The following is a 56,002-nucleotide window of genomic DNA, read 5'->3' as shown; positions in this document are numbered from 1 at the left end:
AGCGCCGATTCCTCCACACCGATCAAACACCTCTATCTCGTCGATGGTTACGGGTATCTCTTCCGGGCTTTCTTCGCCATGCCCTCGATCACCCGCAAGGACGGTACGCCGACCGGGGCCGCCTATGGCTTCTGCAACATGCTGGTCAAGCTGCTCCGCGAGAGCGACGCCGATGCCATGCTGGTCACCTTCGACGCCTCGGGGCCGACTTTCCGCAACGAGATCTACCCGAAATACAAGGCCAACCGCGACGAGACGCCGGAAGACCTGATTCCGCAGTTTCCGATGGTGCGCGAGGCGGCGGCGGCTTTTGGCCTGCAAAGTCTGGAGCTGACGGGCTACGAGGCCGACGACATCATCGCCACCGTCGCCCGTCAGGCGGTCGAGCGGGGTATCCAGGTCACGGTCGTTTCCTCCGACAAGGATCTGATGCAGCTCGTCCGGCCCGGTGTCTCCATGCTCGATCCGATGAAGAACCGTCCGATCGGTCCCGACGAGGTTTTGGAGAAGTTCGGCGTCTCGCCGGACAAGGTGGTGGACGTGCAGTCCCTGGCCGGAGACTCCACCGACAACGTGCCGGGCGTGCCGGGCATCGGCATCAAGACCGCCGCACAGTTGATCGGCGAATACGGCTCGCTGGAGGCGTTGCTGGAGCGCGCCGCCGAGATCAAGCAACCCAAGCGCCGCGAGAACTTGATCGCCTTTGCCGAGCAGGCGCGCATCAGCCGCCGTCTGGTGGAGCTGACCGACGCCGCGCCGGTCGAAGTCGAATGGGGTCGCCTGGCCCTGCATGAACCGGACCCGGAAACCTTGCGGGCCTTCCTGGACAAGTACGAGTTCCGCAGTCTAAAGGCCCGGCTTGCCGAGCAGTTGGAGGCGGGTGATCTGGTGCCGGACGAACGCGAGCCTGCCAAGGTGGGCGCCGTCGAGGCGTCCCGTGAGGATGGCGCTGTACCGTCGCCTGAAAGCAGCGGGCCCAGTTACGAACTTGTTTGCGACCTGGAGAGCCTGGATCGCTGGGTTGCGGAGGCGCGGGAAGCTGGGTTGGTGGCGGTCGATACCGAGACGACTGGCCTTGATCCCATGCGCGACCTGATGGTCGGCATCAGTCTCGCGATTCGGCCGGGCCGGGCCTGCTACATCCCCTTGCGGCATGGGCTGCTGCAACATGAAAGCGACCAACTGCAATTGGGTGAGGAGACGCAGCAGGCTGCACCCAAGCAGATCGCGGTCGCCGATGCCATCGCACGGTTGAAACCCCTGCTGGAGGCGCCTTCGGTGCTGAAGGTCGGGCAGAACATCAAGTTCGACATGCTGGTTTTCGCCCGCGAGGGTGTCTGGCTGCATCCCATCGATGACACGATGCTGCTGTCCTACGTGCTGGAGGGCGGTGCCCATGGGCACGGGATGGACGAGTTGGCGAACCTGCACCTGGGCCATACCACGATCAAATTCGACGAGGTCACCAAGCAAGGCCGCCAACGGATTACCTTCGATCAGGTGCCGCTGGACAAGGCGCTGGACTATGCCGCCGAGGATGCGGAGGTCACGCTGCGCCTGCATCAGGCGCTCAAGCCGCGGCTGCGCGTCGAGCGTCTGGCGACGGTCTATGAAACCCTGGATCGCCCGCTGGTGCCGGTCCTGGCGGAGATGGAACGCTGCGGCATCAAGGTGGACCGCGATATTCTGCGGCGCTTCTCCAATGACTTTGCGCAGCGGATCGAAGCGCTCGAAGAGCAAATCTATATCCTGGCCGGAAAGCGCTTCACCATCGGCTCGCCCAAGCAGCTTGGGGAAATTCTGTTCGACGAGATGGGGTTGGAGACCGGACGCAAGACCAAGGGCGGCGCGCCGGGTACCGGGGCCGAGATTCTTCAGGGTCTGGCCAACCAGGGGCATGACCTTCCCGCCCGGGTGCTGGATTGGCGGCAGCTGTCGAAACTGAAATCCACCTACACGGACGCGCTGCAGAATCAGATTCACCCGGAAACCGGCCGCGTCCACACGACTTTCAGTCAGGCGGTGGCCTCGACCGGGCGGTTGTCGTCGAACGACCCCAATCTGCAGAACATCCCGATCCGCACCGAAGAGGGGCGCAAGATTCGCACCGCCTTCATCGCGGAGAAGGGTTGCAAGCTGCTGTCGGTCGACTACAGCCAGATCGAATTGCGCCTGACCGCCCATATTGCCGAGGTCGAGAGCCTGCGGCAGGCCTTCGCCGAAGGACAGGATATTCACGCCATCACCGCCAGCCAGGTCTTTGGCGTTCCCCTGGCGGAGATGACACCGGAGGTCCGCCGTCAGGCCAAGGCCATCAATTTCGGCATCATCTACGGCATCTCGCCCTTTGGGCTGGCGCAGAACCTCGGGATCGCGCAAGCCGATGCCAAGGCTTATATCGAGGCCTACTTCGAGCGCTACCCAGGCATTCGCGATTATATGGAGAGCACCAAGGCCCTGGCTCGCGAACAGGGTTATGTCACCACTCTTTTTGGGCGGCGCATCCATGTGCCGGGCATCAAGGACGGCAATCCGGCGCGCCGTAATTTTTCCGAACGGGCCGCCATCAACGCGCCGATCCAGGGAACCGCAGCAGACATCATCAAGCGCGCCATGATCCGCTTGCCTGACGCCTTGAAGGAGGCAGGGTTGGGCGCGCGCATGCTGCTGCAGGTGCATGACGAACTGTTGTTCGAAGTGGCCGAGGCGGAGATGGAAGAAACCGCAGCCCTGGTCAAACAGGTGATGGAACAGGCGCCCCAACCGGCGGTCACGCTCGACGTTCCTCTGGTAGCCGATGTAGGGATCGGCGACGACTGGGCCGCAGCGCACTGACAACAAGGAACAGCCATGACGGCAAAGACCATCGAATACTTCTATTCCGTGGCCTCGGGATACAGCTACCTGGGTGCGGGCCGGTTTTACGACCTTGCTGCGCGTTCGGGCAGACAGGTGATTCATCGCCCGGTTTATCTGCGTATCGTGTTGGAGCGGACAGGGGCGACCCAGTTCCAGGATCGCCATCCGGCACGCATCCGGCAGATGGTCGAAGACTTGGGGACGACCGGGGCCTACCACGGCATCCCCATCAATTCCGACCCCTCGCACCACTATGACAATATCGAGGTGGCGGCGGGCATGGCGGCAACCTTGATCCTGCAGGGCCGTGACCCGGCCATGCTGTCATTTTTGATGCAGCAAGCCCTGTGGCGCGACGACCGCAGTTTGGCCGATACGACCGTTCTGGACGACTTGGCGTCCCAAGCGGGGCTCGACGGTCCGGCGCTCAGGGCCGAGGCAAGGGGCGAGGCCGCGCAGGACCTCTTGCAGAAGAACTCCCTGGAGGCCGCCGAACGCGGCATCATCGGCGCGCCAACTTATATCGTCGAGGGCCGCGCCCTCTTCGGTCAGGACCGCTTGCATCATCTGGAAGCCATCCTGGCAGAGAGACTCTAAGATAGGCTTGCTCGGCTGCTTGATGACATGACGATTTGCGGAAAATCGACTGCCGAGGCCACAAGACTGTCATGGTAGCCGTGCTAAGCAACCGGGTGTCGCGGAGCGAGTGCCGCCATTGGGCGATTGTGAGGGCGTAGGGTGCATCTGATAGCTGGACAGTTGATTGCCTTGTGTGGTCACATCCAAAACGATCGTGACAGTATTGTTACGGCAAAAAGTCACCGCACCCGCAGCCGCCTCCCCTCGTCGGGATCCCCCGAGGCCCTCGCGGTATAGAGTGACGTATTGGGAAACGCCGAATAGAAGGAGGCAAAGGATGTCTTTCAAGAAACGACTGATGACGGGTGCGCTTGCAACCCTGATGTCGGCCGCCGGTCTGGCCGGGGCCGCGAATGCCGCAACGGAGATTCAGTGGTGGCATGCTTTTACGGGCCGTCTGGGTGATCTGCTGGCCAAGCAGGTTGAGGACTACAATGCCTCGCAGTCGGACTACGTGGTCGTCGCCACCAACAAGGGCAACTATTCGGAAACGCTAAACGCCGGCATAGCCGCGTTCCGCGCAGGCGAGCAGCCGCATATCCTGCAGGTGTTCGAAGTAGGAACGGCAACGATGATGTCCGCGAAGGGCGCCATCAAACCCGTTTACGAGGTGATGGCCGAATCCGGTCTGCCCTTCGATCCCAATGCCTATCTGGCTGCGGTCGCGGGTTACTATACCACTACCGACGGTCAGATGCTGTCGCTGCCGTACAACAGTTCAACGCCGGTCCTCTACATCAACAAGGACGCCTTGAAGACCGCAGGGTTGGACCCTGAAACCAAACCCAAGACCTGGGGCGAAGTCGAGACCGTCCTGACGGCCCTGAAGGCATCGGGCAGCGCTTGTCCCTTGACCACGGCTTGGCAGAGCTGGGTGCATCTGGAAAATCTCAGCGCCTATCACAACGTGCCGTTTGCGACAAAGGACAACGGCTTTGCCGGTGTTGACACGGAATTGGCCTTCAACAGTCCCGTGCAAGTCAAGCACATCGATACCTTGGGCCGCTGGGCCAAGGACGGACTGTTCATCTATAGCGGTCGCCGGAACGAGGGCGGCGCGCGCTTCCGTTCGGGCGAATGCGCGCTCTTCACCGAGTCTTCGGCGGGTTATGCCGGCGTGAAGGCCGAGGCGCAGTTCCCCTTTGCGGTCGTGAATCTGCCCTATTGGGATGATGTGGCGGGCGCACCGCAGAACACCATCATCGGCGGCGCGTCGCTTTGGGTAATGGCCGGACATGAGGGCGAGGAGTACAAGGGCGTTGCGGATTTCTTCAACTTCCTTTCCTCTGCGGAAGTTCAGGCGGATTGGCATCAGAATACAGGCTATCTGCCGATTACCACGGCGGCCTATGAGCTGACCAAATCGCAAGGCTTCTACGAGACCAGCCCCGGTACCGACATCGCCATCCTGCAGATGACCGGTAAGGCGCCGACCGGCAACTCGAAGGGCCTGCGTCTGGGCAGCTTCGACCAGATTCGCGGCATTATCGACGAGGAGCTGGAAGGTGTTTGGTCCGGCAGCAAGTCGGCCCAAGAAGCCCTCGATGCTGCCGTCGAGCGCGGCAACCAGCTTCTACGCCGCTTCGAGCAGGCCAACCGCTAACGGACAGGCGGGCATAACGGCGCGGGATAGCCACTCCGGTTCATCTCGCGCCGTCGCCCTTTCCTGTTCCACTGGTCACGGGCTGGGGACGCAAGAACCGTGCAAAAGCGAGTCATTTTTCAGAACAAGGGGCTGCCTTACCTGCTGCTCTTGCCCCAACTCGTCATAACGGCGCTGTTTTTTCTCTGGCCGGCCGGACAAGCGATTTACCAGTCAGCCTTCATCCCGGACCCCTTCGGCTTGAAATCCCAGTTTGTCGGTCTGGGGAACTTCGAGTTTCTGCTGGGCGACCGCTACTATCTGGAATCCTTTCGCACGACGGCGGTTTTCAGCCTGCTGGTCGCGGCCGTCTCCATGGGGTTGGCGCTGCTGATGGCCGTCCTGGCGGACCGTGTGATCAAAGCCGCCATGGTTTACCGCACCCTTTTGATTTGGCCTTACGCTGTGGCACCGGCGATCGCGGGCGTCCTCTGGCTTTTCCTCTTCAATCCCTCCATTGGACTAGTTGCCTACTATCTCAAGCAGATGGGGTACGACTGGAACCACGTGCTCAACGGCGACGAGGCCATGGCGCTGGTGGTGGTGGCCGCTTCCTGGAAGCAGATCAGCTATAACTTTCTATTCTTCCTGGCGGGCCTGCAGGCCATACCGCGCAGCCTGCTGGAAGCCGCCGCGATTGACGGCGCGGGTGCCTGGCGGCGCTTCTGGACCATCGTCTTTCCGCTGCTGTCGCCGACCACTTTCTTTCTGCTGGTGGTTAACTTGGTGTACGCCTTCTTCGACACTTTCGGCATCATCCATACGGTGACGGCAGGCGGGCCCGAGCGCAGCACGATGATCCTCGTTTACAAGGTTTTCGCGGACGGTTTCGTCGGCCAGGACCTGGGGTCGTCGGCGGCCCAGTCGGTCATCCTGCTGTTGGTCGTGGGCCTTCTCACCGTCGTGCAGTTCCGCTTCATCGAGCGGCGCGTCCATTATTGAGGAGCGCGAGAACATGAACGGTGCGGGCATGGTGGAAAAACGGGGATGGGGACTCTGGCTGACCCACGTCCTGCTTTTGCTTGGCGTTGCGCTGGTCTGCTTTCCGATCTACGTCACCCTGGTGGCCTCGACGGTCACGCAACAGGATATCGTTCAGCCGCCGCTGCCTCTGATCCCCGGCAGCCATGCCATAGAGAACTACTCCAAGGCCTTATGGTCCGGTGTGAACACGCCGGTCTGGCGCATGCTGATGAACTCGACCGTCATGGCGCTTGGCATAACCGTTGGCAAGATCATCATTTCGCTGCTGTCGGCCTATGCCATCGTCTATTTCCGCTTTCCGGGACGCAGCTTCTGTTTTTGGACGATTTTCCTGACGCTCATGCTGCCGGTCGAGGTACGCATCGTGCCGACTTATGAGGTGGTCGCAGGCTTTGGACTTCTGAACAGTTATGCGGGTCTGACTCTACCCCTCATTGCCTCAGCGACCGCGACCTTCCTGTTTCGCCAGTTCTTCATGACGGTACCCGATGAACTGGTCGAGGCCGCAAGGATCGACGGGGCAGGGCCCGTGCGTTTTTTCTTCGATGTGCTTCTGCCGCTTAGTCGTACAAACATTGCGGCCCTCTTCGTGATCCTCTTCATCTACGGCTGGAACCAATATCTCTGGCCGTTGCTCGTCACGACCGACCCGGCCATGAACACCATCGTCATGGGCATCAAGCAAATGATCTCCTCGGGCGATGACTGGACCGAATGGCCGGTCGTGATGGCAACTGCGATCCTTGCCATGCTGCCGCCGGTAGCCGTGGTGGTTTTCATGCAACGGCTCTTCGTCAAGGGCCTTGTCGAGACGGAGAAATAAGAGGCGCCCATGGCAGAAATCAGCCTGAGAAACGTCCGCAAGAGCTATGGCTCCACCGAAGTCATTCATGGCATCGATATGGAAATTGCCGATGGTGAGCTGATCGTCATCGTCGGGCCTTCAGGCTGCGGCAAGTCCACACTGCTGCGCATGGTTGCTGGTCTGGAGCAGATCACTGGCGGAGAGATCGCCATCGGCGGACGGGTCGTCAACGCCCTGGAGCCCAAGGACCGCGATATCGCCATGGTGTTCCAGAACTACGCGCTCTATCCACACATGACGGTCTTTGCCAACATGGCCTATGGCCTGAAGATCGCGGGTAAGTCCAAGGCCGATATCCAGGAGCGCGTCACCAAGGCGGCACGGCTGTTGAAGCTGGAGGAGTTGCTCGACCGCAAGCCGCGTCAATTATCCGGTGGTCAGCGCCAGCGCGTCGCCATGGGCCGCGCCATTGTGCGCGATCCGTCAGCTTTCCTTTTCGACGAGCCGCTTTCCAATCTGGACGCCAAGTTGCGGGTGCAGATGCGTCTGGAGATCAAGCAATTGCAGCGCCGTCTGGAAACCACGTCACTCTATGTGACCCACGATCAGGTGGAAGCCATGACGCTGGCTGACCGGCTGATCGTCATGAACGCCGGTATCGCCGAGCAGATTGGCCGTCCTCTGGATGTCTACGCGCGGCCCGAGAGCGTTTTTGTCGGCGGTTTCATCGGCTCGCCCGCCATGAATTTCCTGACCGCGCAGGTGACCGGCGACGGCCGTGGGTTGGCGTTAAGCGACGGGCCTCAACTGAACGTCCCTGAATTGGCCTTGGGCGATCACGCAGGACGTGCCGTTACCGTGGGGATCAGGCCGGAAGATCTAGAGCCTGTCGGGGCGGGCACGGACGGAGCGTTCTCACTCAAGGTTGCCTTGATAGAGGAATTGGGAGCGGACAGCCTTGTCCATGGACTGCTTTCCGGCGGCGGCCCGGAAGCAACCCTGACCGCCCGCTTGCCGGGTGGCCATGGATTGACCGAGGGAGACAGTCTGACGGTCGCGCCGCGCCCGCAGGCGCTGCACCTCTTCGACCATGACAGCGGGCGGCGTCTACCGAACCTCTAGCCTTTCCAGCAGCAACACTGTCGACCCGCTCTCCCTGCCCTGCTTTTGGGCAGGTGGTTGTTGATGTGACAAGTTAATACACTTTTCTTGTGGTTTTGTTGTCGTTGTTTCTTGTAGTTTGTCGGCCGTAATACCATGCGGGCTGCTGAGACTGCGGCCTTTCCCCGACAAGCGACAAGGATCGTATGACTATGAAAGAGTTTCTGGCCGCCTTCATGGCGGAGGAGGAGACGCGCCGGCAGCGGGCTGAGAAGACCCTGGGCCAGGCGCTGGCGCAGCCCAAGCGGGCGGATGGCACGCGGGGCCGCGCGCCCGAGGTCATGCAGGCGCTCGAGCGCGGCGACGCTCTGGGTGCGGAACAGGGTAGCCCTGCCGATCTGTCCCTCAAGATGAACCGCCAGTTGCTGGACAAGGCCCGCGCGCCCCAGGACCGCATCGGCGAAGAGCAGCGCCGGGCGCTGGCCCGTGACGGCTTTGCCTTTGGGCCCCGCGGGGCTTTGCTTTTCGATCCGGCCTCTCCTCAGGGTGAGGGTCAGGAGCGCTCCAGCAACCCGCTTAACCTGACGCCGGGCCGGGGCCTGCGGGAGGGCGGCGCGCAGCGGGGTATCCTCTCGGGCCTGGCCAAGGACGCCGGCGCGCGCTTTACCCCGAACAGCCGCGAACGCCTGGCCCGCAAGACCGCCTTCCGGCAAGGGCTGAGCCAGACCGACGAGGCGGAGTTCGCGGCCACCGGCAAGCTCCTGGACGAAGGCATGACGGCCTTGCGCAGCCGCAGGGCGGCCTCCAACGACGGACTGGAGCGCAAGGGTCTGGCCATCATGGAGGAAGACCTGGGCGAGATGGAAACCGACTTCGCCCGCGAGAAGCAAATCCGTGAAACCTCCGTGCCGTCGCGGTCATCGTCCCCTGACTTTGATGCCACACGCAACGAGGCACCAGCCCAGGCCGATGCGCAAGATCAGGAGAATAGGCGCAAGCCGGACCCGGAAACGGCGCTATCGACCCTGGAGGCCCTTGAGCAGGAGCGCCAGAAGGAATTGAACCGCATCCAATCTTCCGGTGCAGCCGATCCCAAGGCCTTTGGAGATGCGCGGCGACGCTTCGATGAGGCGCAGCAAGCTGTCGTAGACGATTTGGAGGAGCGCGGTCTGCGGTTGCCAGGCGATGATAACCTTCGCTCCAGCGACAAGGGACCAGACTATGCGGCGGCGGTTCTAGCGCCGCACCTGGAGCGGGCCAGCCAGAAGGAGGCAGAGGCGGCCCAGTTGGACAGCACCACGGCCTTTTTGAAGGAGGGTACCTCGGCCGACCCCAGCGCGCAGGACCGCGAGGCGCGGGGCACGCAACGCGCTGCGGCCGATGCAGCTTCGACAGCGGAAAGGATAACGAAGCTCAACGAAAATGCTCTTAAAGTCGCTGAAACTCATGAGGACCTTGGCAACTCTTCCACCGCGGCCCGCCGGGCGCGACAAAAGGCACGCGCGGTGCGCGCGGCGCTAGAGGCCGATGAGGCCAAGGGGGTTTCCGGTGATGCGTTGGAGCGTCATCGCGAAGCTTTGGGCCAGGCCGAGGCCGAGGTCAAGAGCCGTGAAGCGGCCGAAGCGGCGGCTAAGCGGCGGCATGAGGAGGCTTTGCGGCCCATCGAGAATCTGGAACTGGCGCAGAACCTGGGCGAACGCATCGAAAAGGAGGGCCTTGGCGCGGTGGTCAAGGTCTGGGAGCGGGCCGCTGAAGCAACTGTCGCCGGGGCCGCCACCAGTGCGGCCCTGGCTGCAGGCACGGGCACGGGCGTCGCGGGTGGCGCGGCGCTCGGCGGCGTGACAGCCGGTGGTGTCGAACTGATTACCGCGGCCGTGCAGCGGCATCGCTTGGCGGACCTGCCAAAGCTGTTAGAGGAGGATCCTCTGGAAGCCGCCGCCCGGATCGACGAGCTTCGCAATATCGGGCTGGGCGGGTCGCTGGCCGACATCGCCTTGGGCGGGGTCAAGTTCAAACGCAAACCCCAAGGCGGTTTCAAGATCGAAATCGACTCCGGCGGTATCGCTGAGGGCGCGGCGGGAGTCACCGCCGAGGCGGCGCTGGAGAAAAAGCAGGCCGATGATCTTCCCTGATGCGCTAACACGCTGGTGTTCCTCATCCTTCGAGACGCGCCGTTGGCGCTCCTCAGGATGAGGGCGAGCGGGAGAACTGCGACGGGTCGAAGACGCCAGCGCCAGGAGTCTTAACCTTGGCGGACGATCAGGGATCGATGAGGTCGTGATCCAGGAGGGTCTGGACGAAGCTTTCCTCGTCCATGCCCGCCTGGACGGCCGGGTGGTAGAGCAGTTTCAAGGCCGCCAGGGCGCGGGCCTGCTGCGCCGGGCTCAAGGGCGCGGCGGTCAGATAGAAATCCGGCGTCATATGCAGCCCCAAGCCGACCAGCAGCCCCCGAAAGAGACAGTGCTCCGTCCCCGGTTCGTTCCAGAAATGCTTGGTTCTGATCTCTGTTGATTTCAGGCGGTAATCCTGAGGCACCCGGTCATCAGGAGCCTTCCTGGACCCCTTCAAACGCACCAAACTAAAGCATCCTGTTTCAAGAACCGTACTGTATTGGGATCTCCTACTGTAGAATTCGATACCGGTAGTACTCTCCTTCCAGCCGACGTAGCTGTAGATATCGCTCTCGACCGTCTTGTCCTTGATGTCCTCCAGAAAGGTGATCTCCCGGAAGGGCGGCAGGTCGGGCACCGCCCGCCAGACCAGGGCGCGCAGCGGCGTCATGGAATCGATCCTTTGCGGGCGTACCTTGCCGAGAGCGGTAAAGACGATCTCGTCCTGCTCATAGCGTTGGATGCGGTCGCCGCCGGAGCGTTCGTCGACGATGCCGGTAAAGAAAAAGGACTTTAGGTCGGCCCGAGAGAGGCGCGGCAGGCGCTCCGGGGGGCGGATCGGCGGATAGTCCTCGGCCCGTCCCGGCGCCGGCTCGATCTCATCCTTTGGCCGCAGTCCCCAGGTCGGGCCAAAGGCCTCGTCGAGCGCCGCCAGACTGCGCGCCTCCTCGGCAGAGTGCCCCGCCGCCACATAGTCGGCGATGCGCGTGCGCAGGCGTCCCTCCAACCCGTAGGCTGTGGTCAGCCACAACATCAGCGGCGGAAAGCCAACCACGAAGAGTACGGCAAAGGTTCCGGCCCGGAATCCCGCCGCAAAGGGCCGGGTGAATGATAGGGAAAGCTCTCGCCCGTACCACCAGAGGTCAAAGACCATGTAGAGCAGCAACAGGCCATAGAGGACCGGCCACCAAGCCTGCAAAAAGGATATCACCGGTGCGATCATAAGGTGATTCTATTGCAACCTTATAGATCGCGCCAGACATAAGCGCACCGATTGCGCGTGCCGGGAGCATCGACGAATGGACCTTCGTCCAGACACTCCTCAATAACGACCTCATCGATCCTTGAAATGATACCTGTAGGGCTTCAAGCGGCGGCGTAGATTCCGGCGGCCTTCACATCCTCGTCCACGTGTGATTCGAACTGCTTGAAGTTCTCCTCGAAACGGCGCGACAGATCGCGGGCGCTCTGGTCGTAGGCGTCCTTGTTCGACCAGGTGGCGCGGGGGTCCAGCACCTCGGCCGGTACGTCCGGGCAGCTTGTCGGGACCTGCAGGCCGAACTGCGGGTGGATGGTGGTCGCCACATCGGCAAGCCGGCCGTCGAGTGCGGCCCGCACCATGGCGCGGGTGTAGCTTATCTTCATGCGCTCGCCAACACCGTAAGCGCCGCCGGTCCAACCGGTGTTGACCAGCCAGCATTTGGCGCCGGTCTTGGCCATCTTCTCGCCCAGCATCTTGGCATAAACGCTGGGGTGGCGCGGCATGAAGGGGGCACCGAAACAGGTGGAGAAGGTCGCCTGCGGCTCGTTGCCGAGGCCGCGCTCGGTTCCGGCCACGCGGGCCGTATAGCCCGATAGGAAGTGATACATGGCCTGTTCGGGCGTCAAACGGGAGATAGGCGGCAGCACGCCGAAGGCGTCGGCCGTCAGCATGATGATGTTGTCGGGTTGATTGCCCTGGCCCGAAAGCGTGACGTTGGGAATGAAGTCGATGGGATAGCTGGCCCGGGTGTTCTCGGTGTAGCGGTTGTCATCCAGATCGAGCTGTCCGGTCAGCGGGTCCATCACCACGTTTTCCAGGATGGTGCCGAAGCGGCTGGTGGTGGCGTGGATCTCCGGCTCGGCTTCCGCCGAAAGACGAATCACCTTGGCATAGCAGCCGCCTTCGAAATTGAAAACGCCGCGATCGGACCAACCGTGCTCATCATCGCCGATCAGGGTGCGATCCGGGTCCGCCGAAAGCGTCGTCTTGCCGGTCCCGGAAAGGCCGAAGAAGATCGCCGTGTCGCCGCCGCGCCCAATGTTAGCGGAGCAGTGCATGGGGAGAACATTCTTCTCGGGGAGCAGGAAGTTGAGGATCGAGAAGATGGATTTCTTGATCTCGCCCGCGTAGCGGGTGCCGCCGATCAGGATTACCCGGTCAGTGAAATTGACGACGATGAAGGTCGAGGACGTCGTGCCGTCCGTTTCCGGATCGGCTTGCAGGTGCGGAGCGTGCAGCACCGTGAAATCGGGCGTGAAGTCCTTGAGCTGATCGTGGCCTGGGCGAATGAACATGTTGCGGGCGAAAAGCGCGTGCCAGGCATTCTCCGACACCACGCGGACCTTCAGGCGATACTCCGGATCGGCTCCTGCAAAGAGGTCCTGGACGAAGAGATCGCGGGCTTGTAGGTAGGCGGCAACCTTGCCGTATAGACGACGATAGACGTTCTCGTCGGTTGCCACGTTTACCTTGCCCCACCAGATGGAACTGCGCGATTTGGCGTCCTCGACAATGAACTTGTCGTTGGGTGAGCGTCCGGTCTGATCGCCGGTCAAGGCGACGAAAGATCCGCCCTGAGCCAGATTGCCTTCGCCGCGACACAGCGCGTGTTGGACCAAGGCGGCGGCTGGAAGGTTCCAGTGCGCCGTCCGATAGTGGCCGATTCCATGAAGGTGCAGGCCATTCTGGCTGACGACGGGTCCGATATCCTTGCTGCTCACTGTCGTGGTCTCCTGAGTTACGCTTTGCCGGCTCGCGCCTATTCGCTACTGGTGCCTTTGCTCAACGGGCCAACCGGAGTTTGATCGGAGGGTGGCATCAAATTCACCCTTGGGGATTGATCCTTGGGTTATGCCCTCTGGAACTTTACCAGGCAACCATACTTATCGCTCACAGCCTCCGGTTTTCCGGAATTCTTGCCGAAAGAATACCCGCGCTTTCGAGTTCGTGCGCTCCCAACCAGTGGATACGGCCAAAGCCCGCTATCAGGTGGGCTTGTTCGATCGCCATGTTGTACAGGTGGAAATCCTTGAAATCCGCATAGGCGGCAGCGCCGCCATGACGCGCCAGGAAGACGTCGCGGGCGTCTTCCGCCAGCGCTTCGGGCACCGGCCAGAAACGGCCTAAAAGTGTTACCCGTGACGCTGAAAGCGGATCGCCCGTCGGATTGTTTTGTGTCACCAGCAGGGCGGCACGTTGGTCGGCCTGGAGATTCCTGGTGTGATCCGCAAGATCGGATAAAAGCAAAAGCGGTCCCAAGGCCTTGTGTGCCGCCAGCAATACCAGTGACGCATAGGGCCAACCGCTGCCGTCGCGGGCCAGGCCTGTCGCCAGGCTGGCGGTGCGGGCCTGCGCGAGCAGACGGGCTACTTCCTCTGCGGGACGAAACTTTGCCTTGCCTTTGTCCGTCGGGTTCATGATCTGTCGATCTCAACGCCGCGTTATGGTCGTGGGTGTGCCTAATTGGCGCCGTAATCCCATCACACTGTGGAGAATAGGAAAAGCGGGTTTATTTTTGTGGGTGAGATCATGACTATGGCGTTGGAAAGAACCAATCCCCATCTTTGGGGCAATCAAGGGGACATGACGCTCATGCAGGCAACCATCGCGCTGGTCGATGACGACCGCAACATACTGGCCTCCGTGTCCATCGCGCTGGAGGCGGAGGGCTACAAGGTCCGCACTTACAACGACGGTGCCGAGGCGCTGCGCGGAATCACCGCCAACCCGGTCGATCTGGCGATTTTGGATATCAAGATGCCTCGTATGGACGGTATGGAGCTTTTGGGCCGCTTGCGACAGGATTCCAGCCTGCCAGTCATCTTCCTGACCTCCAAGGACGAGGAGGTGGATGAGGTGTTGGGCCTGCGTATGGGGGCCGACGACTACATAAAGAAGCCCTTTTCCCAACGCTTGTTGATCGAGCGCATTCGCACCCTTCTGCGGCGCGAGAGAGCGCTGCGCGAAGGCGGGGAGGCCGTTACCGAAAAGCCGATCGCCAGGGGCGATCTGGTGCTTGATCCGAGCCGCCATCTTTGCACGTGGAAGGGCGAGGCGGTGAACCTTACCGTGACGGAATTCCTGATCCTGAAAGTGCTGGCACAGCGCCCGGGGCACGTGAAGAACCGCGATCAATTGATGGACGCGGCTTATGGAGAGTCCATCTATGTGGATGACCGCACGATCGACAGTCACATCAAACGCTTGCGAAAGAAGTTCAAGGCGGCTGATGACGATTTCTCGCAGATTGAAACCCTCTATGGGGTAGGCTACCGCTATAAGGACGCCTGATTCGCGGGAGGGGCGCGGCGCTGACCCTTTCGCTAACGGCACAGCAACAAAGACCGCGTGGTAGCGAAGGGGAAATGCTTTTAGGTCGCCATGAATTTTGTCCCGCCCGCACAGGATAAAGACCCGGTGGAGGCGTCGCGCGACGTGAAAGGCCGGCGACCCGGCAAGCGGCGCTTCAGGCCGCGCTGGCGCTCACCTCTGACGCGCCGGATTTTGGCGTTGAATTTGCTTGTGTTGGTCATCCCGGTGTTGGGATTGATGCACCTGGACGATTATCGCAAAGGTCTGATCGCGGCCGAACTTCAGGCACTGACGACGCAAGCCCGGGCCTACTCTTTTTCACTGGCAGGCGGCGCCGTCGTGGTGGCGGCCAACGGCGAACAGCGCCTCGTGGCTGAACAGGCAGCCCGGATCACCCGGCTATTGCTGGGCGATTCAACCATTCGCGCCCGCATCTTCCATCGTGAAGGCGAACTCATCGCCGATTCCTTCCGTATCGCCGGTCTGAGCAGCGGTATAGAGGTGACGGAGCTCCCGCCGCCGCGCCCGCGCAGTGGCGTCGCCGGATGGCTCAGCCGCCAGTTCGATCGCTTCATGGACCTGTTTGCCGGCCGGAGCGATCTGCCGCTGTACCGGGAGAACCGGCGCCAGACCGCCCAGGACTACGAAGAGATCGAGCGGGCCTTGCTGGGCGAGAGTACCGGTGTTGCCCGGCGCGACGGCAAGGGTGGCCTGGTTCTGTCGGTTGCCGTACCCCTGCAGCGTTACCGCCAGGTCCTGGCTGCCCTGATGCTGTCCAGCGACGGCGCCAGCATCGAGGCCGCGGTGCGCGACCGGCGAGCGGATATCCTCTGGGTCTTCGCCGTGGCAATGGCTGCAACCGTTCTGGTTTCCTTTTACCTGTCAGGCACGATCGCGCGGCCTATTCGCCAGCTGGTTGAAGCTGCGGACCAGGTGCGACGCTCCAAAAACCGGCGGGCTCAGATACCGGACTTTTCCAGACGCCGGGACGAGATCGGCGAGCTATCGGAAGCCCTGCGGGAGATGACCGAGGCGCTTTGGAACCGCATGGATGCGATCGAACGTTTCGCGGCGGACGTCTCGCACGAGATCAAGAACCCGCTGACGTCCGTGCGGAGTGCGGTGGAGACCGTTGCCCGAATCGACGATCCGACACAGCAGCGCAAGTTGATGGCGATCATCCTGGACGATGTCCAGCGCCTCGATCGGCTAATTAGCGATATTTCCGATGCTTCGCGGCTGGACGCGGAGCTAAGCCGTGCTCAGACCGAGGCTGTCGATTTGAAGCAACTCCTGAACGCGGTCTTTACCTCCTACTCTGAAACGCAAAAGGACGGGGGGCCGCGCTTCGAAATTGAGATTCAGGACGAAAAACGCGCGGGCGAGCTGACGGTTATCGGAATGGAAGGCCGACTTGGCCAGGTTTTTCGTAATCTTATGGCCAATGCCATTAGCTTCAGCCCTCCCGGCGGTCTTTTGAAAATTTCCTTACGTCGTGACGGCCAAGAAGCGGTTGTCACGGTAGAAGACGAGGGCGGCGGCATACCGGAAGGCAAGCTCGAAGCGATTTTCGACCGTTTTTACAGCGAGCGGCCAAAGGGCGAGAAGTTTGGAACACATTCCGGGCTGGGCCTTTCCATTTCCAAACAGATCGTGGAGGCGCACGGTGGGGTGATCCGGGCCAACAACCGCCTGGATTCCTCAGGGGAGGTCTGCGGAGCGTGCTTTGAGGTCCGCCTGCCTCTGGAGTAAGCTGGCCGCCGGATCATAATGGGAACGGCAGCCATGAAGGAAATCCGCTTGCATGCTACCTGTCTCGCTCTGGAGGGGCGAGGTGTGTTGCTGCGTGGTCCCTCCGGGTCTGGAAAGTCGGACTTGGCGCTTCGCTTGATCGAGCAAGGTGCTCGCTTGGTTGCCGACGATCAGACCATTCTCACCAGGGAGGCCGATGTTTTGATGGCCCGCGCACCGGATAATATCGCGGGACAGTTGGAAGTGCGCGGCATCGGCATACGCCCAGTGCCAAGCCTCTCTCGGACACCTGTAGACCTTATGGTGGATCTCGTCGGGCCGGGTGCCGTCGAGCGCTTGCCCGAACCCAGCAGCGAGACCGTCTTGGACTTGCCATTACCAAGATTGGCCCTGGATCCCTTCGCGGCTTCGGCGCCGGCAAAACTGCGGGTAGCGCTTCGCAGCTTGGGTCCGACGCAAACACCGGCGGATACCATGAAGCGGTCGGATGCTCAGGTTGTGGTTCTGGTCACGGGCCTTTCCGGGGCAGGCCGCAGCACGGCCTTGCATATTCTTGAGGACGCCGGCTTCGAGGCGATGGATAATTTGCCCACGCGGCTGTTGGAGCGCGCCATCCGCGGCAGCGACGGAATGCGCCCCTTGGCCATCGGCATGGATATGCGCACACGCGATTTCATGGCGCAGCGGTTCCTTGAGGCACTAGATCTGTTGATGCGCGATGCGGCAATCTCGCTGTCGCTGATTTTCCTGGAATGCGACGATGATGCGCTGATAAAGCGCTTTACCGAAACACGGCGGCGCCATCCCCTGGCCAAGGAGCGCCCGCTTGCAGACGGCATCGCCGCCGAGCGGCAGATGCTGGCGCCCTTGCGGGAGCGGGCAACCCACCATATCGATACGACCGGCCTGAAAACCGTGGATTTGGCAAGAATTCTGTCCGGTTTGCTTGGTTTGGAGAGTGGTGGGGGTCTCGTGCTCCACATCACCTCATTTTCATATAGGCAGGGCTTGCCACGCGAGGCGGATCTGGTATTCGACGTGCGGTTTTTACGCAACCCGCACTATGAAAACGGACTTCGCCATCTCAGCGGCCTGGAACCGGAAGTGGCGGCTTTTGTGGAGGGCGATCCGTCCTTCGGGGATTTCTTTGCGCGGTTGACGGACTTGATTGGCCCGCTGCTTCCACGCTACGAAGCCGAAGGCAAAAGCTATCTGACGATTGCGATTGGCTGCACAGGTGGGCAACATCGCTCAGTTGCGGTCGCGGAACGTTTGGCAGCATGGTTGTCGGTGCAAGGTCGCGCGGTATCCGTTGGGCACCGCGATTTGCCGGATGGCCGCGCCGGAATGCGGTCTGTTGAAGCCAAGGTCGGAAAGGCCTGATAGGAATTGATCCGCCGGGAAGCAAGGAAGAGAAAATAGATATGATAGGTATCGTTCTTGTCACCCATGGCCGGTTGGCCAAGGAGTTCATTTCTGCATTGGAACATGTGATCGGCAAGCAGGAGGGCGTGGCCGCGGTCTGTATCGGACCGGATGACGACATGGAGGAACGACGCGCCGAGATTCTGCAGCGCATCGCCGATGTCGATAAAGGAAAGGGGGTCGTTCTGCTGACGGATATGTTCGGCGGCACCCCGTCCAATCTTGCCATCTCGGTGATGCAAGTCGGCCAGATCGAGGTTGTTGCAGGCGTCAATCTGCCGCTTTTGATCAAGCTCGGCGAACTGCGAAAATCTAAACCACTGCAAGAGGCGGTTGCCGAAGCGCAGGAAGCAGGACGCAAGTATATTCACGTTGCTTCGCATCTGATGCCCGGCGCACAGCGTGCAAAGGCGTGATGATGCATGGCTGAGAAGTCCGAGATTTGTCAGCGTGTGACGATCTGCAACCAACGGGGATTGCATGCCCGGGCTGCGGCCAAGTTTGTCAAGCTTGCAGGCAGCTACGAGGCGGAGATCGTCGTTATTAAGGACGGCACCGAGGTGCCTGGTCGCTCCATCATGGGGCTCATGATGTTGGCGGCGGCGCCGGGGACCGAGATTGAACTGAGAGGCCGGGGTGGCGATGCCGAACAGGCGGTCGTGGCACTGACCCAACTGGTGCTTGATAGATTCAATGAGGAATAACAGAGGCGATAGACCGGAACGCGACGAGATTGTCTTCGAGGGTTTGGCCGCCTCCCCCGGAGTGGCGATCGGCTTGGCTCACTTGCGCGAAAGCCGGTCTCTGAAGGTTGTTGAGTATCTAATCGCCAAGCCGCAGGTCGCCGCCGAGATCAACCGGTTCCGTGGCGCGGTGGCAAAGGCGGGCCGACAGTTGATGAAGGTGCGCTCCAAAGCCAGCGATTTGCATGGCACTGCGGCAGAGGAACTCGGCTATCTGTTGGATGCACACCTGCAGATGCTCGATTCCTCGCGCCTGCTGAGTGGTGTGACGCAGCGTATAGAAAATGAGCGCCGCAATGCTGAATCGGCAGTTTGGGTCGAGATCGAGAGCCTCGCCACCCAGTTCGAAGCCATCGACGATGCCTATTTGAAGTCTCGTGCCGCCGAAGTGCGGGAGGTCGGGAACCGAATCATCCGCAATCTGGCCTCTAGCGATTTTGCGAGCTTCAGCGATCTGGAAGAAGGCAGCATTATCCTGGGTGAGGAAATCACTCCGGCCGATACCGCCCTGATGGACCCTAAACGCGTCGGCGGGTTTGCGACGCTGGTGGGTGGCACCGAAGGGCACACAGCGATCATGGCGCGTTCCCTCGGCTTGCCGGCGGTGCTTGGCTGCACCGGTTTGTTGCAGGAGGCCTGCCCGGGAGACCAGGTGATTGTCGACGGATCGCGCGGTCTCGTGATTCTCAATCCCTCGCAAGGTCGCCTGAAGGATTATCTGCGCCAGCGGGAAGCCTATCGGGCCGAAGCGGTGGCGTTGATGAAGCTGCGCCACCTGGCGGCGGAGACCACAGATGGTCTGCGGGTCGTATTGCAAGCAAACCTGGAGATGCCGCGCGATGCGGCGCAGGCAGTCATGGCCGGTGCCGAGGGCGTCGGCTTGCTGCGCACAGAGTTCCTGTTCATGAATCGCGACGACTTGCCGGATGAGGAAGAGCAATACGAAACGCTGCGCGAAATCATGGAGGGGATGGGTGGACGCCCGGTAACGGTGCGCACGTTGGATGTCGGCGGAGAAAAACTTGCGTCAGCTATAAGCCGTAGGCATGGGGAAAGCGCGAACCCGGCCTTGGGATTGCGCGCCGTTCGTTTGGGATTGCGCGAGCCCGAACTGATGGAAACGCAAATTGCCGCCATTCTGCGCGCCAGTGCCCATGGACCGTTGCGTATTCTGTTGCCGATGATCTCGGCACGTGAAGAGGTGGAAGCCGTTCGCATGGTGATCGGTCGTGTGGCTGATCGCCTGCGCGCGCAGGGCAGACAGCTACCCGATCGCTTGCCGCCTCTGGGTGTGATGATCGAGGTTCCCGGTGCGGCGCTGGCCGCAGACACCCTGGCCGATGTCAGCGACTTCTTTGCGTTGGGAACCAATGATCTGACCATGTACACGCTGGCCATAGACCGGGGCGATGAGCGGTTGGCGCACCTGTATAACCCACTGCACCCGGCTGTACTGCGACTTCTCCAGTTCACCATCGAGGCGGCGCGCAGGGCCTCCATTCCGCTTTCGGTTTGCGGCGAGATTGCCGGTGATCCGCGTTATGCGCCTTTGCTGCTGGGACTCGGTGTGCGCGAGTTATCGATGGCCTCGGCTGCTTTGCCCAGGGTCAAAGCCCGTATCCGCGAGCTTTGCCTGACGGAGGCCGTGGATTGTGCCGCTGCGGTCATGCGTCAGCATGATAGCGCGACCATTGCTACGCTTCTCGATGGATGCGGCGCAAATCAGACCGAGCCCCTGCTGTCCGGCAAGGCCAGCTGAGCAAAGCGATTGAGCAAGACCATTTGAGTAACGGCGGCGTTTAAACGCTTGCTTGCCCTCTTGCCCTGGGACTGCGTGGCTGCTATCTCCTCTGCCGCCGAACAAATTCTCTGTTGATTAAGTGGAAGACAAGCGCATGGCCGAGTTTGCAGACTATAAGGTCAAGGACATCTCGCTGGCCGATTGGGGCCGCAAGGAAATCGCAATCGCCGAGGTCGAAATGCCTGGCCTGATGGCCTTGCGTGAAGAATTCGGCGCCAAGAAGCCGCTCGCAGGCGCACGCATCGTCGGCTGCTTGCACATGACCATTCAAACAGCGGTTCTGATCGAGACACTGCGTGCCCTGGGCGCCGAAATCCGTTGGTCATCCTGCAACATCTTCTCGACCCAGGATCACGCTGCTGCAGCCATCGCCGCTTCCGGTGTCCCGGTCTTTGCCTGGAAGGGCGAGACCGAAGAGGAGTACTGGTGGTGCGTCGAGCAAACCATTACGGGTCCGAATGGCTGGAAGCCGAATCTGATCCTCGATGACGGCGGCGATCTGACCCAGTTGATGCACAGCAAGTACCCGGAGTTGCTGGAAGATGTCCGCGGTGTTTCGGAGGAGACCACGACCGGCGTACTGAGGCTCTACGACATGGCCAAGAAGGGCACGCTTAAGGTGCCGGCCATCAACGTCAACGATTCCGTTACGAAATCTAAGTTCGACAACGTTTACGGCTGTCGCGAGAGCCTTGTCGACGGCATTCGCCGCGGCACGGACGTGATGATGGCGGGCAAGGTTGCTGTGGTGAACGGCTACGGTGATGTGGGCAAGGGCTCCGCCCAATCGCTGCGCAATGCCGGTTGCCGGGTGATGGTTACCGAGGTCGACCCGATCTGCGCGTTGCAAGCGGCTATGGAAGGCTACGACGTGGTCACGATGGACGACGCCGCCGACCGCGCCGATATCTTCGTCAGCGCCACCGGCAATCGCGATATCATCACGATCGATCACATGCGCCGCATGAAGGATCGCGCAATCGTTTGCAATATCGGGCACTTCGACAACGAGATTCAGGTCGATGGCCTGAAAAACCTGAAGTGGCACAACGTCAAGCCGCAGGTCGACGAGATCGAGTTCCCGGATGGCAAGCGCATCATTCTGCTGTCCGAGGGCCGCTTGGTTAACCTGGGCAACGCCACAGGGCACCCCAGCTTCGTCATGAGCGCATCCTTTACCAATCAGGTGCTGGCGCAGATGGAACTCTGGAACAATTCCGGCTCCTATGAGAAGCAGGTCTATGTCTTGCCGCGTCACCTCGACGAAAAGGTTGCCGCCCTGCATCTGGCCAAGGTCGGCGCCAAGCTGACCAAACTGACCAAGGAGCAGGCCGATTACATCGGTGTGGCGACCGAAGGCCCCTTCAAGAGCGACGCTTACCGCTACTAAAGGCAGGCCTCAAGGCTTATAGAGTTCGGCGGGGCGGCGGCGAAGAGACGATCGTTGCCGCCTCAACCTTTCTCGAATGAGTGAATGCTGGGCACGTAGAGATATCCTGCCGGAGAAACAATGTAGGCCTCGTAAAGGCCGTGAGGTTTATGGGCAGCGCCCGCCAAAACATCGTGCCCGGCCTCGACTGCCCGTCGCTCAGCCGTATCCGGGTCCAAGTCATAAAGCCTTATCTCTATGCCCAAGCCGCGGGCGACGCCGTCGCTCAAGAATCCCAGCAGCGGGTGGCTGTGGTAGGTGTGATCGCCATGCAGCATCCAGTCCTGACCGGCATGAGTCATGACAGCGAAGTCCTTGTTAGCAAAGCGCGGTTTCAATGCAAATACAGTGGTCAGAAAATCCACCTCCCGGGCGACATCGGCGACCAGAAGATTGAGGCCAACGCCTTGTAGGGAGCGACCATATTCGGGCGCGGGTAAAAATTCATCTCGTCGGTTTGCCATTCGCTCGTTTCTCACTAAACTGGCGCAACGTTCTGGCGCGCTACGATCACCTGAAACTACTGTCCGGTGCCGGGGCTTTTCCGTAAAGCGCCAATTCTTCGCCTGTTTGAGGATCCATGTCTGACAGTCAATCGAAATCAGGAGGAAGATCGCAGGGAGCAACCCTGGCGATTGTGTTGACGGCGTTGGTGTCGGTGGGCCCGATCTCTACCGATCTCTATCTGCCGTCGCTGCCCAGCATGCGGTTTGATCTGGCGGCCAGCGAAGGCCAAGCACAGCTAACACTTTCAGCCTTCCTCGTGGGCTTTGCGCTGGCACAGCTTTTCCAAGGGCCGCTCTCGGACCGCTTCGGCCGTAAGCCTGTCATGCTGGGCGGCCTGTTGGTTTATGTCCTGGCCAGCATGGCTTGCGTCTTTGCGCCGACCATTGAACTTTTGATCATGGGGCGCGTGCTGCAGGCCTTGGGGGCCTGTGTAGGGCCGGTTGTCGGGCGCGCCATTGTAAGAGACGTCTATGGCCCCAACGACGCCGCACGGGTCCTTTCCTATATTGCTTCCGCCATGGCCCTAGCGCCGGCTGTGGGGCCATTGATCGGCGGCGCAGTGCAAGAGTTCTTGGGGTGGCGCGCTAATTTCTATGCCATGCTGATCTATGGCGTCATCGCGGTGGGATTGTTGCTGTGGCTGGTACCGGAGACCAATCGCTACAAGGATCCCGACGCGACCCGGCCGGGCGCCATACTGCGTAACTATCGGGCCTTGCTCCGTGAGCGGCGCTATCTCGGATATGTTTGGGTCACCGCCGCGGTGTTCGGCGGACTCTTCGCCTTCATATCCGGTAGCAGTTTCATCATTATCGAAACGCTGGGTTATTCGCCCTTTGCCTTTGGACTTTGCTTTCTCGTGTTTGTCACGGGATTCATGACCGGCAGTTTGCTGTCCGGTCGCTTCAGCCGCCGCTTCGGCGTCGATCGCTTGATCCTGATTGGAACGTCGCTCGGCCTGGCGGCAGGCACGGCGGGGGCGGTCTTTGCGCTTGCCGGAGTCTTGAACCTTTGGGTCATACTGGTGCCGATATTCCCCTTCATGGTCGGCTGCGGCATGGTTTTGCCCAACGCTTTTGCCGGTGCGATCGGGCCCTATCCGCGAATGGCCGGGGCTGCCTCTGCGTTGCTTGGGTTCTTGCAGATGGTGGTGGGAGCGGCTTCCGGCGTGGCGGTGGGGCAGTTGGCCGACGGTACGGCTCGACCCATGATGGTGATGATATTCCTGGGTGCGTTGTTGGGATTCTGGGCGCGCGTCGTTCTGTTGCGTGGGCCATCGGAGCCCAAGGATGTAACGTCGGGTTAAGGGCGACTACCGGGTGCCCGGATTATCGGGCGAATTGAGACTTGAACCGGCGCCATAGGCGGCCGTCGATGGCCGCCAGCCCCAGACAGATGAACCCCATCCCCAGCAAGTGCTGCGGCAACAGGGCTTCGGCAAGGAAGGCCACGCCCAGCAGGATAGCGCTCACCGGGATCAACAAAGTCACGAGTAAAAGATTGGTCGCTCCGGCGGTTGCCAGGATGCGAAAGTAAATCACATAGGCCAGCGCCGTGGAGAGCGAGGCGATACCGAGCAAAGCGCCGATGGTGGCCAGACTGGGAAACGGCAAACTCCAGGGTTGGTCGATCAACAGCATCACCGGTATCAGCAGAACGCTGGACGCGCAGAGTTGCCCGGTCGCGGTCGCCATGGGCGATACGCCAAGCGCCTTGAATCGGCGGCCATAGAGCCCTGCAAGAGCATAGGAAACAGCAGCCGCCAGGCAAGCCAACTGTGCCGTGACATCAAGCCCAAGGGAGCGCAGCGCATCGCCGCCGATCATCGCGGCGACACCGCCTAAGCCCAGGATTACGCCAAGCAAGCGGCCCGGTGTCATGCGCTCATCCTGGGTCAAAAACTGCGCCAGAAGGACAGTGAACAGCGGTGTCGTCGCGTTGATGATGGACGCAACGCCCGACGCTATATGCATCTGACCCCAAACAATGAGTGAAAAGGGCACGGCGTTGTTGAGGAACCCCATGCAAAGAAAAGCGCGCCACACGCGCCATTCCCGCGGAAGCGGTTGGGCGGCCACACGCATTGCCAGCAAAAGGATTACCGCCGCGAGGAACACGCGGCAAACGACGATCGTGAAGGTCGGAAGCTCCCTGACGGCGACTCCGGTAAAGAAGAACGAGCCGCCCCATAGGAGTGACAGGCCGATCAAAAGCGTCCACTCCAGGGCGCCCATGGTCCTGTTTATCGGTGAAATCGGAGATGCTGGTTTCAAATGCCGATGCCTTGGGTGCGAAAGCGCAACGAGGATACGCGGCATTCAACGTCGCACAGCCAAACTACCCGCACACTCCGATTCTTGTTTTTCCCCTCAGGCTGACGGGGCGAAACGCTCTTCCATCTCGCGACGGATTGATACGGCGTGATTCTCGCCGACCGCTTCCAAATCGGACCAACAAACGATTTCCCCGGCTTTGATATCGCGCTGCAGCGTGACGCCGTGAGCTAACCCGATGGGCAGGGCGCCGCACTTTATGCTTTCGCTGGCAGGCAGGAGCTTGCCCCATACGCAAAAACCGCCCTCGCCATCCAGCTTCTGCCCGGCCTTCAGATCGCTTTTCGCAACAGCGGCGACGTCGCCCGACCATTGACGCGTAGTCCCGGTTGGCTCGCCTCGAATCGCGACGCTGGCGACAGAGACGCCGAGTTCCAACCCTATCAGGTGATAGGGCCGATAAAGCGCGCCGTATCGCCCGCTGGGATCGGTAACGAGACCGTATTCGGAGAAACAACGCGCGGTGTAGTCGCTTGGCGCCTCGAAGACGACGTAAACACCCCAACGAAGATCGCCTATCACAGGATCGCCGTTGCGCTGGAGGCTCGAAATGACCTCGACCTGTCCTTTCTTTTCGAGGGTGCCGCCTTCACTTGCGGGGCGTAGCACAACGGGAAGCTCGTCGACACTGCAGGGCGGGAAGGCGAGGCCGTTGCTGGGAGTTGCCAAGCCAGTTGCGTTGGCGACCGCCGCCATCTCGATGGAGGACTTGGTGCCATCCAGGAAAGAATTGAACATTTGCGGGTTCATACCGCCTTGGGCTGCGCGCTCCGCAGTCAAACCATAATAAGGCCAAACGGTGTCGGGGGTGGAAGCGTGGTAGACGGGTAGGTACTTCGTTCCTTTGCCGGCGGCCACGACATTCAAACCGCAAGCGCGCGCCCAGTCGACCTGTTCGCAGATCAATGCCGGCTGGTCGCCATAGGCCATCGAGTAAACGACGCCCGCCTGCCGGCAGCGTTCCGCCAGCAAGGGGCCGGCCAGTACATCAGCCTCGACATTCACCATGACGATATGCTTGCCGTTTTCCGCAGCGCTCAAAGCATGCCGGATGCCGGCGGCGGGATTGCCGGTCGCATCGACAACAACCTCAACCGGTCCCCCGGTCAGCAGGTCATCGGAATCCTCGGTGATGAAGGTCGTACCGCTGGTTTCAGCTTCGGTAAGGCTGCGTGCGCCGTAGGCGGCGGGGTCCCATCCGGTCGACTCCAAAGCCTGCCTGGCGCGTGACGCATCCAGGTCGGCAAGGCCAATCAGATGCAGACCGGGAGTGATGCGAAGCTGGGCAAGAAACATGGAGCCGAACTTGCCGGCACCGATCATGGCGACACGTACCGGCCGACCTTCGCGTTGGCGTTCAAGAAGCAGGCTATGGAGATTCATGGGGTATCCTCGTCGGGTTCGGCGTTGAAATGACTGCGGCAGGTCGGCGCAGTATCCGGGTGCTTTGAACGCCAAGCTTGGCAATTCTCGTAAAAGGTCCTACCTCTTACACTCAAGTCAGTAAGATACTCAGGAGACCACGATGAACGAAGATATTTTCAACATGGAAGTTCGAAAATTCCTAAAGAAGGTGGGGGTGACCTCGCAGCGGGAAATAGAGCAGGCCGTGCGCGATGGCCTGGAAAACGGACGCATCACGAGTGCGGACAAAGTAAAGGTAAAGGCCGTTATCACTATTGAAGGCCTGAGCGACGGGCACGAAGTGACCGGTGAAATCTCCCTCAGCTAGTCAGGCTTTTCCGGCGTCCTGGTAGGCGGGAACTTTGGCGCCTACTGCGCACCGAAGACCGGGAGTCCATTAATCAGAACGGTTCCCTCCGGCGTCAGACGAATGGCAAAGGCCGTGGCTTCCGGCACCGTGGGGGTCGGCGTTTCCGGCCCTTGGGAGTAAATCATCATCATCCCCAGCGTGCCTAAAAGCGCTTGGCCGTTCTCTTGTTTCTGAGGGTCACCGCTCACCACCATCTCCTGCGCCAGGGCCTGGAGTTCGGATATGCCCAGAAGTTCGAACACGAACCCGCCTTCGATGAAATAGGCAGCTGCTTCCGAGAGCCGAAATTCGCCGGTTCCCGCCAGCGCCATGATCTGATTGGAGAAGGATAACTCGTTGAGGAGCAGACGTGTGCCGCTGGCGGCCATGAGCCCTGCCATCGCTTCGCCCTCGAAGCCCCCCGTACCGCTGTCGCCACCTTCGAGGCCCTGATAAGCGGCATCGATGAGCATGTTCCAAAGCGCGTCGTTCGGAATGTCCAGAATCCCCAGGGACAACGTGAAGCGGTCCGGGACCAGACGAGAATCAAGTCCCTCGAAGTCACCACTTGGCGACACCGCTTTTATACCGAGGAACGCCATATCGAATCCGGCGCTGCCCAAACCGCCGCTGCCCGGGCCTGCGTCATAGCGACCGCCCAACCGCATCTCGTCGAGAGAAAAACTATTGCCCTCCTTGTCGGCGATACTCAGTTTCTGAAGCTTCATTTCCATATCGCCGAGCCAGGGCAGCATCGCCCGAACATCATCACCCGTCATCTGTTTGAGTGCCGCTTTTCGGTCCTTGACGATGAGTCGCAAGTTATCCGCGGTGGCGGCGAGATTGACCTGCTTGGCGTTGCTGGCGGCGGCGATGCGGCCAATGGAGAAATCTCCCTGGTCGGGAGCCTTCAATGCAATGCCCAGAACCTCGAAGCTGGCCTTTTGATCAAATATCCCCTCGGAAAGCTCGACCGAATCCAGTATCACCGAGATGCGACCGGCCCCCATGGCGCCCGGTTCGTTCAGCGGCGCGAGGCCGGCGCTGGCGAACTCGCTGTCGAGTGACAGAAAACTTAGATATCGGGCCGACCACAGGCCGTCAAAGCGAGTCAGGTTGGCCGTCATCACCGCGCCACTGCCGTCGGCGTCACGCAGGGTCATGGCGTTCGGTAGTACGAGGTCGGTCATGCGATAGAGCTGATCGCCGGCCGGAGTCATTCGAAACGTGATGTCGCCGATTTCAAAGGCGCCGCCGTTCTCGCCCTCTTCGGCCATTCGCAGGTTGCGCAATAGGACGTCATAGCCATCACCCGCAGAAGTCACCTCGAGTCCATCAAGCCGGTAGACGTCGCCTAGCTCGGCGAACGTCAAGGCATTCTGCATATTGATGAATTCCCAGATCTCGCTACGCAGGCGGTCGGCGCCGGCCGAGTCAGCCTTCGCCACACCGCCAATCAGCGCGACTACCGCAAGAATGACCCAGGCAGTAAAAATGGTGAGTCTGCGCTGTATAGCCATTGATCAGCCCCTCTGAAATTTCCCGTCTTTGTGATTATCGCACGTGATTTCGTACTAAGCCACGCACGGTTTGAAGCAACGCAAGCGTGCGGCATGGAAGAAGTCGCCGATAAACATTGCTGGAATTTTGTCTTAACGTGTCTAAAAATCACTTAACGGGCGTTTACTTGTTAAGCGCCGCTTGACGGTTTGGCGTTGGCGCATTACGAACAGTGAATACAAGATCGGTCGAAAAAATAGACCGGCGGAGACCAGGGAGGCTTGCTCAAAAAAAGTGGGCAGCAGGGCAGAGGGTTCGTGCCGAACCTTTGCGCAGGGGTCTCCAGGACAGTTGAGGTTTCGGTGGGAACGCTAATCCGTTCTCGCGCGGGGACGCTGTATTCAGTGTGAAACAGCGGCGTTCCTGGTCAGCAATACCCTCAAAGAGGTGTGCTGACGACGACTTATGGGAGAACAGTGCTGATGGTACAGGGTCCGCTCGACAGCTTTCCCAAACTGCTTATGGATAATGCCGTGCGGCTGGGTGACAGCCCGGCGTCACGCGAAAAGATCTATGGCATATGGATGTCCTGGACGTGGCGTCAGGTCGCCGACGAGGTGCGCGAATTTGCCGCTGGCCTGCATGCCTTGGGTCTGCGGCGCGGCGACCGTGTCGCGATTGTCGGTGAGAACCGCCCACGGCTTTATTGGTCAATGGTGGCCGCTCATTGTCTGGGCGCAGTCCCGGTTCCGGTTTACCAGGATTCCGTCGCCGAGGAGATGCAGTATGTCCTGGAGCATGCCGAGGTCAAATTCGCTGTAGTCGAGGATCAGGAGCAAGTGGATAAACTCCTTTCCATCAAGGAGAGACTGCCGGGTCTGGTCGAAATTCTTTATCAGGATGAGCGTGGATTACGGAACTATGACCACAGCCACCTGCACGGCTTCGACAAGGTAAAGCAACTTGGGCGCGATAATCGCGCGATGGATGGCGCAACGCTCGAAAGCGAGATTGCTAAAGGCCGGGGCGACGACATCTGCGTGATTCTCTACACCTCCGGCACGACGGGTAAACCCAAGGGTGTCGTGCTATCGAACGACAATGTTCTGGTGACGGCAAGGGCTTCGGCGGAGTTCGATAAGCTGGGCCCGAACGAGGAAACCCTGGCCTACCTGCCGATGGCGTGGGTGGGCGATTTCATTTTTTCCATGGGCCAGGCCTATGTTTGCGGCTTTTGCGTTTCCTGCCCGGAATCGCCGGAAACTATGCTGCACGATCTGAAGGAAGTCGGCCCGACCTTCTTCTTTGCGCCGCCGCGCATTTTCGAGAACCTGCTGACCACGGTCATGATTCGCATGGAAGACGCCAGCGCGATCAAACGTCGGGTTTTTCATAGCTTTATCGAGCATGCGAAGAAAGTCGGCGGTCGCATTCTGGACCACAAGGAAGTGTCACTGCCTGACCGGCTTTACTATGCGCTGGGAACGCTGCTGGTGTATGGCCCACTGAAGAATACTTTGGGAATGAGCCGGGTGCGGATCGGCTATACCGCCGGTGAAGCGATCGGGCCGGAGATTTTTCAGTTTTACCGTTCCTTGGGCATCAACTTGAAACAGCTCTACGGGCAGACCGAGGCGAGCGTGTTCATCACGCAACAACCCGACGGCGAAGTCGGCGCCGACAGCGTCGGCGTGCCAAGCCCCGGGGTCGAGGTCAAGATCGCCGAAGATGGTGAGGTGCTCTATCGTTCTCCGGGCGTATTTCTGGAGTACTACAAGAACCCCGATGCGACCCGCGAAACCAAGACTGAGGACGGTTGGGTGCATACCGGTGACGCCGGCTTCTTCGAGGAAGACACCGGGCACCTGCGCATCATCGATCGGGCGAAGGATGTGGGGAAGCTGAACGACGGCTCGCTGTTTGCGCCCAAGTACGTAGAAAACAAGCTGAAGTTTTATCCCAATGTCCTCGAGGTCGTGGCCTTCGGCCATCAACGCGACTACGTGACGGCTTTCGTCAACATCGATCTCAATGCAGTGGGAAACTGGGCCGAGCGAAACAACATTTCCTATGCTTCCTATCAGGAATTGGCTGCGCATCCGCAAGTTAACGCTGCGATCAAGGAGCATGTGGAGGAAGTCAATCGTTCGCTGGCCGGTGATCCGATGCTCTCCGGCTCACAAATTCGGCGCTTCCTCGTGCTGCACAAGGAACTCGACGCCGACGATGGCGAACTGACGCGAACCCGGAAAGTGCGGCGGCGGATCATTGCCGAGCGTTATGGCGCTTTGATCGATGCGCTCTACGACGGCTCTACGAGCGTTCATGCGGAAACCGAAGTGACCTATGAGGATGGCCGCAAGGGCAAGATATCGGGAACGGTTGCCATCGTTGATGTGGAGACCTACCCGGCCGTCTCTAAACAGGACCAGGCGGCGTAGAGAGGGAAAAGCATGAGCCAGCAGGACGTCCAGCAAGCCACGAGCCCGAACAACGCCTCGTCCCCTGTGAAGGCTGAGCGCGGCCGTGACGTGATCATGGAAGTGAGAAACATCACCCTTCGCTTTGGTGGCGTGGTGGCCATCAAGGACGTCTCGTTCGATATTCGTGAGGGTGAAGTTCGCGCGATCATCGGACCCAACGGCGCAGGCAAATCGTCGATGCTGAACGTGATCAACGGTTTCTATCATCCGCAGGAAGGTGAAGTCTGGTTTCACGGCGAGAAGCGAAAAGCCATGAAGCCACATGAAATTGCCCGGCAAGGGATTGCCCGGACGTTCCAGAACATCGCTCTTTTCAAGGGTATGACGACTCTCGACAACATTATGACCGGCCGCCTGACGAAAATGAACAAGAACATTCTCTGGCAAACTATTTGGGCCGGACCGGCGGAACGTGAAGAGTTGGAGCATCGTGAGTTCGTCGAGCACGTGATCGACTTCCTGGAGATTCAGCATATTCGCAAGACGCCCGTTGGGCGCTTGCCTTACGGCCTGCAAAAACGGGTCGAGTTGGGGCGTGCGCTGGCGGCGGAGCCGAAACTGCTGCTGCTGGATGAACCGATGGCGGGAATGAACGTCGAGGAGAAGGAGGATATGTCGCGCTTCATCCTCGACGTGAACGAAGAGTTTGGGACCACCATTGCACTGATTGAGCACGACATGGGCGTGGTGATGGATATTTCGGACCGGGTCGTGGTTCTGGATTATGGGCAAAAGATCGGTGACGGCACACCTGACGAAGTACGGAGCAATCAAGCTGTGATCGACGCCTATCTCGGCGTTTCTCACGATTGACGGGGGAATTATGATCTTTTTCATCGAAACGGTGATTTCGGGTCTGATGGCAGGGGTGATGTACGCCCTTGTTGCGTTGGGATTCGTGCTGATTTTTAAAGCCTCCGGGATTTTCAACTTCGCGCAGGGCGTTCTGGCGCTCTTTGCGGCTTTGACCCTGACCGGGATCATGGACAATTTCGGGCTTTCCGCCTGGATAGCGATTCCCTTGACGCTTGGCGTGATGGTGCTGCTGGCGATCCTCATCGAGCGTCTGGTGTTGCAGCATCTCGTTAATCAGGAACCCATCATTCTCTTCATGGCCACCATCGGCCTTGCCTACGTGCTGGAGGGAATTGGCGATATTCTCTGGGGCTCAAACGTCAAGGTGCTGGACGTGGGGCTGCCTAACGGCGCGTCCGATTGGATGCTGGATAGTTTTGATATTTACGTCGAGAAGCTGGAGGTTGCCGCTGCTGTTACCGCCACGATCCTGGTGATCGTGCTGTCGATCTTCTCTCAGTACACGCGCATCGGCCGGGCTCTCCGGGCCGTGGCGGACGATCACCAGGCCGCGCTTTCGGTCGGTATCTCGCTGCGCACCATCTGGGTTATCGTCTGGTCGATCGCGGGGTTTGTCGCCTTGGTTGCGGGCATCATGTGGGGGTCCAAATCCGGCGTGCAGTTCTCGCTGTCGCTGATTGCCCTCAAGGCTTTGCCGGTTTTGATATTGGGCGGTTTTACCTCGATCCCGGGGGCCATCGTCGGCGGCTTGATCATCGGCGTCGGCGAGAAGATTGCCGAAATCTATCTGGGGGAGGTGATGAGCGCTCTCTTCAGCCTGGACCGGAATATATTCTCCGCCATCGAGAACTGGTTTGCCTACGTGCTGGCGCTTGGTTTCCTGCTGTTCCGACCGCAGGGACTATTCGGCGAGCGCATCATTGAGCGCGTTTGAAAAAGGGAGCTTGATACTTGCTTTACCGTGAAACCGGCGATTTCAAGACATCCTACCGGGCCGACCAGCAGATCTTTCCGATCCTGCAGGACCGCGTGGCCTTTTGGGCCGTGCTGGCCGTCGCCTTCTTCGTCGTGCCTTTGGTGATTGACGACTACTGGTCGAACGCCATCATGCTGCCGGTTCTGATTTATGCCCTTGCTGCCATCGGGCTCAATATCCTGACCGGCTATTGCGGCCAGGTATCGCTGGGCACGGGCGGCTTCATGGCTGTAGGCGCATACGCGAGCTACAAACTCATGACTGCCTTCCCGGAGCTCAATATCTTTTTCATCGTGTTGCTGTCCGGCGGCGTTACGGCCTTGGTGGGCGTGATCTTCGGTTTGCCATCGCTGAGGATCAAAGGATTCTATCTGGCGGTGGCGACCCTGGCGGCGCAGTTCTTTCTGGTCTGGCTGTTCAACAAGGTGCCCTGGTTCTACAACTACTCGGCAACGGGGCAAATCGCGGCACCCGAGCGAACCGTGTTCGGTTACGCGGTAACCGGGGCCGAGGCCGCGCCCTGGGCCACCTATCTGTTCTGTCTCGTCTTCGTGACGATCCTGGGTTTTGCCGCCAAGAACATGCTGCGAGGGCGTGTTGGGCGCGCCTGGATGGCAATCCGCGACATGGACATCGCAGCAGAGATCATCGGCGTGCCGCCGCTGCGTACCAAGTTATCAGCCTTCGCTGTCAGTTCCTTTTACGTTGGTGTTGCCGGGGCACTCTATTTCGCGGTTTGGTTCGGCGCGGCCGAACCGACGGAGGCCTTTGGCATCAACCAGTCGTTTTTGGTGCTGTTCATGATCATCATCGGTGGCCTGGGATCCATGTTGGGTTCTTTCCTGGGCGCCGGCTTCATGGTCTTGATGCCAATTCTTCTAAAAACTGCGATGGTTGGCGGCCTGGGTATGCAGGCGGTAACGGCCAAGCACATCGAAATTACCTTGATCGGTGTGCTTATCATCTTCTTCCTGATCGTCGAGCCGCACGGCTTGGCGCGGCTCTGGGCGATCGCGAAGGAAAAACTGCGGCTATGGCCATTCCCCCATTGAGAGGGTCATCGCTGGAGATAAAACTTAAACGATAACGGCAAAAATGCTGAAATTACGGTCATCAAACCCAAAGGGAGGAAAAAGATGAACCTCAAGAAACTGACACTAGCCATAGCGGCTGCCGCATTTGCGGCTCCGTTGATGGCCTCTTCAGCGGGTGCCGAACTGGTCATCCCGTCCTTTACCTATAGAACCGGCCCTTATGCGCCGAACGGCATCCCCTTCGCCGACGGTTATGCCGACTACTTCAACCTGCTCAACGAGCGCGACGGCGGCATCGAAGGCCAGAAGATCAAGGTGATCGAATGCGAAACCGCCTACAACACGCAGCAGGGCGTGGAGTGTTACGAGAACACCAAGGGCGAAGGCACGCTGGTCATCCAGCCGCTGTCCACGGGCATTACCTATCAGCTTATCCCGAAGGCGACCTCGGACAAGATTCCCGTCCACTCGATGGGTTACGGCCGCACCTCGGCCGCTGACGGGACGGTCTTCCCCTATGTCTTCAACTTCCCCGGCACGTACTGGGATGCAGCCTCGATCATCGTCAAGCACATTGGCGCGACCGAGGGCAACATGGACAACCTGAAGGGAAAGAAGATCGCACTGGTCTATCACAACTCCGCTTATGGCAAGGAGCCGATCCGTACCCTTGAGGAGCTTGCCAAGAAGCATGGTTACGAGTTGATGCTGTTGCCGGTTGACCACCCGGGTCAGGAGCAGAAGGCGACTTGGCTTCAGGTTCGTCGCGACCGTCCCGATTGGGTCGTGATGTGGGGTTGGGGTGTCATGAACCAGGTGGCTATCAAGGAAGCCGCTTCCGTGCGTTTCCCCATGGATCGCTTCGTCGGCGTCTGGTGGTCGGCCTCCGAGAATGACGTGTTGCCCGCTGGTAAGGAAGCCGACGGTTACAAGGCCGTTGCTTTCCATGCGCCCGGCACGAACTTCCCGCTGTTTGCCGATTTGCAGAAGTACATTGTCGGCGCGGGCAAGGCCGCCGGTGATGGCAGCCATGTCGGCGAAGTTCTCTACAACCGAGGCATGGTTGCGGCTCTTTGGGCATCCGAGGCGATTCGGACGGCCATGAAGATCCACGGCACCATGAATGTGACGCCGGATATGGTGCGTGACGGCTACGAAGCCTTGGATGTGGACGAAGCCCGTCTGGCCGAGCTTGGCCTGCCGAACTTCACCGTTCCGGTCAAGGTCACCTGTGCGAACCATGGCGGACCCGGCTTGGGCGCGATCCAGCAGTGGGACGCCAACAGCCAGACCTGGAGCCTGATCACCGGGTATGTGCCTGCTGATCGTGAAGTGGTGGACGCCCTCATCGCCGAGGACTCTGCCGCCTTTGCCAAGGAAGCCGGCATTACGCCGCGCTCCTGCAACTAAGATGTCATTGGCGCCGCTCCTGCTTTCGGGCAGGGGCGGTTGCCACCCTGACAAAGTATCGAATCTGAACGACGACGCCTGGAGTATCGCGGATGGCTGAACAGACGGCGCAACAGAGCGAAATGCTCCTCACCCTCAACAATATCGAGGTGATCTACAATCACGTGATCCTCGTGTTGAAGGGTGTCAGCCTTTCCGTGCCCAAGGGCGGGATTACGGCGCTGTTGGGTGGTAACGGCGCCGGCAAGACGACGACCCTTAAAGCCGTATCCAACTTGTTGCGCAGCGAGCGCGGCGAGGTCACGAAGGGCACGATCGAATACCGTGGCGAGAAGGTGCAGTCGCTTTCGCCGTCCGATCTGGTCAAGCGCGGCGTCATCCAGGTCATGGAAGGCCGGCATTGCTTCGAGCATCTGACCATCGAAGAAAACCTGATGACCGGTGCTTACACGCGCCGCGACGGCGCGGCGGAGGTCCAAAAGGACCTTGAACTGGTTTACTCTTATTTTCCCCGCCTCAAGGAGCGCCGCAAATCGCAGGCAGGCTATACTTCGGGCGGCGAGCAACAGATGTGCGCCATCGGACGCGCTTTGATGTCCAGCCCGGAGACGATCCTACTGGACGAACCTTCCATGGGGCTGGCGCCGCAGCTGGTCGAGGAGATTTTTGAGATCGTCAAGGATCTCAACGAGCGCGAGGGCGTATCCTTTCTGCTGGCAGAACAAAACACTACCGTGGCGTTGCGCTATGCTCACTACGGCTACATTCTGGAATCAGGCCGTGTCGTGATGGACGGTGAGGGAGCAGCCCTGCTGGAGAATGAGGACGTCAAGGAGTTCTACCTGGGGCTTTCCACCGAAGGGCGTCGCTCCTACCGTGATGTGAAACACTATAAAAGGCGTAAGCGCTGGCTATCCTGACGTTCGGAGGTCAGTGGCGTTCTGGTCTACCGGGACGCAGCCGCCGCCGTATCGAGGGAGAGCGAATCATGACGGAATCATCCGCGTATTACGACGATCTGGAAACCCGCGACCCGGAATTGCGCGAAGCGGCCTTGCTATGGGCGGTCGCGCGGCAAATCGAGCATGCCAAACGCAACTCGCCCTTTTATGCGAACCGACTGGCCGGTATTGATCCGCATCAGATGATTAGTCGCGATCTGCTGGCCGACGTGCCGGTCACGCGCAAGCATGAACTGATCGAACTCCAGCTTTCCCAGCCTCCCTTCGGCGGACTGGCAACACTGGCGGCGGGACAGGCGGGTCGCGTGTTCGCTTCGCCCGGCCCCATCCACGAACTTGAAACCGACGATGGCGACTATTGGCGCATGGCGCGGGCCTTTCACGCGGCGGGCCTGAGGGCAGGCGATGTGCTGCACAACTGTTTTGCCTATCACCTGACGCCCGGTGGATGGATCATGGACAGCGGCGCAAGAGCATTGGGCTGCGCTGTTTTTCCAGGTGGCACGGGGAACAGCGAGCTGCAGGCCGCCGCCATCCAGCAATATCGCCCTGTCGGCTTTGCAGGGACGCCCGATTTCCTGAAAGTAATTTTGGAGAAGGGGGACGAGCAGGGGTTGGATTGCAGCAGCATCAAATGCGCATTGCTTTCCGGCGGTGCTCTCTTTCCACAACTGCGCGAATACTACCAAGGACGCGGCATTGCGACGTTGCAGTGCTACGCAACGGCCGATTTGGGGTTGGTAGCTTACGAGACTCTCGATTCCGAGGGTGAGCTTTGTCCCGGAATGGTGCTGGATGAAGAAATTTTCGTCGAGATACTGCGGCCGGGAACCGGTGATCCGGTTCCCGATGGTGAGGTCGGCGAAATCGTCGTTACGACCTTCAACGCCGCCTATCCCCTGATTCGTTTTGCCACCGGCGACCTCTCCGCGATCCTGGAGGGTGCGAGTCCTTGTGGCCGCACGAACCGTCGCATCAAGGGCTGGATGGGCCGGGCCGACCAGACCGCGAAGGTCAAAGGCATGTTCGTTCATCCCGAACAGGTTGCCGTGATCGTTAAGCGGCATGAAGAGGTCCTTCGCGCCCGTATGGAGATCACTCGTTCCGGCGACCAAGACGAGATGGTATTGAAGGTTGAGGCCGCCAAAGCGTCGGAAGGCCTGGCGGATGCCGTCACGGCCAGCCTGCAGGACGTCGCAAAAGTGAAGGGCAAGGTTTCCTTGGTGGAACCCGGGACCCTGCCCAATGACGGCAAGGTGATCGATGACCAACGTAAGTACGATTAAGTGAGGCTGGTTTGGGTTGGAGAAAAATCACATTCTCGCCCCAATTGCGACCAAGAGCCGTCACCTTCACTCTCTACCTTATTTAGGTAACAGAGGACTTCCCCTCTCTGTGAGCGAGGCAGCGAGCCAGCCTCTCAGCCCTCCCCCCAAGTCGGGCTGGTGCTGTCAAGAAGGCGGAACTTGGACCCCGACCCCAAGTTCCGCCTTCAGTTTTTCTTGCTTCCTTCGCCTCCCTGCGCCATGCCATGAAGTGTTGAGAACAACGACGCTCGGGGAGACGCCGAACCATGGCGCTATTTGAAGGTCATAATCTGGTGTGCGAACGCGGTGAGCGTTTGGTCTTCGCCGGATTGGACTTTGCGGTCGACCCTGGGGATGCCTTGCTCTTGACCGGACCGAATGGCAGTGGAAAGTCCAGCCTGCTGCGCCTGATGGCGGGTCTGTTGAAGCCCGTCGCCGGGGACCTCCGCTGGGAAGGCCGGGACCTTCGCACGCATCGCGACGGCTTTCTTGAGAATTTGCAATACCTTGGCCACTTGGAAGCCGTAAAGGCGGTCCTCGATCTCCGCGAAAATCTGCGGTTCTGGGCGGGGCTGAGAGGCGTCGATCTTTCCGACACAGCGCTTTATACGACTCTCCGTGCCTTTGGCCTGGAAGACCTTGCGGATTTGCCAGCAGGTTACCTTTCCGCAGGCCAGAAGCGGCGCCTTGCGCTTTCCAGACTGCTGGTCGGAGAGGCTCGGCTCTGGTTGTTGGACGAACCGACGGTTGGGCTTGATCAGGCTTCGGTCGCCAGCCTGGTCACGCAGGTTGAAAAGCATCGGTCAGAGGGGGGCTGCGTCATTGCCGCCACGCACTTGGATTTGGGGTTGAGCGCGCCACGCCATCTCGCCCTGGATCGCATTGGCGGGGTTGGCGCGGCGTGAAAGCCTTTTCCCAAATATTGTCGCGCGATTTGAGGTTGGCGCTGCGCCAGCGCGGCGACGCGGCGATGGTCTTGCTCTTTTTCATCCTTATTGCCAGCCTCTTTCCTTTCGGGGTGGGACCTGAACCGAAGCTCCTGGCGCGTATCGGCGCAGGGGTCGTCTGGGTTTCCGCTCTACTTGCCATGCTGCTGTCGCTGGAGCGGTTGTTCCTCGCCGACTATGAAGATGGTTCGCTGGAGTTGATGATGCTTGCCCCTTTGCCCCTGGAGGCGGTTGTTCTCGCCAAGGCGCTGGCACACTGGCTCACCAGCGGGCTCCCTCTAGTGCTCGCGGCGCCTGTGATTGGGCTTATCTACAATATCGACCAGACAGGATACCTGCCGCTCGTCACCGCTTTACTGCTTGGCACGCCGACTTTGAGCCTTCTCGGTGCGATCGGAGCGGCGCTAACCCTGGGCGCCCGACGCGGCGGGATTTTGATCCCCTTGCTGATCCTGCCGCTTGCCATACCGGTCTTGATCTTTGGCATCCTTGGCGTGGAGGCCGCACTGGGCGGTTTTGCCGCGCGTCCCTTCTTGCTGCTCCAGGGCGCTTTGCTGCTCGCGGCCTTGCCTCTGGCGCCGATCGCCGCCGCCGCTGCCTTGCGGCAAAGTCTGGAGTAACGGTATCTTGACTAAATCCTCCGGATGGTCTTGATCTCAAGGGCTGGCGTTCTGGCTATGATTGATTAAGTTAGAGATGTTCCTGGGGATTGGAACGTTTTGGTCGATGACCAAATATTACAATTAAAGCCCAGCAGCGACTTCGCCGATGCTGTAGAGAGCGCGTCGAACCTCAAACTTTGCTAAGGGTGCTGACCGTGGGTGTTTCGCCTTTGCGCGATACTGAGGCAGAGATCTACTGTGGGAGCGTGTAAAGAATGGGTGGCTATGCCGTATTCATCTGGGCTGCGTTGCTGATTACCGCAGCGGTGATGATCGGTCTGCTGGTCATCAGCCTGAAAGAGCAGAAAGCGGGTGAACGGAAGCTGCGCCAACTTGAGGCGCGTTTGCCGCGCAACAGTCGCGCTGCCCGAGGTCGGAAAGCCAGCGATTCCGATCAGATCTTGAATCAGAACGAAGAGACGCAGGAATGACGCGTAAAAATCGGCGCCTGATGTTTGGCGCGCTCGGTCTGAGCGCGCTGTTCGGCGCCACTGCCTTGGTACTGTTGGCGCTGCAGGAGAATATGATGTTCTTCCGCAGTCCCAGTGATCTCGCGAGCGGATCGGTCAATCTTGAGCGCGCCATCCGACTTGGCGGTCTGGTTGAACCGGGGTCGGTGGTCAAGAGCGACGGGAATGCCGAAGTCACCTTTCGGATCACGGACGGACAGGCCAGCATCCAGGTCGATTACCGGGGCATCCTGCCCGATCTATTCCGGGAGGGGCAGGGCGTGATTGTCGAGGGTCGCATGAGCCCGAGTGGCCAGTTCGCAGCCGATGAAGTTCTGGCAAAGCACGACGAGAACTATATGCCCAAGGAAGTTGCCGACGCCTTGAAAGAAGGCGGGCATTGGAAAGGTGAGGAAAGCGCGACCCAATGATCCCCGAGATTGGACATTTCGCGCTCATCATGGCGTTGGTGGTTGCACTGCTGCAAGCGGTGCTGCCGCTCTATGGAGCGCAACGCGGAAAACCTAATCTCGTGGCCTTTGCCGGACCTGCGGCCTTGGCGCAGCTATTGCTCCTCATTATCGCCTTTGGCGCCTTGACCCAAGCCTATGTGGTTTCCGATTTCACGGTTTTGAATGTCGTGGAGAATTCGCATTCGGCCAAGCCGCTGCTTTACAAAATCTCAGGCGTTTGGGGAAACCATGAAGGCTCCATGCTGCTGTGGGTCTTGATACTGGCGTTGTTCGGTGCGTCCGTCGCGGCCTTCGGCGGCAATCTGCCGGATGGTTTAAAGGCCCGGGTACTCTCGGTTCAGGCCATGATTGCCGTTGGATTCCTGGCCTTTTCGATTTTTACCTCCAATCCTTTCGCCCGGGTGTTCCCACCACCGCTCAACGGACGCGACCTCAATCCACTGCTGCAGGATCCGGGATTGGCCTTCCATCCGCCAATGCTCTACTTGGGCTACGTCGGATTTTCCATTGCCTTTGCCTTTGCCGTCGCCGCGCTGATAGAAGGGCGCGTGGATGCGGCGTGGGCGCGTTGGGTCCGTCCTTGGACGTTGGCGGCCTGGATGTTCCTGACGGGCGGCATCGCGCTGGGATCCTGGTGGGCCTACTACGAACTTGGTTGGGGTGGCTGGTGGTTTTGGGACCCTGTCGAGAATGCTTCCTTCATGCCCTGGTTGATGGGAACGGCCCTCCTGCACTCCGCCGTAGTCGTGGAAAAGCGTGGGGCTCTTAGAGTCTGGACGATCCTTCTTGCCATCCTCACGTTCTCGTTGAGCCTTATTGGCACCTTCATTGTGCGGTCGGGGTTGCTGACATCGGTGCATGCTTTTGCTACCGACCCGGCGCGCGGGCTTTTCATTCTCCTGCTGCTGGCGATCGCCATCGGCGGATCATTGACGCTTTTTGCCTGGCGGGCGCCCGACCTCAAAAGCGGCGGTCTTTTCGCCCCGGTCAGCCGCGAAGGCGGGTTGGTCCTCAACAATCTATTGCTGGTGACGGCTTGCGGCACAGTCTTACTGGGCACGCTCTATCCGCTGTTGCTCGAGGCGGTTACAGGGGACAAGGTTTCGGTCGGTGCGCCTTTCTTCGAGGCAACCTTCGTGCCAATCATGACCCCTCTGGTTCTCCTTATGGGGCTGGGGCCGTTGCTCGCCTGGAAGCGCGCGGATCTCGCCGGCGTCTTGGGGCGTTTGAAGATGGCATTGCTCCTGACCGGCATCGTCACGCTTTTCACGTTGTACCTCTACAGCCAAGGGCCCGTCATGGCCGTGGCTGGAATGGCCGTGGCCGCCTGGCTATTCTTTAGCACCCTGACGGAATGGGCCGAGCGGGTGCAGTTATTCCGAGCGTCTTTTGGAACCAGTTGGCGGCGTGCCGTGAACTTGCCGCGCTCTTCTTATGGAATGACGCTGGCGCATGCGGGCTTGGCGATAGCGATTGCCGGGATGGTTGCGTCCTCTGCCTGGAAACTTGAGGAAATTCGCATCCTTTACCCTGCGGAAAGCGTGACGCTAGGTAGTTACAGCTACGAGTTTGTCGGGGTTACGCCGGTCCGCGGCAAGAATTATAGCGCCGAACAAGGGCGCTTTCGGGTGACACGTGACGGCGCGAAGGTCGCTGACTTGTTCCCCCAGCGGCGCATTTACGATGTGGGCAACCGCCAGACGACCGAGGCGGGAATTCATACGACCGGACTGGCCGATCTTTATAGCGTTCTGGGCGATCCTGACGGCAAGGGCGGCTGGACGGTGCGCCTCTATCACGAGCCATTGGTGCCCTGGATTTGGGCTGGCGCGTTGATCATGGTCGCGGGCGGGCTAGTATCGCTTTCCGATCGCCGGTTGCGCGTCGGCGCGCCCAGTCGATCTAAGAAGGCCATCAGATCGGCCCCCTCGGGCGCTTAAGGGAAAGAATCATGCTCTTACGTCGTATCCTCTTAATCGCTCCGCCGGTCGTTTTTGGTGCTTTGCTGAGCATATTTGCCTGGGGGTTGCTCGCTGACCGGGATGTCGGCCAGGTCCGCTCGGCCTTGATCAATAAGCCCATTCCCGAGTTCGTTCTGCCGCCGGTCGAGGGCACCGGCAAACCCGGGTTCTCCTCAAACGACCTGCGTGGAGAAGGGGTGAAGCTGGTCAATATATTCGCCTCCTGGTGCATTCCTTGTCGTGCCGAGCATGTGGTGATCACGCGACTGGCCGAACGCGAGGGTTTGGCGGTCTACGGATTTAACTGGAAGGATAAGCCGGAGGAAGCAGCCGCATGGCTATCGGACCTGGGCAACCCCTATCGCGCTGTCGGTGGCGATCTGGAAGGGCGAGTTGCGATCGACTGGGGAATTTCCGGAATTCCCGAGACCTTCATTATTGATGGTGACGGGACGATTCGTTACCAGCATATAGGCCCGTTGGTTGAGGCCGATATCGCCAAGAAGATCTTGCCAATCGTTCGGGAAATCGGCGGATGAAGGGCGTTGCCCTCGCTCTGCTGCTGATTACGGCGTCTATCAGCGGCGCGGCTTTTGCGGTGGAACCGGGAGAAATGCTTTCCGATCCCCAGCAAGAGGCTCGCGCGCGCGAAATATCAAAATCCATTCGCTGCGTGGTGTGCCAGAATCAAGACATCGATTCTTCCAACGCCGACTTGGCGCGCGATCTGCGGATCATGATCCGAGAGCGTATAGTATCTGGCGACAGCAACGGCCAGGTGCGGGACTTCCTGGTCGCTCGGTATGGCGATTACGTGCTGTTGAGGCCGCCAGTCAAGCCGAGCACCTACGTGTTATGGTTTGGTCCCTTGGTCTTGTTGCTGTTGGGCGGCCTGAGCGTATGGGTATATCTTCGAGGCCATCGGCCAGTGGCCAGTGCTTGTGCGCCTTTGCCTCTTAGTGATGAGGAGCGCCGTCGGGTCGATCAGATCCTTGGGCGCGGCGAAAAGGATTAAATTCCTTTTGCAAGGCCGTGCTGAGCCGTCTAAGTTTCAACTATAAAATAAAAACTACAGGCCACAGGGAGGCCGTACATAGGCATGGCGAATGGCCAGCCGGCATTGATTGTCGAAGACGTCCATAAGCGTTTTGGTGATCTGGAAGTATTGAAGGGAATTGACGTCACCGCCAACCAAGGTGACGTGATTTCTATGCTTGGGTCCAGTGGGTCCGGTAAATCCACGTTCCTGCGCTGCATCAATCTTTTGGAGACACCGGAGCAAGGACGCGTCGTCGTAGGCGGCGAAGAAATTCGCATGGGCCTGGACCGGAGAGGTCGGCCGATCGCAGCCGACTCCAAACAGGTTGATCGTATTCGCTCGAAGCTTGGCTTCGTGTTCCAGAGCTTCAACCTCTGGACACATATGACCGTGCTTCAAAACGTGATCGAGGGGCCGGTCCAGGTATTGGGGAAGTCCAAGCCCGAGGCAATCGAGACCGCCAAGGAAGTTCTGAACAAAGTTGGCCTTTCCGACAAGCTTGATTATTACCCCGCGCACCTTTCCGGCGGCCAACAGCAGCGTGCCGCAATAGCCAGAGCTTTGGCGATGGAACCGGAGGTGATGCTGTTCGACGAACCGACCTCGGCATTGGATCCTGAGTTAGTTGGTGAGGTGCTGCGCGTGATGCGGCAACTCGCCGAGGAAGGGCGGACCATGATCGTGGTAACCCACGAAATGGGGTTTGCGCGGGAGGTCTCCAACAAGGTTATTTTTCTCCACCAAGGACGGGTGGAGGAGGAAGGCGCGCCCGGTCAGATGTTCACGGAACCGAAGACCGAGCGTTTTCGTCAGTTTTTATCCAGCCATCTCTAATGGTTAGGGTGGCACTTTGACTGCGAACCATCACGGAGGAAAAAAAAGCCATGAAGAAAATCGCAGTTGCAAGCGTGGCCGCGTTGGCGGCAATGACTGTTGCAGGGCAGGCAATCGCAGGGGCATGCCAAGGGATGGATGTGCGTGTAGGCACCGAAGGCGCCTACCCTCCGTTCAACTCCATTGACGATGCCGGTAATCTGGTCGGCTTCGATATAGACATCTCCAACGCCTTGTGTGAGTCGGCAGGGTTGAACTGCACCTTCATCACCCAGGATTGGGATGGCATCATTCCGGGGCTTCAGGCCAAAAAGTACGATGCGATCATCGCGTCGATGTCGATTACCCCAAAACGTATGGAAGTCGTTGACTTCACCGGCAAGTACTACAACACGCCGGCCAAATTTGTGGCGGCCAAGGACTCCAACTTCGATATTTCTCCGGACGGGTTGGCCGGGAAGGTCGTCGGTGTGCAACGTGCCACCATTCACGAGGATTTCCTGCGCGCCACTTTCCCAAAGGCCGAAGTACGTAACTACGGCACTCAGGAAGAGGCGAACGCGGACCTAGCTTCCGGTCGCCTGGACCTGGTGATGGCGGACTCCGTGGCTCTGTTGGACGGTTTTCTTGAAACCCCCGATGGTGAGGGCTTCCAGTTCGTGGGGCCTGACTACAACGATCCGAAGTTCCATGGCGAAGGCGCTGGTATTGCCGTTCGCAAGGGTGAAGACAAACTGAGAGAATGCCTGAACGAGGCCATTTCCGACATACGCGCCAAGGGCATCTATCAAAAGATCAACGAGAAGTACTTTGATTTCGACGTCTATGGCGCCGAGAGCTGAAGTGTGAAGTAACGTTCGGAGGCGGGTATTGCAGCCACTGCGAGCCCGCCTCCACTATTTCCGGCGTTCAAGAGGCATCATCCTGCCTGGGCGCCACGCCGTAATCTGGGAGTTTAAGCAGGAGCCATGGAGGAATTCGTCCTTTCCCTGCCATTGATTGGCCCGTTATGGGAGTCGATAGACCTGTTCTATCGCAGCCGTGCTGATCAGTTGATGGAGGGCTTGAGGATCACCCTCATGACGGCGTTCTCGGCGCTCCCTTTGGCTGTTCTGCTGGGGCTGCTGGGTGCTTGGGCAAAACTATCCAACAGCAAACTGGCCAACACCGTCGGTAGCGCTTACACGGTAATCGTGCGCGGTGTACCGGAATTGGTGCTGATCATCGTCGTGTATTACGGTGTAACGCAGGGAATCCAAGACAGCATCACCGCCCTGACCGGCGAGGATATTCGCATCGACCTCAATCCCTTCGTCACCGGAACCTTGACCCTGGGGACCGTTTACGGGGCCTTCATGACCGAGGTTTTTCGCGGCGCCTTCCAGTCCCTCGACAAGGGGCAGGTGGAGGCCGCGCACGCGATCGGCATGCACCGTATCAAGACGTTCTGGCGAATTATGCTGCCCCAGGTATGGCGATTTGCGCTGCCAGGGATCGGTAACGTCTGGCTGGTGCTTGTCAAGGCCACCGCACTGATGTCGGTTGTGCAGCTTGATGAGTTGATGCGCATGGCCGATGTGCATGGGCGTTCGACCCGCCAACCGTTCTTGTTTTTCATCACGGCAGCCTTTCTCTACCTCGCGATTACGGTGCTTTCGATCCGCTTGCAGCACTGGGCCGAGGTTTGGGCCAACCGCGGCGTGAGGAGAGAGTAATGCCCGATATCTCCTGGCTGCCGGTGATCGATTGGGGAGATTATTCCGGCTGGGGTCCGCTGACCTATGAGTATCTGGGCCGTTATTCCAGGGGATTCATGGTTACGCTGGGCGTGACATTCTCGACGCTGCTTGTCGGGTTTTTCATTGCCATACCGGTCGCAGTCATGCGTCTGTCGCGCAACCCGCTGATCCGCGTGCCCACCTTTGCGTACATGTTCTTTTTTCGCGGTACGCCGCTGATCGTGCAACTTTATCTGTTCTATTACGGCTCGGGGCAGTTTCGGCCCGAACTCCAGAACATGGGCATCTGGTGGTTCTTCAGGGAGCCTCTCTACGTCAGTCTGCTGGTTTATTTGTTGAATACGACGGCTTACACCGCGGAAATCTTCCGCGGCGCCATTCAGGCAGTGCCATTTGGCGAAATTGAGGCGGCGAAGGTCATCGGCATGTCGTCCATGAAGCGCTTCCGCCGGATTATTTTCCCCAAGGCGATTCGTATTGGTTTCCCGGCCTACACAAACGAAGTGGTGTTCCTGTTCCAGGCCGTGGTGATTATTAGCCTCGTTACCGTCATGGACCTTTTCGGGGTTGCGCGTGCGGCGCAGTCTTATTCTTATCGAATTTACGAACCACTGTTCTTCGTCGGGATTGTTTACCTGGCGTCGTCCTACGCGATCTTCTACTTCATGGGACGGGTAGAGACCATGATGATGCGTCACGTACGTGATCGCGGCGATGTCGAGGCTGCCAAGGCCCTTACAGCCAAGAAGACCTTTGCCTTGCGGTAGCTGCCTTTTCAAAGGAAAGCGGGCTGGCCATGAAAGTGAGGTTGGCGACCTTTAATCTGGAGAACCTGGATAGCGGGCCCAAGGCTTCCGCGCCGGTGGAGGCGCGCTTCTCGGTCTTGCGTCCGCAGTTGGCGCGTTTGAATGCAGACGTGCTGTGCTTCCAGGAGGTCAATGCCCAACGTATCCTGTCGGCTGAGCCGCGTAGCCTGGATGCGCTCAATCAGCTTCTCGCAGATAGCCCCTACCAGAACTTTCACCGGTTGGGTACGGCCCATGATGATGGGTCTTTGCTAGATAAGCACAACCTCGTGATCATCAGCCGATGGCCGTTCCTGGAGCGCCGACAGATAAAGGAAGAGCTGTTGGAGCCGCCGCTATATCAGACACGTGTAGAGCCGGACGCTGGGGCCAAGGCTGTGGGCTGGGATCGGCCCTTGCTGGCCGGCTTGATCGAATTCCCCACGATGCAGCGGCTCTGGGTTGTGAATTTGCATCTGCGCGCGCCTCTGGCGGCAGCGTTGCCCGGCGAGAAGAGCGGCAGTTTTTCCTGGAACAGTGTTTCAGGTTGGGCCGAAGGGTTCTTTCTTGCCAGCATGAAGCGTAACGGCCAGGCGTTGGAGGCTCGGCTTTTCGTTGAGGAGGTGCTGTCTGCCGATCCCGATGCTCTAGTGGCTGTTTGTGGCGACCTCAATGCGGAGAGCGAAGAAGTACCCTTAAGGATTCTGCGTGCGGATCTCGATGATACGGGCAATGGGGCTTTGTCCGGCAAGGTCCTGACGCCATTGGAACGCGTTCTTCCCGATTGGCGCAGATTTAGCGTCATTCATGCGGGGCGCAAAACTATGCTGGATCATATACTGGCGTCGCGCAACTTGCTGAATGCATTCAGCACAATCGAAGTGCATAACGAGGCGTTGGGTGACGAACTATCCGCTTATGCGTGCGTCGGGCAAAGCCCAGAAAGTTACCATGCGCCCTTGGTTGCCGAATTTGACATTTTAGACGCGGATTAGATGCGGAAAAAATTGGGCGGAAACCGGTGAGGGTTCCCGCCCAGGCGACGTGAAGAAGAGCAATACTATGACTGCGAAGTAAGTATGCGATGGCTTTGTCTCGACGCAAAGAGTTCTGCCGTTAAATTTTGTTAAGCTATCTATGGTTGGCTATTCGATAATCAACCATTCCACGAATGCACTTACCGGCCACACTTTTGTTTGGGTGTCGTAGAAGGTAGAGTCATAATGTTACGGATGGGGTTTGGGGGCCACATGAAGAGAGCTGGCGTTCGTATTCTGCTGGTGGAGGACGAAGTCGAAGTTGCGGAAACCGTCTCAGACCTTCTGACGGCTTTGGGGCATGAAGTAGCCGTTGCCAACGACGCGGAAACGGCAATCAAGCTATTGCGTGAAGTTCCACCTTTTCAGGTGCTGGTCAGCGATATTGTCATGCCCGGGTTGTCCGGCGCCGAATTGGCGATGGAGGCGCGGCGAATTGCGAAGGATATTCGCGTCGTCCTGACTTCGGGATACAGCGCCAGCGTTGTGGAATCAGCGCGCCGCGAAGTGCCGGGTTGTTGTTATCTTCCAAAGCCCTACAGCATGAAGGAGCTATCGGACGTGGTCGAAGCCTGCCTTGGCAGGAGCGACCCGGTGCAGACTCAAGCGATCCCTACCGGTGGGGCATGATGCGTAGCGGCGTTGGAGCAACAATTGGCGCTTTCAGTTCATCGCTGTGGATGCTGATTTTTGCGGCAATTTTACTGATGACCTCAAGCGTCATTGGACCCAGTAATGCGGCTGCTCAAATCGCCAAGCCAACCGGTGATACCATCCTGGAGATTGATGGCGCAATCGGCCAGGGAAACGATGGTGACCGCGCGGTTTTCGATCTCTCGATGCTGGAAAGCTTTCCTGCGGATATCGTGCGGACGATGACTCCCTGGACGGACGGCGTGCAGGAGTTTCGAGGCGTTCGGTTGGTAAATTTGCTGCAGGCCGTCAAGGCACGGGGCACGTCGGTGGTGCTTACGGCATTGAACGAATACAGCATCACCTTGGATTTGCCGCGCTACCTTCCCTATCAACCGTTGATAGCCTACCAACACAACGGCGCGGAGATGCCGGTTTCCGAAAAAGGCCCGTTGTGGCTGGTTTTCCCGCAGGATGATAATCCGGCGATCGACCGGGCGGATGTGCATGACCTGTGGGTCTGGCAGCTTTACCGCATTACGGTCAGGTGAAGCCAATGTCTGTAACGGAGCCGGTAGAAGGTAAAGAACAACGGAATATTATAACCGAGTACATCATGCTCTTTCTTTGCGTGTTGTTGCTCAGTTCGATTCCGCTCAGCTTGTTTCTGTTCTTTAAGAAGAATGTAGAGATACAGGACAGTGTCAACGAGACCCTCTGGCAGGTCTACAATATCGAGATAGAGGTCTACAAAACTTCCGCCGTCGTGCATGAAGCGATGGAAGCCGACCCGGCCAAGTTTGCTGAAATGCAAGACCAACTGGGTTTACGTTTTCAGATTCTGGTCAGTCGGGTCAGTCTTGCCGGACAGGGTCGTTACGGTGCAGCCCTGGGGCAGTTGGATCCTGACGATCAAGGTCAGGTTCGTAGATTGCAGAGCCTGGTAAAGGAGCTCTATCAGGATTACGAGCGCACCGGCACGACCCGACCATTTGTCGAGAAGCTCGAAATGGCAGTGCCGGAGATGCAGCAGCTCGCTCGTTCGATCTCAACGACACTCTATACGGAAACGAACTGGATCCGTCGAATACACGGCTCTGAAACCCAAATTATCAAGATCATCATCTATGTTTCCTCCGGCGTTGCCGGCTTGCTCACTCTGGCGGTTTTCCTCACGCTTCGAAAGGAAAGCAGCCTCATAGCGCGGATGCTGCGGTTGGAAAAACGCGGACGGCAGGAAGCGCAGCGTCGGGCAGAAGCCGATGCCAAGGCCCATCAGATGTTGTTGCTTTTGTTGGAGGCGGAACGGGATTCGCGGCGCGAGGCCTTGCGGCGCTCGGTTGCCGACCGCAAGGCACAGCAAATGCTGGCTGAGATGGAAAAGGCGCGATCTCTCAGTATTCTGACGGGCGGCGTGGCTCACGAGTTCAACAACCTCCTGATGGTGATCCATGGCAATGCCGAGCTGATGGGGATGTCAGGGGATGAAGAGGCCCGCAGAAACCGCCTGGTTACGCGCATCCTAAGTGCAGCCAAACAAGGAGCGAATCTCAGTCGGCAGCTTTTGGCCTACGCACGTCAACAGGAATTGGATATCGATGATTTTGCTATCGCCGACCTGATCAAGCGCAGCATCGAATTCTCCCGACCGGCGATCAAGGGAAAGGCGCAAATCATTGTCGAGGATTTTGATCCGGACTTGCTTGTCGCTGTCGATGGCGAACAGTTCAAGGGCGTGATGCTCAACCTGTTACTCAACGCGGCCGAGGCGATGCCTCAGGGGGGCGAGATTCGGATCGGCGCGCAGGCGACCACACAAAAACGCCAGGAGGGGCGCGAAACGAACCTGATCCCGGGAGAGTATGTTCTGGTGGAAGTATCGGATCAGGGCACCGGCATGACCGAAGAGGTTATCAAAAGGGCGTTCGACCCATTCTATACGACCAAGGAAGCCGGTCGTGGAACCGGTCTTGGCCTGAGCATGGTAATTGGGTTCGTTCGTCAGTCAGGCGGCGATTGCTGGATTGAGAGCGAGGAAGGAAGGGGCACGAAAATCTTCTTGCTGCTGCCAACGCCCCAGGTCGCGGAAGAGTATCACCGGCATCAGCTTGCCGCCGAGCGAGAAAAGATTAGTCAGGGGTCGGAAGATCAACAATCCGATACAGGCGATAATGCCCTATTTGGTTAGTTTGTAGCCCACGCCACGGATCGTCTTTATGCCGTTGTAACGTGGATTGAGGCCATGCATCTTGTTACGAATCCGGCAGAGATAAACGTCTAAACTACGATCGACACCATCCCAATTCCGACCACTTAGATAAAGATACATCTCGTCTCTTGGAATGACCCGGTTCGGGTTATTTGCAAGGTAGCCGAGGATCGCGGCTTCCTTTTCCGTCAGGTCGATCGTGTTGTCCTTGAAACTCAAGGTGCCGACCAAACTATTGAGAGTGAAGCCATCGAGACGCTGTTCATCCGGCAGGCTGGACCCACTCGCCTCGGTGCGCCGCAAATTACTGCGAATTCGGGCCGATAACTCGGCGAGATCGAAGGGCTTTACAATATAGTCGTCAGCGCCGGCGTCGAGGCCGGTGACGCGATCTTTTACCGCGCCGCGACCCGTAACCAGGATTACCGGCCGATCACAACTGGCACGGACTCTGCGGGTCAGCTCGATGCCGTCCAGATCGGGCAAGGTCAGGTCGATGAGAAAGAGTTCGGGCAGTCCCTCGGTAATGGCGGAGAGCAGAGCTTGCCCGCGCGCGAAGGAACGCACGGAAAAACCCTCACGGCCAAGGAAATGCGTGATCAGTTCTACGATGTCGGGATCGTCCTCGACGATCCAAATGCACGCACGCGGCCCAACCATTCCCGTTCACTTATTGTTGTATCGGTCAGTCATTCTAAACGCGACTTGTTAAAAAATACAAAAAGAACTGAGAAGGCTTTGGCTGGGCTTTCTAACCCTGTACGACAAGCGCTGTCTTTTGGTGTTCACGGCGTCATGTTAGCGTTGCCATAGACGGTTAGAGGTCAGAGACGGGGAGACAAGGACTCCATGAAAACCATTTATTCCGAGGATCACAGACTGCACCACGCGCGACTTGAGTTGATCGACGGAACATTGAAGCCCGCTGTCGAAATGCCGTCGCGGGCCGATACCGTGTTGGCCAGGGTTAGAGAAGTAGGCCTTGGCTCTGTCGACACGCCAACACGACATCCGAGAACTGCGATCGAGAGGGTTCACGCTCCGGCCTATGTGGCCTTTCTCGAACAAGCTTGGTCCCTTTGGACCGCGACGGGACGCGCGCATGATGCACTACCCTTGAACTGGCCAATCCGCGGATTTCGAGGGCGGGAGCCTGAGGCCATCGACGGCAAGCTTTCCTATTACTCGTTTGATGCAGGTTCACCAATCACGGCGGGCACCTGGCAGGCGGCAATCAGTGCCGTGGACGTCGCCTTGACAGGGGTCGATGTGCTGAATGCTGGCGCGCGTAGCGTTTTCTCCCTTTGTCGGCCGCCGGGCCATCACGCGGCTGCTGACTACTATGGTGGGTACTGCTTCCTGAACAATGCGGCTATTGCCGCGCAGGCCTTACGCGATCAGGGCGCCGCGCGGGTCGCGATCCTGGACGTGGACTATCACCATGGAAACGGGACGCAGAGTATTTTCTATGAGCGCTCAGACGTGTATTTCCTGTCGATCCACGGCGATCCTTTGCAGGAATTTCCCTACTTTTTGGGGTATGCGGATGAATTGGGAGAGGCGAGCGGACAAGGGTTCAACCGCAACTATCCACTGCGGTGGGGGAGCGGGTTTGATCTTTGGTCCGCTGCCTTGAAAGATGCGTGCAAGGTAATCTCGGACTACCGAGCCGATGCTCTGGTTGTATCCTTGGGCGTGGACACCTTCGAGAAAGATCCGATTTCGCAGTTTAAGCTCAAGAGCCCGGACTACCTGGAAATTGGACGGACCATCGCGGCATTGAAGCTGCCGACCCTCTTTGCCATGGAAGGCGGTTATGCCGTGGCAGAGATCGGCGTCAATGCGGTCAATGTGCTGAGCGGTTTCGATGAGGCAGCCGGCTAACGCCGCAAAAGATAACCCCCGGGGGCGACCCGGGGGTTATCATTGGTGGAGCCGAGGGGAGTCGAACCCCTGACCTTCTCATTGCGAACGAGACGCTCTCCCAACTGAGCTACGGCCCCTTGCGTGGGCTCCGCCATCCGCTCTCTTACGAGAGGGGGCGAGGCGCGGGCGAATATGGGGGGACGCAACGCGCCTGTCAAGCGGATCGCAGGGCCGGCGGCGAGCAACCGGTTGTACGGCCCAAAAGGCAACTGAATTACGCCGCCAGTCGCTTTCTCGACCCTTGCCGCCATCTCTCTAGCTCGCTAGCTTTAGACGGGGCTGCAGACCCCGAGAGAAAAGGAGGCGAAGAAGGCATGCGCGTGGTTCTAGATCCGCTGATCAGCGTACTTTTGATGGCGATCGACATATACATCTGGATGATTATTGCCAGCGCGATTCTTTCCTGGCTCGTCGCGTTCAATGTCTTGAACCGGCAGAATCAATTCGTCAATTCGATAGGCGTTTTTCTCTGGCGCATCACTGAACCAGCGCTAAAACCGATTCGCCGCATCATCCCGGCTTTTGGTGGGATCGATATCACGCCGGTCATCTTGATCTTGATCCTGATTTTCCTTCAACGGCTTCTATTCAACGTGCTCGTATCCTTGTGAGAAAGCCCTACCGTGATACCGCCGACGGGGTGATGCTCTGGATCAGGCTTCAGCCAGGCGCGCGGCAAACGGCGTTGGGTGGATTACGCGAGGATGCTGCGGGTCAGGTCTGGTGGGAGATCAAAGTCACCGCGCCGCCGGAAGATGGAAAGGCCAATGCGGCGCTGATTAAGCTGTTGGCGAAAACTCTTCGGCAACCCAAGCGCGCCATTGAGATTGTTACGGGTCAATCTGCACGCGAGAAGACACTGCGCGTGCAAGGAGATATCAAAGATATCCAAACGATTGCCACAGCTTTCTTTGCAGAGCAGCCGGTGTCGGAATAGCTCTTGTGAGAGACGTTTTCGGACAGGCGCGCCGAACAAAGCGCACTACCTTCCAGGCAGGCATTGAACAACCAAAGATAAAACCGGGGAAAAGATGAGCAGTAGCAATGTTATCGACGGGAAAGCTTTTGCCGCCGGCCTTCGCGGACGGGTGGCCGAAAAGGTCGCTGAATTGAAGAGCCAGAAGGGTGTCGTGCCCGGACTTGCGGTTGTGCTGGTTGGTGAAGACCCTGCCAGTCAGGTTTATGTGCGCAACAAGGCCAAGCAAACGCTTGAAGCAGGCATGCAGTCTTTTGAGCATAAACTGCCGGATACGACGACGCAGGACGATCTGTTGGCACTGGTTGCCCAACTGAACGCCGACCCCCAGGTTCACGGCATCCTGGTTCAACTTCCCCTACCCAAGCAGATCGACGCTAATGCCGTCATTGGCTCGATCGAACCGGCAAAGGACGTGGACGGATTCAATGTCGTCAACGCAGGTCGTTTGATGACCGGAGCCGGCAAGCCGATGGTTCCCTGTACGCCGCTTGGGTGCCTGCTGCTTTTGCAGGACAGGCTCGGAAAGGATCTGTCGGGCAAGCGGGCCGTCGTGGTTGGGCGTTCCAACATTGTGGGCAAGCCCATGGCTCAACTTCTTTTGGGCGCCAACGCCACGGTGACGATAGCCCATTCGCGCACAGCCGATTTGCCCGGGGAGTGCCGCAACGCTGATATTCTGATTGCCGCTGTCGGGCGGCCCGAGATGATCAAGGGCGACTGGGTAAAGCCCGGAGCAACGGTTATAGACGTGGGCATCAATCGCATAGAAACGCCAGAGGGCAAGACCCGTCTCGTGGGCGATGTGGCTTATTCCGAAGCAGCCGAGGTCGCGGGGGCCATCACGCCGGTGCCGGGCGGTGTCGGTCCCATGACAATCGCGGTGTTGCTTGCAAACTGCGTTACGTCGGCCTACCGTGCCGCAGGCCTCGACGATCCGGCCCTTTAGGCGTCGTCGTCTGCGGGGGCATCGGCTTCCGGTACAATCAAATCGGGACGAGGCAAGGTAAGCCGGATCAATCCTTTGATCGGTTTGTTCGGGTTGGCCGGTTTGCCCTTGCGCAGAATGACGATGCGCCCTTCACGCGCCAAATGGAGCGCCTGTTGCCCCACGGCAGGCAAATAGCGCCGCCAGAGGTCAGGCCGGTCCTTCGGTCGCCGACGCGGCTCGGCGAAAGCACGCGCGACGTCTCCCGGTGTGATGCTGTCACCAGGAGCGGCAGCCTCTAGCAGACTGAGGATCGTGCAGGCGACGGGATCGTCCTGCTTTTCTGTGATGTCATTGCTCATGAGCGCTTACTAGCACGCCCGATTGCGCTTGACGAGAGCCTGGACGCAAGCGTGATCGCCGCTGATAATGCCAGCCATCATGACAGGGTCATTGGAGTCGGTATTTTTGGCAACGCTTGCGTTCGTTGGGGGACACTTCCTCTTCTCGGCGCAGCCCTTGCGTGGATTGTTGGTCGATCGCCTCGGGCAGAGCGGATTCCTGGCTGCGGCGAGCGTCCTGCACGCGAGCACCTTCATATGGCTGTTGCTGGCCTATCGTAGTGCCCCTTTCGACCCGATTTGGGAGCCCCCGCGCTTCCTCCTCCATCTACCAGCCCTGATCATGGTTCCGGCAGTCTTTCTCGTTGTTACCGGTTTGACGACACGGAGCGCCACCGCGGTAGGGGGCGATGCCGTCGAGGTATCCGACCCGACGGTTCTCAACAGCGGCATCCTGCGGATTACCCGGCACCCCTTCCTCTGGGGGACCAGTCTTTGGGCATTGGCTCACCTACTTGTAAACGGCGACGGCGCGTCGATCCTGCTGATGGGGGGAGTTCTTGTGCTGTCCCTGGGCGGCATGCTGCATATCGACCGCAAGCGAGAGGCGGAGATGGGGGCTGCTTGGGGGCCGATCCGCATGACGACCAGTCTGATACCCTTTGCTGCACTGATGACCGGGCGTTGTTCCATGGACTGGCGCGGGATCGGTTGGTGGCGCAGCCTCCTGTCATTGGTGGTCTATGCCGCGCTGCTGGCACTGCACAGCACGGTGATGGGCGTCTCGCCGCTACCGCTTTAGAATCTCATTTTCCTTGCAGAGGGGACATGCAAAAAGGACAATAGTTCTGTCCTTTTTTAGATTGGTACTGTCCGACCTATGGAAAAGAAACCGGACCAGCAGCCGTTGATAAGCGAATTCGGGGATGCCATGGCAGTGGCCCTCCCGCTGATCGCCAGCGTACTCCCTTTTGCGCTGCTTTGGGGTACTTTGGCCCAGCAAGCCGGACTCAGCGCCTTGGAAACCGGCCTGATGTCCGGTTTGGTCTTTGCCGGCAGCGCACAGTTTGTGGCGACGGGAATCTGGACGACACCTCCGGCGGTTGCAACGCTTGTGTTGGCGGTTTTCATCGTCAACCTGCGCCATGTATTGATGGGCGCGGCCCTGGCTCCGGCGATCCGCTCCTGGGGCGGCTGGCGCAGTCATCTGGCGTTGTTCTTTATGGCCGACGAAGTTTGGGCGCTTGCCCTTCAGCGGCGGGCGCAACGCGGACTGACGCCCGGTTTCTATTTCTCCGTGGGGGTCGTTTTCTATCTCTGCTGGGTGGCCAGCACGCAGCTCGGCTATCGCGCTGGGAGCTGGATTCCCGACCCCGCCGCCTATGGCTTCGATTTCGCCTTTGCCGCGGTGTTCCTTTGCCTCGTGCGCAGTTTCTACGTGAGTTGGCGGAGCTTGCTGCCCTGGGTGGCGAGCGCGGCGGTTGCGTCCCTGTCTTACAGTTTCATAGAGGGTGTGTGGTACATCCTGCTGGGGGGGCTGGCCGGGGCCTTGGTGGGCCTGCTTCTGCCACCGCCACGCCCGGCTCATCCGGAGACCGTGTTGTGACACTGGATTGGTTGACCTTCGCGGCGATTGCTGGCATGGCGGCGGCAACCTATTTGACCCGCGTCCTGGGCTTCTGGATGGTTGCACGCCTGTCGTTGAAGGGCCGCGGCGCGGCGGCGTTGGAGGCTGTGCCGGGGTCGGTCCTGATTGCCGTCATTGCGCCAACGGTTTTGCTTCAGGGGCCGGCCGAGGTGCTCGCAGCCGTCATCACGCTCGGCCTGGCATGGCGCATGCCGATCCTTGTCGCGGTGATTGGCGGTGTTGCCTCGGTGGTCGCCCTACGTTGGCTGCTCGGCTAGCCTGTCGGTCAACCCTGTTGGCGGTTGAGCAGGCGTAGCCGCAAAGCGTTCAGTTTGATGAAACCTTCTGCGTCGCGCTGGTCATAGACCTGATCGTCCTCGAAGGTCACGTGCTCCATCGAGTAGAGACTATCCGGCGACTTTCTGCCCTGGACGATAACATTGCCCTTGTAGAGCTTCAGACGCACCGTGCCGTTGACCTTGGCCTGACTC

The 56,002-nt window shown here is 59.3% G+C and carries 55 protein-coding genes and 1 tRNA gene (2 of these 56 only partly in view); 45 read left to right on the top strand and 11 right to left on the bottom strand.

From position 1 onward, the window contains the following. The 7 genes from polA to FHR98_RS13470 all read left to right on the top strand — a co-directional run. Positions 1 to 2,835 carry the 3' portion of a DNA polymerase I gene (polA, locus tag FHR98_RS13500; RefSeq protein WP_183417235.1) on the top strand. 3 nt of this gene lie to the left of the window's left edge, so the window shows 2,835 of its 2,838 coding nt (coding positions 4-2,838); its start codon lies beyond the left edge, outside the window; the stop codon is at positions 2,833 to 2,835. A gap of 15 nt (positions 2,836 to 2,850) precedes the next feature. Continuing rightward, complete coding sequence (locus FHR98_RS13495; protein ID WP_183417234.1) at positions 2,851 to 3,456, top strand: 2-hydroxychromene-2-carboxylate isomerase; 606 nt, start codon at positions 2,851 to 2,853, stop codon at positions 3,454 to 3,456. Between the two features lie 319 nt (positions 3,457 to 3,775). Next, positions 3,776 to 5,101 (top strand): sn-glycerol-3-phosphate ABC transporter substrate-binding protein UgpB, encoded by a 1,326-nt coding sequence (gene ugpB / locus FHR98_RS13490; RefSeq protein WP_183417233.1) that lies wholly within the window; start codon positions 3,776 to 3,778, stop codon positions 5,099 to 5,101. Positions 5,102 to 5,200: 99 nt separating this feature from the next. Continuing rightward, positions 5,201 to 6,082 (top strand): sn-glycerol-3-phosphate ABC transporter permease UgpA, encoded by an 882-nt coding sequence (ugpA, locus tag FHR98_RS13485; protein ID WP_183417232.1) that lies wholly within the window; start codon positions 5,201 to 5,203, stop codon positions 6,080 to 6,082. 13 nt (positions 6,083 to 6,095) lie between these two features. Next, positions 6,096 to 6,947, top strand: a complete 852-nt coding sequence (ugpE, locus tag FHR98_RS13480) for a sn-glycerol-3-phosphate ABC transporter permease UgpE (RefSeq protein WP_322091261.1) — start codon at positions 6,096 to 6,098, stop codon at positions 6,945 to 6,947. A gap of 9 nt (positions 6,948 to 6,956) precedes the next feature. Continuing rightward, a complete protein-coding gene (locus tag FHR98_RS13475) occupies positions 6,957 to 8,051 on the top strand; it encodes a sn-glycerol-3-phosphate import ATP-binding protein UgpC (RefSeq protein ID WP_183417231.1) in 1,095 nt (364 codons plus the stop codon). 191 nt (positions 8,052 to 8,242) lie between these two features. Next, entirely contained in the window at positions 8,243 to 10,162 is a 1,920-nt protein-coding gene (locus FHR98_RS13470; RefSeq protein WP_183417230.1) for a hypothetical protein, read from the top strand. Between the two features lie 127 nt (positions 10,163 to 10,289). On the opposite strand, the gene FHR98_RS13465 is transcribed toward FHR98_RS13470, so the two are convergent. From FHR98_RS13465 to FHR98_RS13455, 3 genes are all read right to left on the bottom strand, one after another. Continuing rightward, the gene (locus FHR98_RS13465) at positions 10,290 to 11,363 is read right to left on the bottom strand and encodes a hypothetical protein (RefSeq protein WP_183417229.1); all 1,074 of its coding nucleotides are present in this window, start codon (positions 11,361 to 11,363) and stop codon (positions 10,290 to 10,292) included. Positions 11,364 to 11,506: 143 nt separating this feature from the next. Then, complete coding sequence (locus tag FHR98_RS13460; RefSeq protein ID WP_322091260.1) at positions 11,507 to 13,123, bottom strand: phosphoenolpyruvate carboxykinase; 1,617 nt, start codon at positions 13,121 to 13,123, stop codon at positions 11,507 to 11,509. 169 nt (positions 13,124 to 13,292) lie between these two features. Further along, positions 13,293 to 13,820, bottom strand: coding sequence for a pyridoxamine 5'-phosphate oxidase family protein (locus FHR98_RS13455; RefSeq protein ID WP_183417228.1), 528 nt, complete (start codon positions 13,818 to 13,820; stop codon positions 13,293 to 13,295). Between the two features lie 174 nt (positions 13,821 to 13,994). On the opposite strand from FHR98_RS13455, the gene FHR98_RS13450 reads away from it, so the two are divergent. From FHR98_RS13450 to ahcY, 7 genes are all read left to right on the top strand, one after another. Continuing rightward, the gene (locus FHR98_RS13450; protein WP_183417321.1) at positions 13,995 to 14,693 is read left to right on the top strand and encodes a response regulator transcription factor; all 699 of its coding nucleotides are present in this window, start codon (positions 13,995 to 13,997) and stop codon (positions 14,691 to 14,693) included. 90 nt (positions 14,694 to 14,783) lie between these two features. Next, positions 14,784 to 16,466 (top strand): sensor histidine kinase, encoded by a 1,683-nt coding sequence (locus FHR98_RS13445; RefSeq protein WP_183417227.1) that lies wholly within the window; start codon positions 14,784 to 14,786, stop codon positions 16,464 to 16,466. 33 nt (positions 16,467 to 16,499) lie between these two features. Beyond that, entirely contained in the window at positions 16,500 to 17,849 is a 1,350-nt protein-coding gene (gene rapZ, locus FHR98_RS13440) for an RNase adapter RapZ (RefSeq protein ID WP_183417226.1), read from the top strand. 41 nt (positions 17,850 to 17,890) lie between these two features. Further along, a complete protein-coding gene (locus tag FHR98_RS13435; RefSeq protein WP_183417225.1) occupies positions 17,891 to 18,307 on the top strand; it encodes a PTS sugar transporter subunit IIA in 417 nt (138 codons plus the stop codon). A gap of 6 nt (positions 18,308 to 18,313) precedes the next feature. Continuing rightward, positions 18,314 to 18,595 (top strand): HPr family phosphocarrier protein, encoded by a 282-nt coding sequence (locus FHR98_RS13430; RefSeq protein ID WP_183417224.1) that lies wholly within the window; start codon positions 18,314 to 18,316, stop codon positions 18,593 to 18,595. Next, entirely contained in the window at positions 18,585 to 20,393 is a 1,809-nt protein-coding gene (gene ptsP, locus FHR98_RS13425; protein ID WP_183417223.1) for a phosphoenolpyruvate--protein phosphotransferase, read from the top strand. The genes FHR98_RS13430 and ptsP overlap by 11 nt, the downstream gene beginning before the upstream one ends. A 136-nt stretch (positions 20,394 to 20,529) precedes the next feature. After that, on the top strand, positions 20,530 to 21,825 hold the full coding sequence (gene ahcY / locus FHR98_RS13420) for an adenosylhomocysteinase (protein WP_183417222.1): 1,296 nt from the start codon (positions 20,530 to 20,532) through the stop codon (positions 21,823 to 21,825). A gap of 62 nt (positions 21,826 to 21,887) precedes the next feature. Here the strand turns inward: ahcY and FHR98_RS13415 are convergent, their stop codons facing one another. Continuing rightward, positions 21,888 to 22,328 (bottom strand): VOC family protein, encoded by a 441-nt coding sequence (locus FHR98_RS13415; protein ID WP_183417221.1) that lies wholly within the window; start codon positions 22,326 to 22,328, stop codon positions 21,888 to 21,890. 116 nt (positions 22,329 to 22,444) lie between these two features. Between FHR98_RS13415 and FHR98_RS13410 the strand changes: the two genes are divergently transcribed. Beyond that, complete coding sequence (locus tag FHR98_RS13410) at positions 22,445 to 23,677, top strand: multidrug effflux MFS transporter (RefSeq protein ID WP_183417220.1); 1,233 nt, start codon at positions 22,445 to 22,447, stop codon at positions 23,675 to 23,677. Between the two features lie 22 nt (positions 23,678 to 23,699). Here FHR98_RS13410 and FHR98_RS13405 read toward each other — a convergent pair whose 3' ends face one another. Together FHR98_RS13405 and FHR98_RS13400 are read right to left on the bottom strand one after the other, a co-directional pair. After that, complete coding sequence (locus tag FHR98_RS13405) at positions 23,700 to 24,644, bottom strand: DMT family transporter (RefSeq protein WP_322091259.1); 945 nt, start codon at positions 24,642 to 24,644, stop codon at positions 23,700 to 23,702. 96 nt (positions 24,645 to 24,740) lie between these two features. Beyond that, positions 24,741 to 26,087 carry an NAD(P)H-dependent oxidoreductase gene (locus FHR98_RS13400; protein ID WP_183417219.1) on the bottom strand — a complete coding sequence of 449 codons (1,347 nt, stop codon included), beginning with the start codon at positions 26,085 to 26,087 and terminating at the stop codon, positions 24,741 to 24,743. Positions 26,088 to 26,229: 142 nt separating this feature from the next. On the opposite strand from FHR98_RS13400, the gene FHR98_RS13395 reads away from it, so the two are divergent. Next, complete coding sequence (locus FHR98_RS13395) at positions 26,230 to 26,436, top strand: DUF6494 family protein (protein ID WP_183417218.1); 207 nt, start codon at positions 26,230 to 26,232, stop codon at positions 26,434 to 26,436. Positions 26,437 to 26,477: 41 nt separating this feature from the next. Here FHR98_RS13395 and FHR98_RS13390 read toward each other — a convergent pair whose 3' ends face one another. Next, a complete protein-coding gene (locus FHR98_RS13390) occupies positions 26,478 to 27,977 on the bottom strand; it encodes a hypothetical protein (RefSeq protein WP_183417217.1) in 1,500 nt (499 codons plus the stop codon). A gap of 462 nt (positions 27,978 to 28,439) precedes the next feature. On the opposite strand from FHR98_RS13390, the gene FHR98_RS13385 reads away from it, so the two are divergent. The 22 genes from FHR98_RS13385 to FHR98_RS13280 all read left to right on the top strand — a co-directional run bounded on the left by FHR98_RS13385 (position 28,440) and on the right by FHR98_RS13280 (position 49,692). Next, entirely contained in the window at positions 28,440 to 30,398 is a 1,959-nt protein-coding gene (locus FHR98_RS13385) for an AMP-binding protein (RefSeq protein WP_183417216.1), read from the top strand. Positions 30,399 to 30,494: 96 nt separating this feature from the next. Further along, positions 30,495 to 31,253, top strand: a complete 759-nt coding sequence (locus FHR98_RS13380; RefSeq protein ID WP_246377860.1) for an ABC transporter ATP-binding protein — start codon at positions 30,495 to 30,497, stop codon at positions 31,251 to 31,253. Positions 31,254 to 31,263: 10 nt separating this feature from the next. After that, complete coding sequence (locus tag FHR98_RS13375) at positions 31,264 to 32,190, top strand: branched-chain amino acid ABC transporter permease (RefSeq protein ID WP_183417214.1); 927 nt, start codon at positions 31,264 to 31,266, stop codon at positions 32,188 to 32,190. Positions 32,191 to 32,207: 17 nt separating this feature from the next. Continuing rightward, on the top strand, positions 32,208 to 33,284 hold the full coding sequence (locus FHR98_RS13370) for a branched-chain amino acid ABC transporter permease (RefSeq protein WP_183417213.1): 1,077 nt from the start codon (positions 32,208 to 32,210) through the stop codon (positions 33,282 to 33,284). 84 nt (positions 33,285 to 33,368) lie between these two features. Next, on the top strand, positions 33,369 to 34,676 hold the full coding sequence (locus FHR98_RS13365) for an ABC transporter substrate-binding protein (RefSeq protein ID WP_183417212.1): 1,308 nt from the start codon (positions 33,369 to 33,371) through the stop codon (positions 34,674 to 34,676). Between the two features lie 92 nt (positions 34,677 to 34,768). Further along, positions 34,769 to 35,596 carry an ABC transporter ATP-binding protein gene (locus FHR98_RS13360; protein ID WP_183417211.1) on the top strand — a complete coding sequence of 276 codons (828 nt, stop codon included), beginning with the start codon at positions 34,769 to 34,771 and terminating at the stop codon, positions 35,594 to 35,596. Positions 35,597 to 35,664: 68 nt separating this feature from the next. Then, positions 35,665 to 36,924, top strand: coding sequence for a phenylacetate--CoA ligase family protein (locus FHR98_RS13355; RefSeq protein ID WP_183417210.1), 1,260 nt, complete (start codon positions 35,665 to 35,667; stop codon positions 36,922 to 36,924). A gap of 287 nt (positions 36,925 to 37,211) precedes the next feature. Further along, positions 37,212 to 37,850 carry a heme ABC exporter ATP-binding protein CcmA gene (gene ccmA, locus FHR98_RS13350; RefSeq protein WP_183417209.1) on the top strand — a complete coding sequence of 213 codons (639 nt, stop codon included), beginning with the start codon at positions 37,212 to 37,214 and terminating at the stop codon, positions 37,848 to 37,850. Further along, entirely contained in the window at positions 37,847 to 38,512 is a 666-nt protein-coding gene (gene ccmB, locus FHR98_RS13345; RefSeq protein WP_183417208.1) for a heme exporter protein CcmB, read from the top strand. Before ccmA ends, ccmB begins: the two co-directional genes overlap by 4 nt. A 257-nt stretch (positions 38,513 to 38,769) precedes the next feature. Beyond that, a complete protein-coding gene (gene ccmD / locus FHR98_RS13340) occupies positions 38,770 to 38,985 on the top strand; it encodes a heme exporter protein CcmD (protein WP_183417207.1) in 216 nt (71 codons plus the stop codon). Continuing rightward, on the top strand, positions 38,982 to 39,434 hold the full coding sequence (gene ccmE, locus FHR98_RS13335; RefSeq protein WP_183417206.1) for a cytochrome c maturation protein CcmE: 453 nt from the start codon (positions 38,982 to 38,984) through the stop codon (positions 39,432 to 39,434). Before ccmD ends, ccmE begins: the two co-directional genes overlap by 4 nt. Further along, positions 39,431 to 41,416: a heme lyase CcmF/NrfE family subunit gene (locus FHR98_RS13330; RefSeq protein ID WP_183417205.1), complete on the top strand. Its 1,986-nt coding sequence runs from the start codon at positions 39,431 to 39,433 to the stop codon at positions 41,414 to 41,416. The genes ccmE and FHR98_RS13330 overlap by 4 nt, the downstream gene beginning before the upstream one ends. Before the next feature lie 11 nt (positions 41,417 to 41,427). Then, the gene (locus FHR98_RS13325; protein WP_183417204.1) at positions 41,428 to 41,976 is read left to right on the top strand and encodes a DsbE family thiol:disulfide interchange protein; all 549 of its coding nucleotides are present in this window, start codon (positions 41,428 to 41,430) and stop codon (positions 41,974 to 41,976) included. Next, positions 41,973 to 42,452, top strand: coding sequence for a cytochrome c-type biogenesis protein (locus FHR98_RS13320; RefSeq protein WP_183417203.1), 480 nt, complete (start codon positions 41,973 to 41,975; stop codon positions 42,450 to 42,452). The genes FHR98_RS13325 and FHR98_RS13320 overlap by 4 nt, the downstream gene beginning before the upstream one ends. Positions 42,453 to 42,536: 84 nt before the next feature. Next, positions 42,537 to 43,310: an ABC transporter ATP-binding protein gene (locus tag FHR98_RS13315; protein ID WP_183417202.1), complete on the top strand. Its 774-nt coding sequence runs from the start codon at positions 42,537 to 42,539 to the stop codon at positions 43,308 to 43,310. 50 nt (positions 43,311 to 43,360) lie between these two features. Next, positions 43,361 to 44,152, top strand: coding sequence for an ABC transporter substrate-binding protein (locus FHR98_RS13310; protein WP_183417201.1), 792 nt, complete (start codon positions 43,361 to 43,363; stop codon positions 44,150 to 44,152). A 126-nt stretch (positions 44,153 to 44,278) separates the two neighbouring features. Further along, positions 44,279 to 45,025, top strand: a complete 747-nt coding sequence (locus FHR98_RS13305; RefSeq protein WP_183417200.1) for an ABC transporter permease — start codon at positions 44,279 to 44,281, stop codon at positions 45,023 to 45,025. Next, the gene (locus tag FHR98_RS13300) at positions 45,025 to 45,816 is read left to right on the top strand and encodes an ABC transporter permease (protein ID WP_183417199.1); all 792 of its coding nucleotides are present in this window, start codon (positions 45,025 to 45,027) and stop codon (positions 45,814 to 45,816) included. The genes FHR98_RS13305 and FHR98_RS13300 overlap by 1 nt, the downstream gene beginning before the upstream one ends. Positions 45,817 to 45,845: 29 nt before the next feature. Next, the gene (locus FHR98_RS13295) at positions 45,846 to 46,829 is read left to right on the top strand and encodes an endonuclease/exonuclease/phosphatase family protein (RefSeq protein WP_183417198.1); all 984 of its coding nucleotides are present in this window, start codon (positions 45,846 to 45,848) and stop codon (positions 46,827 to 46,829) included. A 255-nt stretch (positions 46,830 to 47,084) separates the two neighbouring features. Then, entirely contained in the window at positions 47,085 to 47,501 is a 417-nt protein-coding gene (locus FHR98_RS13290) for a response regulator (protein ID WP_183417197.1), read from the top strand. Positions 47,502 to 47,578: 77 nt separating this feature from the next. Continuing rightward, on the top strand, positions 47,579 to 48,055 hold the full coding sequence (locus FHR98_RS13285) for a putative pterin-binding protein (RefSeq protein WP_183417196.1): 477 nt from the start codon (positions 47,579 to 47,581) through the stop codon (positions 48,053 to 48,055). Positions 48,056 to 48,060: 5 nt separating this feature from the next. Continuing rightward, positions 48,061 to 49,692, top strand: a complete 1,632-nt coding sequence (locus tag FHR98_RS13280; protein WP_183417195.1) for a sensor histidine kinase — start codon at positions 48,061 to 48,063, stop codon at positions 49,690 to 49,692. On the opposite strand, the gene FHR98_RS13275 is transcribed toward FHR98_RS13280, so the two are convergent. Next, positions 49,681 to 50,373: a response regulator transcription factor gene (locus FHR98_RS13275; protein WP_183417194.1), complete on the bottom strand. Its 693-nt coding sequence runs from the start codon at positions 50,371 to 50,373 to the stop codon at positions 49,681 to 49,683. The genes FHR98_RS13280 and FHR98_RS13275 overlap by 12 nt on opposite strands. Before the next feature lie 189 nt (positions 50,374 to 50,562). On the opposite strand from FHR98_RS13275, the gene FHR98_RS13270 reads away from it, so the two are divergent. Next, on the top strand, positions 50,563 to 51,597 hold the full coding sequence (locus tag FHR98_RS13270; RefSeq protein ID WP_183417193.1) for a histone deacetylase family protein: 1,035 nt from the start codon (positions 50,563 to 50,565) through the stop codon (positions 51,595 to 51,597). Positions 51,598 to 51,640: 43 nt separating this feature from the next. Here the strand turns inward: FHR98_RS13270 and FHR98_RS13265 are convergent. Then, positions 51,641 to 51,716: transfer RNA gene (locus FHR98_RS13265), tRNA-Ala, on the bottom strand. A gap of 237 nt (positions 51,717 to 51,953) precedes the next feature. Here FHR98_RS13265 and FHR98_RS13260 point away from each other — a divergent pair. The 3 genes from FHR98_RS13260 to folD all read left to right on the top strand — a co-directional run bounded on the left by FHR98_RS13260 (position 51,954) and on the right by folD (position 53,564). Beyond that, complete coding sequence (locus FHR98_RS13260; protein ID WP_183417192.1) at positions 51,954 to 52,250, top strand: YggT family protein; 297 nt, start codon at positions 51,954 to 51,956, stop codon at positions 52,248 to 52,250. Beyond that, complete coding sequence (locus FHR98_RS13255) at positions 52,247 to 52,576, top strand: DUF167 domain-containing protein (RefSeq protein WP_322091258.1); 330 nt, start codon at positions 52,247 to 52,249, stop codon at positions 52,574 to 52,576. The genes FHR98_RS13260 and FHR98_RS13255 overlap by 4 nt, the downstream gene beginning before the upstream one ends. A gap of 94 nt (positions 52,577 to 52,670) precedes the next feature. Then, positions 52,671 to 53,564: a bifunctional methylenetetrahydrofolate dehydrogenase/methenyltetrahydrofolate cyclohydrolase FolD gene (gene folD, locus FHR98_RS13250; protein WP_183417191.1), complete on the top strand. Its 894-nt coding sequence runs from the start codon at positions 52,671 to 52,673 to the stop codon at positions 53,562 to 53,564. On the opposite strand, the gene FHR98_RS13245 is transcribed toward folD, so the two are convergent. After that, positions 53,561 to 53,905 carry a DUF3253 domain-containing protein gene (locus FHR98_RS13245; RefSeq protein ID WP_183417190.1) on the bottom strand — a complete coding sequence of 115 codons (345 nt, stop codon included), beginning with the start codon at positions 53,903 to 53,905 and terminating at the stop codon, positions 53,561 to 53,563. The two genes, folD and FHR98_RS13245, sit on opposite strands and share 4 nt — an antisense overlap. 79 nt (positions 53,906 to 53,984) lie before the next feature. Between FHR98_RS13245 and FHR98_RS13240 the strand changes: the two genes are divergently transcribed. The 3 genes from FHR98_RS13240 to FHR98_RS13230 all read left to right on the top strand — a co-directional run bounded on the left by FHR98_RS13240 (position 53,985) and on the right by FHR98_RS13230 (position 55,789). Continuing rightward, the gene (locus FHR98_RS13240) at positions 53,985 to 54,686 is read left to right on the top strand and encodes an NnrU family protein (RefSeq protein ID WP_183417189.1); all 702 of its coding nucleotides are present in this window, start codon (positions 53,985 to 53,987) and stop codon (positions 54,684 to 54,686) included. Between the two features lie 129 nt (positions 54,687 to 54,815). Beyond that, complete coding sequence (locus FHR98_RS13235) at positions 54,816 to 55,490, top strand: AzlC family ABC transporter permease (RefSeq protein ID WP_183417188.1); 675 nt, start codon at positions 54,816 to 54,818, stop codon at positions 55,488 to 55,490. After that, positions 55,487 to 55,789 (top strand): AzlD family protein, encoded by a 303-nt coding sequence (locus tag FHR98_RS13230; protein WP_183417187.1) that lies wholly within the window; start codon positions 55,487 to 55,489, stop codon positions 55,787 to 55,789. Before FHR98_RS13235 ends, FHR98_RS13230 begins: the two co-directional genes overlap by 4 nt. Positions 55,790 to 55,797: 8 nt before the next feature. Here the strand turns inward: FHR98_RS13230 and FHR98_RS13225 are convergent, their stop codons facing one another. Beyond that, positions 55,798 to 56,002, bottom strand: partial view of an argininosuccinate synthase gene (locus FHR98_RS13225; RefSeq protein WP_183417186.1) — the end only. It continues 1,007 nt past the right edge of the window; 205 of the gene's 1,212 nt are visible here — the last part of the coding sequence; its start codon lies off the right edge, out of view; it ends in the stop codon at positions 55,798 to 55,800.

Origin of the sequence: Limibacillus halophilus (assembly GCF_014191775.1) — a bacterium.
GTDB classification, from domain to species: domain Bacteria; phylum Pseudomonadota; class Alphaproteobacteria; order Kiloniellales; family CECT-8803; genus Limibacillus; species Limibacillus halophilus.
The sequence above is the reverse complement of the archived record's forward strand: the minus strand, read 5'-3'. Positions and strand labels throughout refer to the sequence as shown.

Coding starts and splice junctions, on each gene's coding strand:
- FHR98_RS13390 (WP_183417217.1), bottom strand. CDS start 27,977: ATGGCTATACAGCGCAGACTCACCATTTTTACTGCCTGGGTCATTCTT.
- FHR98_RS13235 (WP_183417188.1), top strand. CDS start 54,816: ATGGCAGTGGCCCTCCCGCTGATCGCCAGCGTACTCCCTTTTGCGCTG.
- FHR98_RS13245 (WP_183417190.1), bottom strand. CDS start 53,905: ATGAGCAATGACATCACAGAAAAGCAGGACGATCCCGTCGCCTGCACG.
- FHR98_RS13430 (WP_183417224.1), top strand. CDS start 18,314: ATGGCTGAGAAGTCCGAGATTTGTCAGCGTGTGACGATCTGCAACCAA.
- FHR98_RS13355 (WP_183417210.1), top strand. CDS start 35,665: ATGACGGAATCATCCGCGTATTACGACGATCTGGAAACCCGCGACCCG.
- FHR98_RS13320 (WP_183417203.1), top strand. CDS start 41,973: ATGAAGGGCGTTGCCCTCGCTCTGCTGCTGATTACGGCGTCTATCAGC.
- FHR98_RS13300 (WP_183417199.1), top strand. CDS start 45,025: ATGCCCGATATCTCCTGGCTGCCGGTGATCGATTGGGGAGATTATTCC.
- FHR98_RS13360 (WP_183417211.1), top strand. CDS start 34,769: ATGGCTGAACAGACGGCGCAACAGAGCGAAATGCTCCTCACCCTCAAC.
- FHR98_RS13305 (WP_183417200.1), top strand. CDS start 44,279: ATGGAGGAATTCGTCCTTTCCCTGCCATTGATTGGCCCGTTATGGGAG.
- ugpB (WP_183417233.1), top strand. CDS start 3,776: ATGTCTTTCAAGAAACGACTGATGACGGGTGCGCTTGCAACCCTGATG.
- FHR98_RS13450 (WP_183417321.1), top strand. CDS start 13,995: ATGCAGGCAACCATCGCGCTGGTCGATGACGACCGCAACATACTGGCC.
- FHR98_RS13455 (WP_183417228.1), bottom strand. CDS start 13,820: ATGAACCCGACGGACAAAGGCAAGGCAAAGTTTCGTCCCGCAGAGGAA.
- FHR98_RS13275 (WP_183417194.1), bottom strand. CDS start 50,373: ATGGTTGGGCCGCGTGCGTGCATTTGGATCGTCGAGGACGATCCCGAC.
- FHR98_RS13410 (WP_183417220.1), top strand. CDS start 22,445: ATGTCTGACAGTCAATCGAAATCAGGAGGAAGATCGCAGGGAGCAACC.
- FHR98_RS13295 (WP_183417198.1), top strand. CDS start 45,846: ATGAAAGTGAGGTTGGCGACCTTTAATCTGGAGAACCTGGATAGCGGG.
- FHR98_RS13380 (WP_246377860.1), top strand. CDS start 30,495: ATGGAAGTGAGAAACATCACCCTTCGCTTTGGTGGCGTGGTGGCCATC.
- FHR98_RS13395 (WP_183417218.1), top strand. CDS start 26,230: ATGAACGAAGATATTTTCAACATGGAAGTTCGAAAATTCCTAAAGAAG.
- FHR98_RS13385 (WP_183417216.1), top strand. CDS start 28,440: ATGGTACAGGGTCCGCTCGACAGCTTTCCCAAACTGCTTATGGATAAT.
- FHR98_RS13290 (WP_183417197.1), top strand. CDS start 47,085: ATGAAGAGAGCTGGCGTTCGTATTCTGCTGGTGGAGGACGAAGTCGAA.
- FHR98_RS13445 (WP_183417227.1), top strand. CDS start 14,784: ATGAATTTTGTCCCGCCCGCACAGGATAAAGACCCGGTGGAGGCGTCG.
- ugpE (WP_322091261.1), top strand. CDS start 6,096: ATGAACGGTGCGGGCATGGTGGAAAAACGGGGATGGGGACTCTGGCTG.
- FHR98_RS13495 (WP_183417234.1), top strand. CDS start 2,851: ATGACGGCAAAGACCATCGAATACTTCTATTCCGTGGCCTCGGGATAC.
- FHR98_RS13240 (WP_183417189.1), top strand. CDS start 53,985: ATGACAGGGTCATTGGAGTCGGTATTTTTGGCAACGCTTGCGTTCGTT.
- FHR98_RS13400 (WP_183417219.1), bottom strand. CDS start 26,087: ATGAATCTCCATAGCCTGCTTCTTGAACGCCAACGCGAAGGTCGGCCG.
- ptsP (WP_183417223.1), top strand. CDS start 18,585: ATGAGGAATAACAGAGGCGATAGACCGGAACGCGACGAGATTGTCTTC.
- FHR98_RS13285 (WP_183417196.1), top strand. CDS start 47,579: ATGACCTCAAGCGTCATTGGACCCAGTAATGCGGCTGCTCAAATCGCC.
- FHR98_RS13435 (WP_183417225.1), top strand. CDS start 17,891: ATGATAGGTATCGTTCTTGTCACCCATGGCCGGTTGGCCAAGGAGTTC.
- FHR98_RS13325 (WP_183417204.1), top strand. CDS start 41,428: ATGCTCTTACGTCGTATCCTCTTAATCGCTCCGCCGGTCGTTTTTGGT.
- ahcY (WP_183417222.1), top strand. CDS start 20,530: ATGGCCGAGTTTGCAGACTATAAGGTCAAGGACATCTCGCTGGCCGAT.
- FHR98_RS13330 (WP_183417205.1), top strand. CDS start 39,431: ATGATCCCCGAGATTGGACATTTCGCGCTCATCATGGCGTTGGTGGTT.
- FHR98_RS13415 (WP_183417221.1), bottom strand. CDS start 22,328: ATGGCAAACCGACGAGATGAATTTTTACCCGCGCCCGAATATGGTCGC.
- ccmD (WP_183417207.1), top strand. CDS start 38,770: ATGGGTGGCTATGCCGTATTCATCTGGGCTGCGTTGCTGATTACCGCA.
- FHR98_RS13470 (WP_183417230.1), top strand. CDS start 8,243: ATGAAAGAGTTTCTGGCCGCCTTCATGGCGGAGGAGGAGACGCGCCGG.
- folD (WP_183417191.1), top strand. CDS start 52,671: ATGAGCAGTAGCAATGTTATCGACGGGAAAGCTTTTGCCGCCGGCCTT.
- FHR98_RS13375 (WP_183417214.1), top strand. CDS start 31,264: ATGATCTTTTTCATCGAAACGGTGATTTCGGGTCTGATGGCAGGGGTG.
- ccmE (WP_183417206.1), top strand. CDS start 38,982: ATGACGCGTAAAAATCGGCGCCTGATGTTTGGCGCGCTCGGTCTGAGC.
- FHR98_RS13365 (WP_183417212.1), top strand. CDS start 33,369: ATGAACCTCAAGAAACTGACACTAGCCATAGCGGCTGCCGCATTTGCG.
- FHR98_RS13465 (WP_183417229.1), bottom strand. CDS start 11,363: ATGATCGCACCGGTGATATCCTTTTTGCAGGCTTGGTGGCCGGTCCTC.
- rapZ (WP_183417226.1), top strand. CDS start 16,500: ATGAAGGAAATCCGCTTGCATGCTACCTGTCTCGCTCTGGAGGGGCGA.
- ccmA (WP_183417209.1), top strand. CDS start 37,212: ATGGCGCTATTTGAAGGTCATAATCTGGTGTGCGAACGCGGTGAGCGT.
- FHR98_RS13310 (WP_183417201.1), top strand. CDS start 43,361: ATGAAGAAAATCGCAGTTGCAAGCGTGGCCGCGTTGGCGGCAATGACT.
- FHR98_RS13475 (WP_183417231.1), top strand. CDS start 6,957: ATGGCAGAAATCAGCCTGAGAAACGTCCGCAAGAGCTATGGCTCCACC.
- FHR98_RS13315 (WP_183417202.1), top strand. CDS start 42,537: ATGGCGAATGGCCAGCCGGCATTGATTGTCGAAGACGTCCATAAGCGT.
- FHR98_RS13260 (WP_183417192.1), top strand. CDS start 51,954: ATGCGCGTGGTTCTAGATCCGCTGATCAGCGTACTTTTGATGGCGATC.
- FHR98_RS13280 (WP_183417195.1), top strand. CDS start 48,061: ATGTCTGTAACGGAGCCGGTAGAAGGTAAAGAACAACGGAATATTATA.
- FHR98_RS13270 (WP_183417193.1), top strand. CDS start 50,563: ATGAAAACCATTTATTCCGAGGATCACAGACTGCACCACGCGCGACTT.